This is a genomic window from Frigoribacterium sp. AP1 (assembly GCF_056680555.1).
This window is the reverse complement of the sequence record NZ_CM155288.1, coordinates 1,072,329-1,129,999: the sequence shown is the minus strand read 5'-3', so window position 1 is coordinate 1,129,999 and position 57,671 is coordinate 1,072,329. Positions and strand designations below refer to the sequence as shown.

46 protein-coding genes and 4 rRNA genes (2 of these 50 cut by a window edge) are annotated in these 57,671 nt (G+C 69.3%); 35 read left to right on the top strand and 15 right to left on the bottom strand.

Going from position 1 to position 57,671, the window contains the following annotated elements; all coding sequences use genetic code 11:
* The 3 genes in view from AC1MBW_RS05355 to AC1MBW_RS05345 are tightly spaced (each overlapping or abutting the next) and all read right to left on the bottom strand, a layout consistent with a single transcriptional unit that may run on beyond the window.
* Nucleotides 1–313 carry the 5' end (the start) of a glycosyltransferase family 4 protein gene (locus tag AC1MBW_RS05355; RefSeq protein WP_480025712.1) on the bottom strand. 992 nt of this gene lie to the left of the window's left edge, so only the first 313 of its 1,305 coding nucleotides appear in the window; the start codon lies at nt 311–313; its stop codon lies off the left edge, out of view.
* Complete coding sequence (locus AC1MBW_RS05350; protein WP_480025711.1) at nt 310–948, bottom strand: NeuD/PglB/VioB family sugar acetyltransferase; 639 nt, start codon at nt 946–948, stop codon at nt 310–312. The genes AC1MBW_RS05355 and AC1MBW_RS05350 overlap by 4 nt, the downstream gene beginning before the upstream one ends.
* A complete protein-coding gene (locus AC1MBW_RS05345) occupies nt 945–1,652 on the bottom strand; it encodes a sugar transferase (RefSeq protein WP_480025710.1) in 708 nt (235 codons plus the stop codon). The genes AC1MBW_RS05350 and AC1MBW_RS05345 overlap by 4 nt, the downstream gene beginning before the upstream one ends.
* A 132-nt stretch (nt 1,653–1,784) precedes the next feature.
* On the opposite strand from AC1MBW_RS05345, the gene AC1MBW_RS05340 reads away from it, so the two are divergent.
* The 9 genes from AC1MBW_RS05340 to AC1MBW_RS05300 all read left to right on the top strand — a co-directional run bounded on the left by AC1MBW_RS05340 (nt 1,785) and on the right by AC1MBW_RS05300 (nt 11,714).
* Entirely contained in the window at nt 1,785–2,426 is a 642-nt protein-coding gene (locus AC1MBW_RS05340) for an acyltransferase (protein ID WP_480025709.1), read from the top strand.
* A gap of 2 nt (nt 2,427–2,428) precedes the next feature.
* Complete coding sequence (locus tag AC1MBW_RS05335) at nt 2,429–3,523, top strand: DegT/DnrJ/EryC1/StrS family aminotransferase (protein WP_480025708.1); 1,095 nt, start codon at nt 2,429–2,431, stop codon at nt 3,521–3,523.
* Complete coding sequence (locus AC1MBW_RS05330) at nt 3,520–4,554, top strand: Gfo/Idh/MocA family protein (protein ID WP_480025707.1); 1,035 nt, start codon at nt 3,520–3,522, stop codon at nt 4,552–4,554. The genes AC1MBW_RS05335 and AC1MBW_RS05330 overlap by 4 nt, the downstream gene beginning before the upstream one ends.
* Before the next feature lie 44 nt (nt 4,555–4,598).
* A complete protein-coding gene (locus AC1MBW_RS05325) occupies nt 4,599–5,936 on the top strand; it encodes a nucleotide sugar dehydrogenase (RefSeq protein ID WP_480025706.1) in 1,338 nt (445 codons plus the stop codon).
* 41 nt (nt 5,937–5,977) lie between these two features.
* Entirely contained in the window at nt 5,978–7,315 is a 1,338-nt protein-coding gene (locus AC1MBW_RS05320; protein ID WP_480025705.1) for a lipopolysaccharide biosynthesis protein, read from the top strand.
* 90 nt (nt 7,316–7,405) lie between these two features.
* Complete coding sequence (locus AC1MBW_RS05315; RefSeq protein ID WP_480025704.1) at nt 7,406–8,533, top strand: DegT/DnrJ/EryC1/StrS family aminotransferase; 1,128 nt, start codon at nt 7,406–7,408, stop codon at nt 8,531–8,533.
* Nucleotides 8,534–8,633: 100 nt separating this feature from the next.
* Entirely contained in the window at nt 8,634–9,905 is a 1,272-nt protein-coding gene (locus tag AC1MBW_RS05310) for a nucleotide sugar dehydrogenase (RefSeq protein WP_054145471.1), read from the top strand.
* A 65-nt stretch (nt 9,906–9,970) separates the two neighbouring features.
* A complete protein-coding gene (locus AC1MBW_RS05305) occupies nt 9,971–10,969 on the top strand; it encodes an NAD-dependent epimerase/dehydratase family protein (protein ID WP_054145472.1) in 999 nt (332 codons plus the stop codon).
* 121 nt (nt 10,970–11,090) lie between these two features.
* On the top strand, nt 11,091–11,714 hold the full coding sequence (locus tag AC1MBW_RS05300; protein WP_480025703.1) for a phosphoribosylanthranilate isomerase: 624 nt from the start codon (nt 11,091–11,093) through the stop codon (nt 11,712–11,714).
* Between the two features lie 79 nt (nt 11,715–11,793).
* On the opposite strand, the gene AC1MBW_RS05295 is transcribed toward AC1MBW_RS05300, so the two are convergent.
* Both AC1MBW_RS05295 and AC1MBW_RS05290 read right to left on the bottom strand, forming a co-directional pair.
* Nucleotides 11,794–12,849, bottom strand: coding sequence for a threonine aldolase family protein (locus AC1MBW_RS05295; protein ID WP_054145474.1), 1,056 nt, complete (start codon nt 12,847–12,849; stop codon nt 11,794–11,796).
* Between the two features lie 49 nt (nt 12,850–12,898).
* Complete coding sequence (locus AC1MBW_RS05290) at nt 12,899–13,801, bottom strand: carbonic anhydrase (protein ID WP_480025702.1); 903 nt, start codon at nt 13,799–13,801, stop codon at nt 12,899–12,901.
* A gap of 86 nt (nt 13,802–13,887) precedes the next feature.
* Here AC1MBW_RS05290 and AC1MBW_RS05285 point away from each other — a divergent pair, with 86 nt between their 5' ends.
* Both AC1MBW_RS05285 and AC1MBW_RS05280 read left to right on the top strand, forming a co-directional pair.
* Nucleotides 13,888–14,352 (top strand): hypothetical protein, encoded by a 465-nt coding sequence (locus AC1MBW_RS05285; protein ID WP_152970128.1) that lies wholly within the window; start codon nt 13,888–13,890, stop codon nt 14,350–14,352.
* 62 nt (nt 14,353–14,414) lie between these two features.
* On the top strand, nt 14,415–15,335 hold the full coding sequence (locus AC1MBW_RS05280; protein WP_054145476.1) for an AEC family transporter: 921 nt from the start codon (nt 14,415–14,417) through the stop codon (nt 15,333–15,335).
* A 46-nt stretch (nt 15,336–15,381) separates the two neighbouring features.
* Here the strand turns inward: AC1MBW_RS05280 and AC1MBW_RS05275 are convergent, their stop codons facing one another.
* A complete protein-coding gene (locus tag AC1MBW_RS05275; RefSeq protein WP_480025701.1) occupies nt 15,382–16,218 on the bottom strand; it encodes an exodeoxyribonuclease III in 837 nt (278 codons plus the stop codon).
* Between the two features lie 186 nt (nt 16,219–16,404).
* Here AC1MBW_RS05275 and AC1MBW_RS05270 point away from each other — a divergent pair, with 186 nt between their 5' ends.
* The 3 genes from AC1MBW_RS05270 to AC1MBW_RS05260 are packed head-to-tail and all read left to right on the top strand — an operon-like array spanning nt 16,405 to nt 19,398.
* A complete protein-coding gene (locus AC1MBW_RS05270) occupies nt 16,405–16,581 on the top strand; it encodes a hypothetical protein (protein ID WP_480025700.1) in 177 nt (58 codons plus the stop codon).
* Between the two features lie 49 nt (nt 16,582–16,630).
* Nucleotides 16,631–17,182 carry an orotate phosphoribosyltransferase gene (gene pyrE, locus AC1MBW_RS05265; protein ID WP_480025699.1) on the top strand — a complete coding sequence of 184 codons (552 nt, stop codon included), beginning with the start codon at nt 16,631–16,633 and terminating at the stop codon, nt 17,180–17,182.
* On the top strand, nt 17,179–19,398 hold the full coding sequence (locus AC1MBW_RS05260; RefSeq protein ID WP_480025698.1) for a septum formation family protein: 2,220 nt from the start codon (nt 17,179–17,181) through the stop codon (nt 19,396–19,398). The genes pyrE and AC1MBW_RS05260 overlap by 4 nt, the downstream gene beginning before the upstream one ends.
* 31 nt (nt 19,399–19,429) lie before the next feature.
* Here AC1MBW_RS05260 and AC1MBW_RS05255 read toward each other — a convergent pair whose 3' ends face one another.
* On the bottom strand, nt 19,430–20,242 hold the full coding sequence (locus AC1MBW_RS05255) for an HAD-IIA family hydrolase (protein ID WP_480025697.1): 813 nt from the start codon (nt 20,240–20,242) through the stop codon (nt 19,430–19,432).
* Between the two features lie 147 nt (nt 20,243–20,389).
* On the opposite strand from AC1MBW_RS05255, the gene AC1MBW_RS05250 reads away from it, so the two are divergent.
* Entirely contained in the window at nt 20,390–21,034 is a 645-nt protein-coding gene (locus tag AC1MBW_RS05250; RefSeq protein ID WP_480026077.1) for a TrmH family RNA methyltransferase, read from the top strand.
* A gap of 70 nt (nt 21,035–21,104) precedes the next feature.
* Nucleotides 21,105–21,521, top strand: coding sequence for a DUF3151 domain-containing protein (locus AC1MBW_RS05245; protein WP_480025696.1), 417 nt, complete (start codon nt 21,105–21,107; stop codon nt 21,519–21,521).
* An 82-nt stretch (nt 21,522–21,603) separates the two neighbouring features.
* On the opposite strand, the gene AC1MBW_RS05240 is transcribed toward AC1MBW_RS05245, so the two are convergent.
* The 5 genes from AC1MBW_RS05240 to xylA form a co-directional block, all read right to left on the bottom strand.
* Nucleotides 21,604–23,607, bottom strand: coding sequence for a YhgE/Pip family protein (locus AC1MBW_RS05240; RefSeq protein WP_480025695.1), 2,004 nt, complete (start codon nt 23,605–23,607; stop codon nt 21,604–21,606).
* Nucleotides 23,604–24,323 (bottom strand): hypothetical protein, encoded by a 720-nt coding sequence (locus AC1MBW_RS05235; RefSeq protein ID WP_480025694.1) that lies wholly within the window; start codon nt 24,321–24,323, stop codon nt 23,604–23,606. Before AC1MBW_RS05235 ends, AC1MBW_RS05240 begins: the two co-directional genes overlap by 4 nt.
* A complete protein-coding gene (locus AC1MBW_RS05230) occupies nt 24,320–25,012 on the bottom strand; it encodes a TetR/AcrR family transcriptional regulator (RefSeq protein ID WP_480025693.1) in 693 nt (230 codons plus the stop codon). The genes AC1MBW_RS05235 and AC1MBW_RS05230 overlap by 4 nt, the downstream gene beginning before the upstream one ends.
* A gap of 59 nt (nt 25,013–25,071) precedes the next feature.
* Nucleotides 25,072–26,208 carry a glycosyltransferase gene (locus AC1MBW_RS05225; protein WP_480025692.1) on the bottom strand — a complete coding sequence of 379 codons (1,137 nt, stop codon included), beginning with the start codon at nt 26,206–26,208 and terminating at the stop codon, nt 25,072–25,074.
* A 125-nt stretch (nt 26,209–26,333) separates the two neighbouring features.
* Nucleotides 26,334–27,524 carry a xylose isomerase gene (gene xylA / locus AC1MBW_RS05220; protein ID WP_043593145.1) on the bottom strand — a complete coding sequence of 397 codons (1,191 nt, stop codon included), beginning with the start codon at nt 27,522–27,524 and terminating at the stop codon, nt 26,334–26,336.
* Between the two features lie 229 nt (nt 27,525–27,753).
* On the opposite strand from xylA, the gene AC1MBW_RS05215 reads away from it, so the two are divergent.
* The 6 genes from AC1MBW_RS05215 (at nt 27,754) to AC1MBW_RS05190 (ending at nt 35,718) form a co-directional block, all read left to right on the top strand.
* Nucleotides 27,754–28,770 (top strand): LacI family DNA-binding transcriptional regulator, encoded by a 1,017-nt coding sequence (locus AC1MBW_RS05215; protein WP_480025691.1) that lies wholly within the window; start codon nt 27,754–27,756, stop codon nt 28,768–28,770.
* A gap of 126 nt (nt 28,771–28,896) precedes the next feature.
* Nucleotides 28,897–30,192, top strand: coding sequence for an ABC transporter substrate-binding protein (locus AC1MBW_RS05210; RefSeq protein WP_480025690.1), 1,296 nt, complete (start codon nt 28,897–28,899; stop codon nt 30,190–30,192).
* 2 nt (nt 30,193–30,194) lie between these two features.
* Nucleotides 30,195–31,193 carry a carbohydrate ABC transporter permease gene (locus AC1MBW_RS05205; protein WP_480025689.1) on the top strand — a complete coding sequence of 333 codons (999 nt, stop codon included), beginning with the start codon at nt 30,195–30,197 and terminating at the stop codon, nt 31,191–31,193.
* A complete protein-coding gene (locus tag AC1MBW_RS05200) occupies nt 31,193–32,107 on the top strand; it encodes a carbohydrate ABC transporter permease (RefSeq protein WP_480025688.1) in 915 nt (304 codons plus the stop codon). Before AC1MBW_RS05205 ends, AC1MBW_RS05200 begins: the two co-directional genes overlap by 1 nt.
* 25 nt (nt 32,108–32,132) lie before the next feature.
* Nucleotides 32,133–34,415: an alpha-xylosidase gene (yicI, locus tag AC1MBW_RS05195; protein WP_480025687.1), complete on the top strand. Its 2,283-nt coding sequence runs from the start codon at nt 32,133–32,135 to the stop codon at nt 34,413–34,415.
* Between the two features lie 82 nt (nt 34,416–34,497).
* A complete protein-coding gene (locus AC1MBW_RS05190; RefSeq protein ID WP_054145547.1) occupies nt 34,498–35,718 on the top strand; it encodes an ROK family protein in 1,221 nt (406 codons plus the stop codon).
* A gap of 179 nt (nt 35,719–35,897) precedes the next feature.
* Here AC1MBW_RS05190 and AC1MBW_RS05185 read toward each other — a convergent pair whose 3' ends face one another.
* Nucleotides 35,898–36,620 carry a metal-dependent transcriptional regulator gene (locus AC1MBW_RS05185; RefSeq protein ID WP_480025686.1) on the bottom strand — a complete coding sequence of 241 codons (723 nt, stop codon included), beginning with the start codon at nt 36,618–36,620 and terminating at the stop codon, nt 35,898–35,900.
* Between the two features lie 72 nt (nt 36,621–36,692).
* Entirely contained in the window at nt 36,693–38,195 is a 1,503-nt protein-coding gene (locus tag AC1MBW_RS05180) for a xylulokinase (protein WP_480025685.1), read from the bottom strand.
* 166 nt (nt 38,196–38,361) lie between these two features.
* On the opposite strand from AC1MBW_RS05180, the gene AC1MBW_RS05175 reads away from it, so the two are divergent.
* The 4 genes from AC1MBW_RS05175 to AC1MBW_RS05160 all read left to right on the top strand — a co-directional run bounded on the left by AC1MBW_RS05175 (nt 38,362) and on the right by AC1MBW_RS05160 (nt 41,673).
* Nucleotides 38,362–39,648: an adenylosuccinate synthase gene (locus AC1MBW_RS05175; RefSeq protein WP_054146206.1), complete on the top strand. Its 1,287-nt coding sequence runs from the start codon at nt 38,362–38,364 to the stop codon at nt 39,646–39,648.
* Between the two features lie 64 nt (nt 39,649–39,712).
* Nucleotides 39,713–40,138: an organic hydroperoxide resistance protein gene (locus AC1MBW_RS05170; protein ID WP_054146207.1), complete on the top strand. Its 426-nt coding sequence runs from the start codon at nt 39,713–39,715 to the stop codon at nt 40,136–40,138.
* A 117-nt stretch (nt 40,139–40,255) separates the two neighbouring features.
* Nucleotides 40,256–40,615: a chorismate mutase gene (locus tag AC1MBW_RS05165; protein WP_082452693.1), complete on the top strand. Its 360-nt coding sequence runs from the start codon at nt 40,256–40,258 to the stop codon at nt 40,613–40,615.
* Nucleotides 40,612–41,673, top strand: a complete 1,062-nt coding sequence (locus tag AC1MBW_RS05160) for a lactonase family protein (RefSeq protein WP_480025684.1) — start codon at nt 40,612–40,614, stop codon at nt 41,671–41,673. The genes AC1MBW_RS05165 and AC1MBW_RS05160 overlap by 4 nt, the downstream gene beginning before the upstream one ends.
* A 98-nt stretch (nt 41,674–41,771) precedes the next feature.
* Here AC1MBW_RS05160 and AC1MBW_RS05155 read toward each other — a convergent pair whose 3' ends face one another.
* Nucleotides 41,772–42,338, bottom strand: a complete 567-nt coding sequence (locus AC1MBW_RS05155; RefSeq protein WP_480025683.1) for a TetR/AcrR family transcriptional regulator — start codon at nt 42,336–42,338, stop codon at nt 41,772–41,774.
* Between the two features lie 155 nt (nt 42,339–42,493).
* Between AC1MBW_RS05155 and AC1MBW_RS05150 the strand changes: the two genes are divergently transcribed.
* From AC1MBW_RS05150 to AC1MBW_RS05110, 9 genes are all read left to right on the top strand, one after another.
* Nucleotides 42,494–44,032, top strand: a complete 1,539-nt coding sequence (locus tag AC1MBW_RS05150; RefSeq protein ID WP_480025682.1) for an MFS transporter — start codon at nt 42,494–42,496, stop codon at nt 44,030–44,032.
* 116 nt (nt 44,033–44,148) lie between these two features.
* Complete coding sequence (locus tag AC1MBW_RS05145) at nt 44,149–45,234, top strand: 3-isopropylmalate dehydrogenase (RefSeq protein ID WP_480025681.1); 1,086 nt, start codon at nt 44,149–44,151, stop codon at nt 45,232–45,234.
* 8 nt (nt 45,235–45,242) lie between these two features.
* Nucleotides 45,243–46,376, top strand: coding sequence for a branched-chain amino acid aminotransferase (locus AC1MBW_RS05140; RefSeq protein WP_480025680.1), 1,134 nt, complete (start codon nt 45,243–45,245; stop codon nt 46,374–46,376).
* Complete coding sequence (locus AC1MBW_RS05135; protein WP_054146214.1) at nt 46,373–47,143, top strand: fumarylacetoacetate hydrolase family protein; 771 nt, start codon at nt 46,373–46,375, stop codon at nt 47,141–47,143. Before AC1MBW_RS05140 ends, AC1MBW_RS05135 begins: the two co-directional genes overlap by 4 nt.
* Nucleotides 47,144–47,152: 9 nt before the next feature.
* A complete protein-coding gene (locus AC1MBW_RS05130; RefSeq protein WP_480025679.1) occupies nt 47,153–48,169 on the top strand; it encodes a YeiH family protein in 1,017 nt (338 codons plus the stop codon).
* 537 nt (nt 48,170–48,706) lie between these two features.
* Nucleotides 48,707–50,226: ribosomal RNA gene (locus AC1MBW_RS05125) — 16S ribosomal RNA — on the top strand.
* 470 nt (nt 50,227–50,696) lie between these two features.
* Nucleotides 50,697–53,819, top strand: a 23S ribosomal RNA gene (locus AC1MBW_RS05120).
* Nucleotides 53,820–53,981: 162 nt separating this feature from the next.
* A 5S ribosomal RNA gene (gene rrf, locus AC1MBW_RS05115) occupies nt 53,982–54,098 on the top strand.
* Together the 16S, 23S and 5S rRNA genes form the textbook arrangement of a ribosomal RNA operon.
* Nucleotides 54,099–56,267: 2,169 nt before the next feature.
* Nucleotides 56,268–57,671 (top strand): 16S ribosomal RNA (locus AC1MBW_RS05110); it runs 116 nt beyond the window's last position.

Genomic DNA, 57,671 nt, shown 5'->3' with positions numbered 1-57,671 from the left:
GAAGCATGCCGGGGACGAGGAGCAGTGCGGTGAAGAGCAGGACGTCCGCGATGCGGAACAGCCGGACTCGGGCGTAGGCCACCCCTCGGAGCCAGACGAACTCGTGTCCGTCGTCGACGAAGCGTTCTCGCAGGCGACCCCGACGCATCGTCTGGCGGCCGCTGGGGTGGTCCGTGCTCGCGGAGATGACGACGGCGCGCCAACCGGTGTCGGGCAGTCGTCGGGCGAACTGTTCGTGCCGACCGCTACGGCCGTCGCGGTGCTGGTTGGTGGCGTAGTGGTTGACGAACCAGACGATCCGTGGCTCGCTCATCGAGCCGGGACCCCACGGACCACGGTGTCGGACGCGACGTCCCGCACGACGCAGGCGGAGGCGCCCACGACACAGCGTTCTCCGACGCGCAGCCCCTGGAGCACGGTGGCCCCCGCCCCGACGAGGCTGCCCTCGCCGATGGTGACGGCCCCGGAGACGACCGCACCGGGGTTCACGCTGACGACGTCGCCGAGCTGGCTGTCGTGGCCCACGGCGGCGTTCGCGAGGAGCAGCCCGTGACGGCCGACGCGCACGTTCGTCGAGACCCGCACGCCCGCACAGATCGCGGTGCCGTCGCCCAGGAGCACCTGAGAGCCGAGGGTCGCGGTCGGGTGCACGAGCGTCGCGGGGCGGCCCGCGGCCGTCGCGACGCGTGCCACGACCCGACTCCGCACGCCGGGGTCGCCGAGCCCGACGACCCAGGGCTCGTGCGCGCCGCCGGCCAGCCAGCCGTCGATGCTGCCGAGGTACGCCGCGCTCGTCCGGGACAGCCGGTGAAGGTCGTCGGCGGACGGGCCGTCGTCGACGACTCCGGCCACGGGGCGACCGAGTGCGCGGGCGACGTCGAGGACCTCGCGGCCCATGCCGCCCGCGCCGATCACGACCAGGCCGCCGGCGGCGCCTGCCCCGCTCACGCCGCGACCTCGATCTCGGCGGCGGCGGTCGACGTGACGTCGGTGGACCCTTCGCGCTCGAGGCGCGCCGACCCCGTGAAGGGAGAGCAGGTCACCTCGCCGGCGGCGCTGACACCGGTCCGCCGCAGCACGCACCCGACCGTCCGCGCCATGATCCGCAGGTCGAGCAGGAGTCCCCGTTCGTCCACGTACCGGACGTCGAGATCGAATCGCTCGTCCCAGTCGAGGAGGTTGCGCCCGCTCACCTGGGCGAGTCCCGTCAGGCCGGGACGGACCTCGTGTCGGCGGTGCTGGTAGTCGCTGTACAAGGGGAGGTACTGCATCAAGAGGGGGCGTGGGCCGACGAGGCTGAGGTCGCCTCGGACCACCGCGACGAGACTCGGCAGTTCGTCGAGGCTGGTGGATCGCAGCAGGCGACCGAAACGTGTCAGGCGGTCGGCGTCGCTGAGCGGTCCGTCGGCGGTGTCGAGGTCGCGCATGGACCGGAACTTGACGAGAGCGAACGGCTCGCCGTGGCGCCCGGGCCGCATCTGACGGAAGAGCACCGGGCGCCCGAGGAAGACCGCCACGCTCGACGCCACCACGAGCATCACCGGCGCCAGCAGGACGAGAGCCGAGGAGGCGCAGAGCACGTCGAGCGCGCGCTTGGTCGTCTCGTAGACCGCCCGTCGGGCTCCGGCTGGGTCGTGTTCGGGTCGTGACACGGTTTCTCCTCGTTCTAAGATGTGTGAAATGTCAGTTTAGGTGAGGAATCGCCGTCTGGCTAGTGTCATGTCTGCCTGGTATTTTGTGACGACATGTCGTATTCTACGTTCCGACCACAGATGGAGGAAGCCATGAACCCGACACCGCCCCCCACGCCTCAGAGCCTCGCCGAGGTGGGATCGAGCCCTGCACGCGTCGCCGCGTCCGCCGATGTCGCGCCCGAGGCCCGCGTCGGGCCGTCGACGCGCGTCTGGGGACTGGCCCAGATCCGCGAAGGGGCCCGTGTCGGTGGCGAGTGCGTCATCGGACGGGGCGTCTACGTCGGAGCCGGCGTCGTCGTGGGCGACCGGTGCAAGATCCAGAACGACGCGCTGCTCTACGAGCCCGCCGTCCTCGGAAACGGCGTCTTCGTGGGGCCGGCCGTCGTGCTCACGAACGACCGCGCTCCGCGGGCCGTCAGCCCCGAGGGGCGGCTCAAAGAACCGTCCGACTGGACTCCGGTGGGCGTGCGCGTGGGCGACGGTGCCTCACTCGGCGCGCGATCCGTCTGCGTCGCTCCCGTGTCGATCGGCCGGTGGGCGATGGTCGCCGCCGGTGCGGTCGTGACCCGTGACGTCCCCGACCACGCGCTCGTCGCCGGCGTCCCCGCCCGCCGGATCGGCTGGGTGGGTCGTGCCGGGGTCTCGCTCGTCCCCGACGGGGATTTCCTCGTCTGCCCCGTGACGGGCACCCGCTACCGCGTCGAGAACGACGCCCTCCGAGAGGAACGATGACCATGGCGACACCCCTCCCCATCCCGGCGGCCCGACCGCTGATCGGCGACGACGAACGGGCGGCGGTCGACGCCGTCATGGCCAGCGGCATGCTGGCCCAGGGCCCCGAGGTCGCCGGTTTCGAGCGTGAGTTCTCGGCCGAGCTCCTCGACGGCCGTCCCGCCGTCGCGGTCAACTCCGGCACGACCGCCCTCCACCTCGGTCTGCTCGCGGCGGGCATCGGGCCCGGCGACGAGGTCGTCGTGCCGTCCTTCACCTTCGCCGCGACGGCCAACGCCGTCGCCCTGGTGGGGGCGACGCCCGTCTTCGCCGACATCGAGCCCCGACACTTCTGCCTCGACGTCGAGTCGGTCCGAGCCGTCCTCTCTCCGAGGACCCGGGCCGTCATGCCGGTGCACCTGTACGGTCATCCGGCCGACATGACGGGCATCGGGCAGCTCGCCACCGAACACGACCTCCTGGTGTTCGAGGACGCCGCGCAGGCGCACGGAGCCACGTGGGCCGGACGCCGTGTGGGCACGTTCGGTGCCGCCGGGGCCTTCAGCCTGTATCCGACCAAGAACATGACCTCGGGTGAGGGCGGCATGGTCTCGGTCGGCGAGCGGGACGTCGAACGTCTGCTGCGCCTGCTGCGCAACCAGGGCATGGAACGTCGCTACGAGAACGAGGTCGTCGGCTTCAACGTCCGCATGACCGACCTGCACGCCGCCATCGGTCGCGTGCAGCTGCGCAAGCTCGCCGCCTGGACCGAGCGCCGCCGCGTCGCCGCCGCGCGACTCTCGTCGGGCATCGAGTCGGTGGTCACGCCGACCGTGGCAGGCGAGGCGACCCACGTCTGGCACCAGTACACGGTCCGGGTGCCCGACGACCGGGACGGTTTCGCCCGGGCGCTCGAACGCGAACACGGCATCGGCACGGGTGTCTACTACCCCACCCCGGTCCACAGGCTCCCGTCCTTCCGCTCCGACGTCCACCTGCCCGAGACGGAACGGGCTGCGCGCGAGGCCCTGTCCCTGCCCGTCCACCCGTCCGTGACGGACGCCGAGCTCGATCGCATCGTGCAGGGCGTCGAACTCGTCGCCGGGGCCGGCCGATGAGCGGCCGGCATCCCGTGCGCGCCGGGCTGATCGGTCTCGGCATGATGGGGCGGCACCACGCACGGGTGCTCCGGGCCGTCGACGGCGTCGAACTGGTCGGCGTGGCCGACCCGTGCGGCGACCCTCACGGAGTCGCCGGCGGTCTGCCCCTGGTCGACGACGTCGACGGACTGCTGCGGTTGGGTGTCGACGCCGTGGTGGTCGCGGTGCCGACCGCGTACCACGAGGCGGTCGGCCTCCGGCTGGCCGAGGCGGGCGTCCACGCTCTCGTCGAGAAGCCCGTGGCTCACGACGGAGCCGCCGGGTGTCGGCTCGTCGAGGCGTTCGAGAGCAGGGGACTCGTCGGGGCCGTCGGGCACATCGAGCGCTACAACCCGGCGCTGCAGTCCTTGCGTGCCCGGCTCGAAGCGGGTGACGTGGGCGAGGTCCACCAGATCGCGACCCGACGTCAGGGGCCCTTCCCGGCCCGCATCGCCGACGTCGGCGTCGTCAAAGACCTGGCCACCCACGACATCGACCTCACCGCATGGCTCGTCCAGAGCGGCTTCCGCAGTGTCTTCGGTCAGGTGGCGCACAAGAGCGGCCGGCCGCACGAAGACCTGGTGGCGTTCTCCGGTCGCCTCGAGGACGGCACCGTCACCAGCCACCTCGTCAACTGGCTCTCTCCCTTCAAGGAGCGGCTCACGGTCGTGACCGGTTCGCGAGGCACGTTCGTCGCCGACACCCTCACGGCCGACCTCACCTTCTACGAGAACGGCACGGTCGACACGTCGTGGGACGCCGTCGCGGCCTTCCGCGGGGTGTCCGAAGGGTCCATGGTCCGCTACGCCCTCGACAAGAGGGAGCCCCTGCTCGTCGAGCACGAGGCGTTCCGCGACGCCGTCCGTGGCGATGGTCCGTCGCGGGTCGTCACCCTCCGTGAGGGCCTCTCCACCTTGCGGGTGGCCGAGGCCGCCATCGAGTCCGCCACGACCGGACGACCCGTCGACCTGTCATGCGACCCGGCCCCCGCCTCCGTCGTCCCCGCCTGATGCGCCTCCCGAAAGACCGACCCTCCACCCGAAAGAGCAGCTCCATGAAGATCACCGTCATCGGCCTCGGCAAGATCGGCCTCCCTCTCGCGGTGCAGTACGCGTCGTCGGGGCACACCGTCGTCGGCGTCGACGTCTCACCACGTGTCGTCGAGCTGGTCGGCGCCGGCGTCGAGCCCTTCCCGGGCGAGCACGACCTGGCTCGCCGGCTCGCCGAACTCGTGCCCACCGGGCGCCTCCGGGCGACGGTGGACTACGCCGACGCCGTTCCCGGCAGCGACGTGGTCGTGGTCGTCGTGCCCCTCTTCGTCGACGATGACGCCCGGCCCGATTTCGGCTGGATGGACGCCGCCACCGACTCCCTCGCAGGTGTGCTGACCGAGGGCACCCTGGTCGTGTACGAGACGACCCTCCCCGTGGGTACCACCCGCTCACGGTGGGCCCCTCGTCTCGAGGCGGGCAGCGGGCTGCGTGAGGGCGTCGACTTCCACGTCGCGTTCTCGCCCGAGCGCGTACTCACCGGCAGGGTCTTCGCCGACCTGCGTCGATACCCCAAGCTGGTCGGGGGACTCTCGTCCGAGGGCGCGCGTCGGGCGATCGAGTTCTACGAGTCCGTGCTGCAGTTCGACCCGCGTGACGACCTCGCCCGGCCGAACGGTGTCTGGGACCTCGGGTCCGCCGAGGCGGCCGAGATGGCGAAACTCGCCGAGACCACCTACCGCGACGTCAACATCGGGCTGGCGAACGAGTTCGCCCGCTACGCCGAGACCGTCGGCATCGACGTCGCGCAGGTCATCGAGGCCTGCAACTCGCAGCCGTTCAGTCACATCCACCAGCCGGGCATCGCCGTCGGCGGGCACTGCATCCCCGTCTACCCCCGTCTCTATCTCTGGAACGACCCCGACGCCGCCACCGTGCGAGCGGCGCGGGCCCGCAACGCGACGATGCCCGACCATGCCGTCGACCTGCTGGCACGGGTGCACGGTGACCTCTCCGGCGAGACGGTGGCGGTGCTCGGAGCCGCCTATCGCGGCGGTGTGCGAGAGACGGCCTTCTCCGGTGTGTTCGCGACCGTCGGCGCTCTCGAACGAGCGGGGGCGACGGTGGTCGTGCACGATCCGCTCTACTCGGACGACGACCTGTCCCAGCTCGGGTTCACCGCGCACCACCGGGGCGAACCCGCCGATGCGGTCGTGGTGCAGGCCGATCACGAGGACTACCGCCTGTGGGGCGCGGGCGACGTGCCGGGCGTGCGATCCGTCGTCGACGGCCGACGCATCCTCGACCCGGCCGCCTGGCCCTCGGCCGTGGTGACCGCCATCGGAGACGGAGCGGCCGTGGCGCGTTCCGCCGACGGGCTCGCCGTCCCCGCAGGCCCGTGATCGGCGCCGGCCGGTCGACGATCCGTCGTCTCCTCGCCGGGATGCGCGGCATCTCGTCCCGCCCGGCGCTGACTGTCCTCGGGGGCAGCCTCGCGGGGCAGGGGGTCGTCCTCGCCGCCTCGCCGCTCATCACGCGCCTCTACGGTCCGGCCGATCTCGGAGCGCTCGCCGTGGTCACCGCCGTCTCCGCGATGGTGGGCGCCGTCGCGCCGCTCGGCTACGACCGGGCCGTCGTCGTGCCACGGGGTGAGACGTCGGCCCGTGCGCTCGTCACCCTGGCGCTCGGCGGTGTCGTGGTCGTCGGCCTGGCGGCCACGGTCGCCGCGTGGTGCTGGGGGCCCGCCCTCGCCCGCCTGACCGGCGCTCCGGTGCTGGCCGACTTCTGGTGGGTCTGCCCCGTCACCATCGTGGTCGTCGCCCTGCAACGGGTCGTCACGAGTTGGCTGGCCCGCCGCCGTGACTACCGGGCCCTCGCCCGCCGCACCGCCTGGCAGGGCCTCGGGCAGGTCGCCTGCAACCTCGCCCTCGCGCCCCTCGGGGGGCCACTGGGTCTCGTGCTCGGTGTGGCGGCCGGTCGCTCCGCGTCTCTCGTCGGCTCGTTCCCCGGACGACGCGACCGGTCCCGGTCCTGGCTACCGCACTCCGGGGCGCGCCGCCAACCGGTGGCTCGGGGCGTGGCCCGGACGCGTCGCCTGCTGGTCGTCTGCTCCGTCAGCGTGCGCTACCGCCGCTTCCCGCTCGTGACGACCTGGTCGAGCCTGGTCAACGTCGCCGGTCAGCAGGCCCCGCTCGTCCTGTTGGCCTCCCTGCACGGTGCTCCGGCGATCGGGGCCCTCGCATTGACGATGCGCGTGCTCGGTGCTCCCGTCGGCATGGTGGCCGACGCCGTCGGGTTGCAGGTCGAAGGGCAGATCGGCGCGCTCGCACGCGCCCGACGCGGGGGGCTCTCGCGCTCGGTCACGCGCCTCCTCGTCCCGCTCGCCGGAGTGGCCTCGACCGGGGGCGTCCTCTGCGTCGTCCTCGCGCCTCCGTCGTTCCCGGTGCTCTTCGGTGACGCCTGGGGAGAGTCCGCCTCGACCGCGGTCGCCGTGGTCCCGGCCCTCGTCGCCCAGATGATCGCGTCACCGTTGTCCCGCGTGCTTCCCATGCTCGAACGTCAGGCCACGCAGCTCGGGTGGGACGTCGCCCGGCTCGTGGCCACGACGGTGGCCGTCGTCGGCACCGGCACCACCGGCGCCGGTGTCCTCGAGTCGGTCGTCGCATGGTCGGCCGCCTCCGTCGTGAGCTACGGGGCTCTCCTGGTGCTCGTGCTGCACGCGGCTCGGCGGGCCGATCGTCTCGCGGCGGGTGGGCGGTCGACGGCGTCGGTGCACGGATGACGATCGGCGGCCTGTCGACCTTCGCATCGATATTTACCTGAGTGTGCATCATGTGTAATATGTCAGTAAGAAGACGAGCCAGGGAGTGTCATGACCACGCAGATCCACCTCTCCGCCCCCGATGTGGGAGAACGCGAGCGCGACGCCGTCGACGCCGCCCTGCGGTCCGGCTGGGTCGCACCTCTCGGCCCCGAGGTCGACGCCTTCGAGCGAGAGCTCGCCGCCCGGGTCGGTGTCGCCGCCGGTGTCGCCGTCTCGTCCGGTACCGCTGCGCTCCACCTGGGTCTGAGAGGTCTGGGTGTCGGCCCGGGCTCCGTCGTCGTGACCTCGACCTTCACCTTCGCGGCGACGGCCAACGCTGTCGTCCACGCCGGGGCTCAGCCCTTCTTCGTCGACTCGGTCGAGGGCACCGGCAACATGTGCCCCGAGCTGCTCGACGAGACCCTGACCGCCCTGGCCCGTCAGGGCAGACGCGTCTCCGCCGTCATGCCGGTCGACATCTACGGCCAGGTCGCCGACCTGCCCCGCATCGAAGGGGTGGCCGAGCGACACGGGGTCCCCGTGCTCTGCGACAGCGCCGAGTCGCTCGGTGCGACCCGTGGCGGCCGATCCGCCGGCTCCTTCGGCCACGCCTCGGCCGTGTCGTTCAACGGCAACAAGATCATGACGACGTCCGGCGGTGGCATGTTGCTCACCGACGACATCGAGCTCGCCACCGAGGCCAGGCGTGTCGCCAGCCAGGCCCGCCTCCCCGTCGCCCATTACGAGCACGCCGAGATCGGCTACAACTACCGACTCAGCAACGTGCTCGCCGCCCTGGGCCGTGCCCAGCTCGAGCGCCTCGACGACATGATCGCCCGACGGCGCGTGATCCGTGAGCGATACCGCGAACTCGTCCGGTCGTACGAGGGCGTCCGACTGCTGCACGACGGCATCGACGGTGACGACAACGTCTGGCTCACGTCGCTGATCTTCGACGATCCGGCATCGGTCGCCCGGGTCGGTGACGCCCTCGCCGCCCGGTCCGTCGAGACCCGTCGTCTGTGGAAACCCATGCACCGACAGCCCGTGTTCGCGTCGGCCGGGTCGACGGTGACCGGTGTCGCCGACCGCCTCTTCGAGCACGGGCTCACCGTGCCGAGCGGTTCGGTGCTGAGCGACCTCGACGTCGACCGGGTGCTCGAGCTGCTCTCGGCAGCACTCGACCGTCGGCCCTGACCGGGGCCCACCGCGCCCACCCGCCCTGCCGCGCCCACTCCGCCCTCACGCCGCGCCCACCCCGCCGCGACCCCCGATACCTGCACCACGAAAGGCCGTCATGTCCCCTGTCTCACATCCCCGCCCCCTGCTGATCGTCGTCGGCCAGGGCTACGTCGGCCTACCGCTCGCCATGCGAGCCGTCGACGCCGGTTTCCACGTCGTCGGGCTCGACGTCGACCGGTCGCGTGTCGAGGCCCTCGCCACCGGCATCTCGTTCGTCGAGGACGTCCCCGATGCCCAGGTCGCCGCGGCCCTCGACTCGGGCCGCTACACACCGCGGTCGTCGCTCGAGGGCATCGACCACTTCGACCACGCGATCATCAGCGTGCCGACCCCGCTCCGCGAGACCCTGCCCGACCTCAGCTACATCGAGGCGGCCGCTCGGACGCTCGGGGCCGTCCTGCGGCCCGGCGCGACGGTCGTGCTCGAGTCCACCACGTCCCCGGGCACCACCGCCGAGGTGCTCGTTCCGATCCTCGAGGCCGTCAGCGGGCTGTCGGCAGGCCGTGACTTCCACGTCGGATTCAGCCCCGAGCGCATCGATCCCGGCAATTCCGAGTGGTCGTTCCGGACGACCCCGAAGATCGTCTCGGGCATCGACGACGCCTCGCTCGCCGAGGTGACCAAGCTCTACGACGCGCTCGTCGACGTGACGGTCCCGGTCGCGGGCACTCGAGAGGCCGAGCTGGCGAAGCTGATCGAGAACACGTTCCGTCACGTCAACATCGCCTTGGTCAACGAGCTGGCCGTCGCCGCGCACGATCTCGGGATCAACATCTGGCAGGCCCTCGACGCGGCCGGCACGAAGCCGTTCGGTTTCATGCAGTTCATGCCGGGCCCCGGCGTCGGGGGGCACTGTCTGCCGGTCGACCCGAGCTACCTCTCGTGGGAGGTCCGACGCAAGCTCGGCCGATCGCTGCGTTTCGTCGAGCTGGCGAACGAGGTCAACGAGGGCATGCCCGAATACGTCGTCCGGCGCCTCGAGGCCTTGCTGAACGACGAGTCCAAGGCGGTTCGCGGTGCGAACGTGCTGCTGGTCGGTCTGTCCTACAAGGCCGACAGCGGCGACGTCCGAGAGGCGCCGGCGGTCCGCATCGCACGCCTCCTCGCTGCTCGTGGGGCATCGGTCACGGCGGTCGATCCCCATGTCTCCGATCGCGACTGGCCGGCGGGTGTCGTCCGCTCCGAGCTCGACGACGAGACCGCGTCGTCCGCCGACGTCTCCGTGGTGCTCACGCGACACACCGACGTCGACCTCGGCGCGCTCCGCGGTCGCCTGGTCCTCGACACCCGCAACGTCGTGGACGAGCCGACCCGCGTGGTCCTCTGACCCGCCGTGACCGGTTCCTCCTCATCGTCACCTCCCCCCTCCTCCCGACAGCAGAAAGCACGCTCGTGACCGACTCCTCCTCCACCACCACCACCTCCACCTCCCCCTATCGAGGTCTGCGCGTGCTCGTCACCGGCGCGGCCGGGTTCATCGGCTCGGCCCTCGTGCCGCGCCTCCTCGACGCCGGAGCCACGGTCGTCGGCATCGACGTCCGCCAGGGCCACACCGGGCCGGGCTACGAACACGTCCAAGGCGACGCCGCGGCACTGACCGCCGACCAGCTGCGTTCCTTGCGTCCCGACATGGTCGTCCACCTCGCGTCGGTCGTCGGGGTCGTCGCCGCGTCCGCGGACCCCGAGGCCACCCGGTCGACCATCCTCGGCATGACCGCCCGGTTCGTCGACCTCGTCGAGGGGCTCGGCGGAGTCCGCTTCGTCTACGTGTCGTCATCCGAGGTCTACGGGCAATCCACGTCGTTCCCCCTCGTCGAGACCTCGCCCCTGTCCCCCCTGTCGGCCTATGGGTGCGCCAAGCGCGAGGCCGAGGAGCTCGTCCTGGCCGAGACCGAGGCCGGACGCCTCGACGGTGTCGTGGTCCGGCCCTTCAACGTGTACGGGCCCGGCCAGCGCACCGACTTCGTCGTCACGCGGTTCGTCGAGCAAGCCCTTCGCGGTGAAGACGTCACCGTGGTCGGCTCGGGTGACCAGCTCCGCACCTTTACCTACGTGGACGACTTCGTCGACGGTCTGCTCCGGGCGGCCGTGCACCAGGGCGACGAGCGTCTCTTCAACCTGTCGGGCCACGAGACGTGGACCGTCGGCGCACTCGCCAGCACGGTCGTCGACCTCGCCGACTCGTCCAGTTCCGTCGTCTCGACCGCCCCGACCGATCTCGGTCGACCCCGCGAGATCGAGGTCGAGAACCGGGTGGCGAGCTGTGACCGGGCCCGGCGCGTGCTCGGGTACCACCCCCGGGTCGGCGTGCTCGAGGGCGTGGCACGCTGCGTCGCTGCCGCACGGGCCGTCGAGCACGGCGACGTGGCAGCGACGCTCGTCGCCGGGTGAGAGCTGCTCCGCGCGGCTTTCGTTCCGTCGACGTCGGTCGACACGACCCGGTGCACCCCGAAGGGCACCCGGCCTCTCCGGCCGGGTGCCCTCCGGGGTCCCGGCGCGGCAGACTGGACCCATGCGCACCTGGGTGAAGATCTGCGGCCTGTCCACGCCCGAGACCGTCGACGCCGCCGTCGAGGCCGGGGCCGATGCCGTGGGATTCGTGTTCGCGGCGGGCAGTCCCCGCACGATCGACCCCGTGACGGCGCGCGAGCTGGCGGCCCGGGTGCCGGCGGGCGTCGAGACGGTCGGCGTGTTCCGTGGCCAAGGCATCGAGACGGTGCTCGAGCTGGCCCGCGCCTCCTCGGTCTCGACCGTGCAGTTGCACGGCGACGAGACGCCCGCCGATGTCGCCATGGCCCACGAGGCGGGGTTCCGTGTCATCCGCGCCGTGAGCGCCGCGTCCTACGCGGCCGAGCCCGAGGAGGCGCGGGTCGCCTTCCGCGAGGACGCCCTGCTGCTCGACGCGGTCGCCCCCGGTGCCGGTGCCACCTTCGACGCCGGCCCGCTGCTCGCCGCGCCCCCCGCGGGGGACTGGCTGCTAGCTGGGGGGCTCACACCCGACAACGTGGCCGGTCTGCTCGCCGGGCTGCGGCCCCTTGGCGCCGTCGGCGTCGACGTCAGCTCGGGCGTCGAGTCGTCGCGCGGGGTGAAGAGCGTCGAGCTGATCCGGGCGTTCGTGGCGGCCGCCCGGGCCTGACGCCCGGACGCCTGCCAAGGATCGCTCACCCGGCGCGGAAGTCACCACCGAGCCCGGTGCACGCCGAGCTGCGTCTCGACTACCGCGCGGTGCCGATCAGGGCCCGGGCATCGGCGACCAAGCGGTCGACGTGCTGCTCGGTCGTGTCGAACGAGCACATGAGGCGCACCTCGCCCGTGGCCCGGTTCCAGTCGTAGAAGTGGTGGGTCGCGCGCAGGGGCTCGACGACGTCCCGGGGCAGGACGACGAAGACGGCGTTGGCGTCGACGCGCTGTGTCACGGTCACTCCCGGCAGCGTGGTCAGTCCGGCGGCGAGGCGCGCGGCCATCGTGTTGGCCCGGGTGGCCGAGCGCAGCCAGAGATCGCCGTCGAGCATCGCCAGGAACTGCGCCGAGACGAAGCGCATCTTCGAGGCCAGTTGCGCATCCATCTTGCGCAGGTAGACCAGGCCGGCCCGCGCCTCCTCGGAGAAGGTCACGACCGACTCGCCGAGCACCAGGCCGTTCTTCGTGCCGCCGAACGACACCGAGTCGACGCCGACGTCGCGCGTGATCGCGCGGAGCGGCACCCCGAGCGATGCCGCCGCGTTCGCGAGACGCGCGCCGTCGAGGTGGACGCGCATGCCGAGCGAGTGCGCGTGGTCGGTGACGGCCCGGATCTCGTCGGGTGTGTAGACCGTGCCGAGCTCGGTGCTCTGCGTGATCGTGACCGCCAGGGGCTGGGGGCGCTGCTGGTCACCCCAGCCGTAGGCCTGTCGGTCGATCAGCTCGGGCGTCAGCTTGCCGTCGGGAGTCGGCACCGTCAGCAGTTTGAGGCCGCCGAGGCGCTCGGGCGCCCCGCCCTCGTCGGTGTAGACGTGCGCGGTCGTCGCACAGACGACGGCGGCCCATCGTGGCGTGAGTGCCTGCAACGCGGCGACGTTGGCACCCGTCCCGGTCAGGACGGGGTCGATCGCGGCCCCCTCGCCGAACGTCTCGACGATCACCTCGGACAGCTGCGCCGTGTACGGGTCGGCCCCGTACGAGCCGACGTGCCCGCCGTTCGCGTCGACGATCGCCTGTAGCACCTCGGGGTGGGCTCCCGCGTAGTTGTCGCTGGCGAACGAGTGGACCGAGGGATCGTGGAGGCGCGTCACCCGTCGATTCTGCCCGACCGACGCCCCTCGACACGTCAGGAGGCGCGGGTCACCCCGCCGAGGCGGCTCCCGTCAGGACGCGGTCGCCCAGCGGCTGGACGGGGCGAGCCGTGTCGTGCCCGTCGCGCAGCACGTCGATCTGCGCGGCGCTCAGCTGGACCGGTTCGGTGAGGACGACCCAGGTCACGCCTTCGGTGCACGGAGGCGTCGTGAGGCTGCCGACGTAGGAGACCCGCTCGAGGCCGGCGGGCAGCAGGGTGCCGAGGTCGAGGGGGCCCTCGCCGGTCTCGTCCGCCTCGCCGTCGTGCTCGCGTGCCTCGATGTGGTCGACGACCTCGGACCACGCGGAGTTCTCGGCACCTCGTTCGACGAGCACTCCCACGACGGCGAGGCGCCCGTCGTCGGCCTGGTGGACGAAGTGCACCTCGGCGTCCGCCGCCCGCCCGGCGATCGTGTGCTCGGACGGCGTGTGCGCATGGAACTGGAGAAGGTCGAACGCGGCGCCGTCGAGCGTCAGGGTGGCGGGGCCCTCGACCTCGACGTGCACCCCGTGGCCCTCGTCGTCGGTGTCGTAGTCGACGACGCCCCACTCGAGCCCGAGGGCGGGGCCCGGCTCGGTCGAGGGGGTGGCGAGGTCGATCGGCGACTGCCGCGCGCCGTGCGAGCACGAACTCCACTCGGGCGAGAGGTCGCCCCAGTGCTCGGGGCCCGTCGAGCCGACGTAGCTCCAGGTCGCGTGCCCCGCCGCGGCCGTCGTCGAGGGAGGGGCGGGCGGGGCGCTCGCCGGAGGGGCGGCCGTGCAGGCGGCGAGCGTGAACAGCAGGGGCAGGGAGGCGGCCGCGGCGAGCGGCCGGGCCGGCGGCGAGGCGGTGGAGGCGCGGAGGAGGGAGGCCATCGGGAATCCGTTCGAGTCGTGGTGCGGCAGCGACACCTTGTGCAATGTGAATATCATACGTAGAGTACATGTGACACATCGTCGACTCGATGTCGCGCCCGGTCGGACCCACCGGTCGTTCCTTCCACCCCGAGAGGCCCGTCATGCTGTTCGCTCACGCCCCGAAACTCGTCCTGGCCGGTTCGTACCCGGCGATCCGGCCGGTGGCCGATCGTGCCGCGGCGCTCGACGCCGAGGTCGTCGTGCTCTCGTCCCCGATCACGGCTCCGATCGACGACATCGTCGGCTTCGACTGGGCCGTGGTGGCGGTCGACGGCGCCACCCCCGTGGCGGAACAACTCGACCGGGCGGTCGAGAGCCTCGCGGGCGGTCTTCGCCGGGGTGCCCTGGTCGTGGTCGCGTCGGAGCAGCCCGTGGGGCCGGCCGCGCGACGGTTCGCCACCGACCTCGCTCGCGTCACCGGACTCCCGACGGGCGAAGCGTTCGCGGTCGCGGCATGCGAGGCGGGCGCGATCACCTGGGGGGTCGACGACCAGGCCGTCGACGAGGCCGCGCACCTCGTCTCCCGCATCGGACTCCCGGCCCTGGACGGTCCGCCCGCCGTCTAGTCACGCCGTCGCGACGGCGGCGGCCCGTCGGCCCCGCCCCGTGCGTGCGACAGGATGGACCCATGGGTGGAGTTCTCGTCGGGTTCGCGATCATCGGTGCCGTCATCGCGACCGGCTACGTGGTGGGGCGCGTCGACCTCCTCGGGGCGTCCGGCCATCGCGTGCTCTCACGCCTGGTGTTCTTCGTCCTGACGCCCTGTCTGCTCTTCTCGACGATCTCGCAGGCCGACGTGCACGTGCTGTTCTCCCGACTGCTCGTGGTGTCCGCCCTCGCCTCGCTGCTGGCCGCCGTGCTCTCGATCGTCCTGCTGAAGTTCGTGCTGCGCCGCAGCACCGCCGAGACGACGATCGGAACAATGGGCGGCGCCTACGTCAACGCGAACAACATCGGCCTGCCGGTGGCCACCTACGTGCTGGGCAGCGCCACCTTCGTCGCGCCCGTGTTGCTGTACCAGCTGCTCGTGCTCACCCCGATCGTGCTCGCCGTGATGGACACGGTCACGAACCGCGGCAGCAGCATCGGCCGCACGATCGCCCGCCCCCTCACGAACCCCCTGCTCATCGGGTCCGCTCTCGGTGTGCTCGTCGCGGTCACGGGCCTCGAGATCCCACAGGCCGTGCTCGAGCCGTTCCAGCTCGTGGGCGGGGCCGCCGTCCCCGTCGTGCTGCTCTCGTTCGGGATGTCCCTGTACGGCTCGAAGCCCTTCCAGGCGGGCCAGGGGCGCGCCGACATCGTCGTCGCGGTCGTCCTCAAGCTCGTCGTGATGCCGGTCGCGGCATGGCTGCTCGGGGCGTTCGTCTTCGACTTCGACCGCGACGAGCTGTTCGTCGCGGTCGTGCTGGCGGGCCTGCCGTCGGCCCAGAACGTCTTCAACTACGCCCAGCGGTACCAGACCGGGGTGGTCGTCGCGCGCGACACCGTGTTGGCGACGACCATCTTGTCGGTTCCCGTGCTGGTGCTGGTCGCGGCGTTGCTCGCCTGACCCGCGCCTCCTGGTGTCGCGCGTCGCAGGCGAGCGGGACCGGGGGTCAGAAGATCATCGGACGGTCGTCGTCGAGCTCGGTCTCGAGGTCGAGGTCGACGACCACCGGCACGTGGTCGCTCGGGGCGTCGCCCTTGCGCTCGTCGCGGTGGATGGCCGCCGACGTCACGAGGTCGTCGAACGCCTTCGAGCCCAGGATGAAGTCGATGCGCATGCCCTCGTTCTTCGGGAAGCGCAGTTGCTTGTAGTCCCAGTAGGTGTAGCCCTCGGGGCGGCGGGAGCGGACGACGTCGGTCAGGCCGATCTCCTCGAAGCGGAAGAAGGCGTCGCGCTCGGGCTGGCTGACGTGGGTGTGGCCCTCGAAGACCGACATGTCCCACACGTCCGTGTCGAGCGGGGCGACGTTCCAGTCGCCCATCAGAGCCAACGGCTGGTCAGGGCGCTCGGCGAGCCACGTCTCGGTCTCGGCGGCGAGCTTGGAGAGCCAGTCGAGCTTGTAGTCGTAGTGCGGGTCGCCCAGCTCGCGGCCGTTCGGGACGTAGAGGCTCCACAGGCGGACGCCCTCGACCGTGACGCCGATCGCGCGCGCCTCCTTCGGCTGGTCCGGCCCTTCCTGCCCCTTCGCGAATCCCGGTTGCGTGGGGAACGTGATCTCGACGTCCTCCATCGGCAGGCGGCTGACGAAGGCGACCCCGTTCCACTGGTTGAGGCCGTGCAGCTCGACCTCGTAGCCGGCCTCGCGGAAGGCGTCGTACGGGAACTGCTCGGGCTTGCACTTGATCTCTTGCAGCCCCGCGACGTCGACGTCCTCGCGGACGAGCCAGTCGACCACCCGGCCCACTCGAGCCCGGACGGAGTTGACGTTGTAGGTCGCGACGCGCATGCCGACCACGGTACCGGGCGAGCACGAGACGGGTCGGCCTCGTCATCTCGTTGCCCGAAGGGCATCGATGCACTTCCCATCGGGCAACGACCGGAGTAGAAACGAGACATGTCGCATGAGCGAGGAGGAGGGGTGGGTCGGCCCCCGCACGGCAGCCGGTACGAGCGGGCACGCAGCGTCACTCCCGTGAGCATCGAGACGTACCCGAAGCGTCACCAGGTCTCGGTGGACGTGCGGTTGGCCCGTCTCGCCCGCTCGGCGGTCGTCCGCTACGAGGACTTCTTCCTGCCGACCGGCACCTGGTCCGACCTGCACCGGCTGACCACGCGGTCGATCGATCGGTCGTCCCGAGGCGGTCGCTGAGCCGGCCCGCCCCGGCGTTCCCGGGCCGTCTGCTCTACCATGGGTCTCCGTGACCGACGCACGCACGCAGCTCATCGACTACATCGGCTCCGAGGCCGTCTTCCACGGCGACTTCACGTTGACCAGCGGCAAGAAGGCGACGTACTACATCGACCTCCGCAAGGTCAGCCTCGACCACCGCGTCGCGCCCTTGATCGGCCGGGTGATGGTCGACCTGATCGACGAGGTGCCCGACGTGTTCGCCGTCGGCGGGCTGACGATGGGGGCCGATCCGATCGCGGCCGCCGTGCTGCACCAGGGCGTGGCGCTCGGCAAGGACTACGACGCCTTCGTCGTCCGCAAGGAGCCCAAGGACCACGGCCGCGGCAAGCAGGTCGAGGGGCCCGACCTCGAGGGCAAGCGGGTCATCGTGCTCGAGGACACCTCGACCACGGGAGGGTCACCACTCGCGGCAGTGAAAGCCCTCGAGGCCGTGGGAGCCGAGATCGCTGCCGTCGCCGTCGTCGTCGACCGCAGCACCGGCGCCCGCGAGGTGATCGAGGCGGCCGGCTACCCCTACTACGCCGCCATCGGGCTGGAAGACCTCGGGCTGAAGCCGTGACCGACGACCGGCGGGGCGACGACGACGGCGACGACGCCGGGCGTGACGACGCCAGCGACTGGCTCGCCGCGCAGTTCGACGGCGCCGAGGACGACGACTCCGAAGACGACGGGGCCGAGCGTGACGGCACGGCGGTCGACACCCCGTCCGGAGGCGCGGGTCGCCTTCCCGACGCCGCCCCCGAAGACGTTCCCACCCGGGCGTTCGACCTGCCGCCGGTCACACGAGCGGTCGAGGTGCCCCACGACGCCGAACCCGAGCGGCCGGTCGACCCGGCTGACGAGCCGGCGTCCGGGGACTCGTCCGTGCCGCCGCCGCCGACCCCCCTGCCGTTCGTCGTGCCCGACTCCCCGGCCGGGACGCCTCCGCCGAGGACCTCGGGGCACCCGCAGGCCCTCGACCTCGGAGCGTTGACGGGGGCCGTGCCGCCGCCGCAGCCTCCGTCGTCCGTGCCGACTCCGGACCTCCCCGCGCCGTCCGAGTCACCGCAGCCCGACCCGGAGTCGGCGGGTGACGCCGATCCCGCCGGTCCGCCGTCGGTTCCCGCGGACCAGGGGGATCGTGCCGACGGCAGCGACGAGCCGGGGCCGTTCACGGCACTGATCTCGGCACCCCGGCCCGAGTCCGCCGTACCCGCGACCTTCGACTGGGACGCTCTGCCCGAGCCCGAGCCCGAGCCCGAGCCCGAGCCGGAGCCGGAGCCCGAGCCCGAGCCCGAGCCGGAGCCGGAGCCCGAGCCGGAGCTGGAGCCCGAGCCCGAGCCGCAGCCGAACCCTGCGCCCCAATCGACGCCCACGCCCACGCCCACGCCGGAGCCCGAGCCCGAGCCCGAGCCCGAGCCCGAGCCCGAGCCCGAGCAGATGCGGGCCGTCGAGGCCCGCGAGGGCGGTGTCGACGCGCCGTGGTGGGTCGAAGAGCACCACGAGATGACCAGGCGTGAGCGTCGCCTGGCCGAGGCCGCCGCGGCGGCCGCGGCCGCGGCCGCCGGCGGGGTCGCGTCCGGCGTCCCCGGAGCCCCGTCGGTGTCGCCCCCCGCCCCCGCCGCCGAGGTGTCGTCCCCCCGGGCGCCCGAGATCGCGCCCTCCACGAGTGGCGACCGCGAACCCACCTTCACCGAGATCCTCGGCGTCGTCCCGTCCGCCTCCGCCGAGGACGCCGAGCTCGGGGAGGCACGGCACGAGCCGGAGCACGCCGTGCCCTCGGCCGACGTCCCCGCCGCCTGGTCCTTGTCCGGCTCGGGCGAGGTTCCCCTGTCCGACGTCGAGCCGTCGCGCGACGCCGACGCCGACGCCGACGTCGAGCCGTCGCGCGACGCCGACGCCGACGCGGATGCCGACGACGAAGGCCTGGACGACGCGGCCGAGGTGACGACCGCGACCGCCCTGTTCGCGCCTCCTCGTTCCGCCCTCGACGATCGCCCCGGCGTCGCCGACAGCCGCGAGGTCGCCGACGCCCCGGACGACGCCACCCAGGTGCTGCCCGGCGTCTCGATGAGTGCTTCCGCGCCCCTGGCGGGCGAACGACCGCGCCGCGAGGTCGGCGGAGCCGGCGTCTTCGTGCCGCAGACCCGCCCGGTGGACGAGAGGCCCGCCACGTCACCCCGCACGGCGGGCCTGGCCGAGTGGGTCCGGACGCACAAGGTCCTGGTCGCCGTGGGGGCCGGGCTCGTGATCGTGCTGCTGCTGGTCGCGTTGTTCTTCATCTCGAGGTCGCTGTTCGCCTCGACCGACGACGTGACGAGCAGTTCGTCGGCCGCCGCGGCACCGACCGCGGCCCGGACGGTGACGGCCTCCCCGGCCGAGCCCGCCGCCGAGGTCGCCCCGGCCGGGCCGCTCGCGGCCGGCACCCACTCGTACGCCGACCTGCAGGGCGGCGAGTGCTTCTCGACGTTCGAGTCGGCCTGGCAGCAGGACTACGACGTCGCCGACTGCGCCCAACCGCACGTCGCCCAGCTCACGCGCCTGGGAACCCTCGACGGTGACGCGACGGCCGCCTACCCGGGCGCCGACGTGTTGCAGAGCCAGATGAACCTGCTCTGCACGGGCTCGGACGCGCTGGACCGTCAGGCCGCCGCGGCCTACCCCGACGTCCAGCTGCTCGCGAGCTTCCCTGCCGACGCCGACGCGTGGGCCGCCGGCGACCGCACGTATTCGTGCTTCGTCAACCGCAGCGGCGGCGAACCCCTGACGACCAGCCTCGTCGCGGTCGCAGGCTGACGGATCGACGCGGCACGCGCCTCCTGGGGCCCTAGGCCTCGGACGGCACCACGTCGGACTCGATCGGTTCACTGCGCACCAGTTCGTGCACGCCGGCCAGGATCTCGTTCGGCCGGAACGGGTACCGGTCGATCTCGGCCTGGTCGCTGATGCCCGTCATGACGAGGATCGTGTGCAGGCCGGCCTCGATGCCGGCCATGATGTCGGTGTCCATGCGGTCGCCGATCATCGCGGTGTTCTCGCTGTGGGCGCCGATGCGGTTCATCGCCGAGCGGAACATCATCGGGTTGGGCTTGCCGACCACGTAGGGGTCTTTGTTGGTCGCCTTCGAGATCATCGCGGCGATCGCGCCCGTCGCGGGCAGCACGCCGTCGGCGCTGGGGCCCGTCGCGTCGGGGTTGGTCACGATGAACCGCGCCCCGCCGAGGATCAGGCGCACGGCCTTGGTGATCGAGTCGAACGAGTAGTTGCGGGTCTCGCCCACGACGACGTAGTCGGGGTTGGTCTCGGTCATGATGAACCCGGCCTCGTGCAGGGCCGTCGTCATGCCCGCCTCGCCGATCACGAACGCCGACCCGCCGGGCATCTGCGAGCGGCAGAAGTCGGCCGTGGCGAGGGCGCTCGTCCAGATGCGCTCTTCGGGCACGTGCAGGCCCGACGCGCGCAGCCGGGCGGCGAGGTCACGCGGGGTGAAGATCGAGTTGTTGGTGAGCACCAGGTAGGGCGTGCCCTCGTCCTGCCACTGCTGGATCAGCTCGGAGGCCCCGGGCAGGGCGTGGTTCTCGTGGACGAGCACGCCGTCCATGTCGGTCAGCCAGCATTCGACGTCTTCGCGTGCACCCATGCGGTCACCTTAGCGAGGTGCCCTGCGAGGCGAGGCGCCCTGTGGGCCGAGGAGGCGCGGGTCACCCCTGTGGGGAACGCCTACCCTGGTCGGGTGCCCCAGGACGACCGCCGCGACCCCACCGACTCCGCGCCCGAAGCGGCCGACCTGCCCGAACCCGGCGACCTGCCCGAACCGACCGTCGCGCCCGAACACGGTGTCGGCCCCTGGCCCGGTGAGGAGGCCGCCTGGCCCGAGGGGGACCACTGGGACCATCACCTGCTGCGCGAGGGCGACCGACGCAACGTGATCGACCGTTACCGGTACTGGACGATGGAGGCGATCGTCGCCGACATCGACTCGCACCGGCACCCCTTCCACGTCGCGGTCGAGAACTGGCAGCACGACATGAACATCGGCTCGATCGTCCGCAGCGCGAACGCCTTCGCGGCCGACACCGTGCACATCGTGGGGCGTCGTCGCTGGAACAAGCGTGGGGCCATGGTGACCGACCGCTACCAGCACGTCGCCCACCACCCCGACGTGGCCACGTTCGTCGAGTGGGCCCGAGGCGCCGGCCTGCCGATCCTCGCCATCGACAACGTCGATGGGTCGGTGCCGATCGAGACCTACGCCCTGCCCGAGCGGTGCGTGCTGCTCTTCGGGCAGGAGGGGCCGGGGCTCAGCCCGGAGTCGATCGCCGCGGCCGACGCCGTGATCGAGATCTCGCAGTTCGGGTCGACCCGCAGCATCAACGCCTCGGCCGCCGGCGCGATCGTCATGCACGAATGGGTGCGTCAGCACCGGTTCTGACCCCGGCCGACGCCGCCCGCCCCGCGCCCGGGTACGCCCCCCGTCGGCCGCCGCCGCTAGCGTGGTCGCCATGTCCTCCACGAACCTGCTCGGCGTGCCCGAGACCCGGCTGCCCGCCGAACCCGCCGTCGTCGCCGACCTCGAGACCCTCACCACCGCCGAGGTCGTCACGGCCCACCCCACCTCGTCCCTGGCCTGGGCGCTGCTCAGCGACGAGGCCGCCGCCCGCGGGGCCGACCTCGAGGCCTACGCCTACGCCAGGGTCGGCTACCACCGCGGGCTCGACGCCCTGCGCAAGGCGGGCTGGCGCGGACAGGGTCCCGTGCCGTGGTCCCACGAGCCCAACCGCGGCGTGCTGCGTTCCCTCTTCGCCCTCCGCCGGGGTGCGGCCGCCATCGGCGAGACCGACGAGGTCGAGCGCCTGACGACGTTCCTCGCCGACGCCGACCCGAGCGTCCTGCCGACGCTCGAGGGTCAGGCGGGCTGACCGGCGCGACCGACGTCGAGAACGCAGGAGGCGCGGGTCACCCGACCCGCGCCTCCTGCGTTCCCGGCGCCGGCCGTCGGCCTCAGCCGATCAGCGAGGGCCGCAGGTCGCGCAACGTCCGCGCCCGCGTCATGCGGGAGGTCGCCACCCAGGTCAGCACGAGCGCGCCGAGCAGCCAGGCCGCCAGCACGCCGGCGTCGCCCCAGGCCGCGGCCGAGCTGCCGCCGTACATCACCTGGCGCAGGCCGTCGGTGGCGTAGCTCATCGGCAGCACGAAGTGCAGGGCGGCGAGGGGTGCGGGCAGGGTCTGCCAGGGGAACGTGCCGCCGGCCGTGACGAGCTGCACGACCATCAGCACCAGGCCGAGGAACTGCCCGACGCTGCCGAGCCAGACGTTGAGCGTCATGATGATCGCCGCGAACGCCGCCGAGGCGAGGGCCATCAGGCCGATCATGCCGAGCGGCTGGGCGACCTCGAACCCGAGGGCCTGGGTGACGATGACGTAGAGCGCGACCATCTGCACGACCCCGAGCACGACCGGGGCCAGCCAGCCGGCCAGGGAGATGCGCACCGGGGCCTTGACGGCCGTGATGGCCCGCTTCGAGATCGGCTTCACGATCAGGAACAGCGCGTACATGCCGATCCAGGCCGCGAGGCTGATGAAGAACGGGGCCAGTCCCGCGCCGTAGGTGCCCGCGCTGGTCAGTGCGTCGTCCTTCACCGAGACGGGGTCGCTGATGGCGCCGGCCTGGTCGTCACGCGTCTGCTCGGTGCTCGCGGGGATCTCGCCGAGTCCGCTCTGGAGGCCGTCGCGCAGCTGGGTGGTGCCGGTGTCGAGGCTGACGACGCCGTCGCGCAGCGAGGTCGCCCCGCTGCTCAGGGTGTCGAGACCGGTCGCGAGGGTCGAGGCGCCCGTGGCGGCGCTCGCCGCACCCGTGGCGAGCTGCGACGAGCCGGTGGCGGCCGACGAGATGCCCTGGGTCAGGGCCGGCGTGGCGGCGGCCAGAGTCGCGGCGCCGGTCGAGACCTGGTCGGCGCCCGTGGCGAGCTGCCCCACCTGGGTGTTCAGCCCTTGGATCTGTGTGTTCGCGTCCTGGAGGGCGGTGGTCAGCGACTCGGTCGCGGGGGCGAAGGTCGCGGCGATCTGCTGGATCTGCTCGTCGGTGTACCCCTGCTGTCGCAGGGCTTCGGTGATCTGCTGCTGCGCCTGTTGCTGGGCCGCGGGCAGGGCGGCCGCGGCCGTCGCGCTCGTCGTGGCCGCGTCGGCCACGCCGGTGGCCAACGCGTCGTTGCCGGCCGCCACCTGGGCGGCGCCGTCCGCCAGGGTCTGGGTCTGCGCCGGCAGGTTCGTCGTCTGGGTCTTCAGCGTCTGCAGCCCCGTGTCCAGCGCCGACGTCCCCGAGCTGAGCCGGCTCGTCCCGTCGGCGAGGGTGTGGGCCCCGGTCGCCGCGTCGGCCGCCCCGTCGGCCAGCTGGTTCGCCCCGGCGACGGCCGAGCCGGTGCCGGCGACGAGCTGGTTCGCCCCGTCGACCGCGCTGCCCAGGTTGGTGCGCACGTCGGCGAGGCCGACCAGCAGACGGCCCGCCGCCTCCTTGCCGACCTTCTCGGTGACCGAGGCCCGGATGGTCTTCGCCGCCTGCTCGGCGATCGTGGTCGAGAGGTAGCTGTTGACGTCGCTCGTCGCGAGGGTGATCTGGGCCCGCTTCGGGTCGTCGTCGCTCGCCGAGGTCAGGTCGTCGCTGAAGCCCTTCGGGATCGTGAAGGTGAAGTCGTAGGTCTGGTCGCGCAGGCCCGCCGCGGCCTGGGCCGCCGAGACGACGTGCCAGTCGAAGTCGCCGCCGTCGGTGATCTGGTCGGTGACCTCGTCGCCGTAGTTGACCGTCTCGCCGTCGACCGTCGTGCCGGCGTCGGTGTTGACGAGCGCGGCCGGGACCTGGTCGAGCTTCGCGTAGGGGTCCTGGTTGGCCCAGAGGTACAGGCCGCCGTAGAGCAGCGGCACGGTCATCAGGGCGACGAGTGCCAGGCGGGCGAGCGGGGTGGCGGTGAGGCGCTGCAGCTCGGAACGGACGAGGGCGTAGATCTTCACGGCTGGTCGCTTTCGACGGAGGTGTCGGGGGTGGTGGCGACCGCGGTGTCGTCGGGGGAGGGGGGAAGGGCGGTGTCGGTCTCGGACGCGACGGCGGACTCGGCCGGGGCGAACTCGGGCGTGGGCAGCGACTCGATCGTCGCGAGGGCCGCGAACCCGGTGATGGTCAGCACGGTGTAGTCGCGACCGACGAGGTCGTGCACCACCGAGAGCCAGGCGGCGACGTCGCCGCCGTGCCGTTCGGGAGTCGTCACGATCAGCCCGCGGACCTCAGGGCGCAGCACGGCCAGTTCGCAGAGCAGGCGGACGCGCAGCTCGGTGGGCAGGGCGCTCAGGCGCGTCCGCTCGTGCTCGCGCAGGCCGATCTCGTCGAGCAGCAGGCGAGCCGAGGCCTTGTCGGCGCGGAGCCCGGCGAGGGCGAGTTCTTCTCGGGCGACCTGCACGACCGTGAGGGACGCGAACGGTTCGGCGACGGTGGGGGTGTCGACGAGGGCGAAGGAGGCGCGGATCGCCACGTCGTCCGACCGGCCGTCGACCGTCACCCGGCCGGTCTCGGGGCGCATGCGGCCCCCCGCGACGAGCGACGCGAGGGTGGGCGCGTTCTCGGTCTCGACCGCCACGAAGCCGGGGGTCCAACGGTCGGCGACCGCGCTGAGCGGGGGCAGGGCCGCCCCGGGGCCGTCGCCGATCGCGACGTCGTGGAGTTCGAGTCTCATGCGGGTTCTCCGGTCGGGGGAGTCGAGGCGGCGCCGGTCGTCTGCTCGGGAGGGAGCGCGAGTTCCGGGGCCGTCGCGACGAGGTCTCCGGCGGTGCGCCAGTCGAGGCCGACGACGCCGAGCACCGCGAGCATGACGAGTCGGTGGCCCTCGGCGCGGCTGAGCCGCTGCGTCGTCGCCTCGTCGAGCACCGACAGCGCGGCACCCTCGACGAGGTGCGCGAGCGTGCGCGGAGCGATGTCGTCTCGCATGCGTCCGGTCTCGACGCCGCGCCGCACGACGTCGCGCACGGCCTCGCGGAGCGGGGCGAGCGCCTCGCCGACCTCGTGGGCCATCGGGCCGCGCACGGTCAGCTGGGCCATGACCCGCACGTGCTCGACCTCGGCCCAGAGCAGGGCGGCCAGCGAGGCGAGCTGCACGACCGGGTCCGCGATCGGGGCGGGTCGCGCGGCGACGGCGATGCGGGCGGCGCCGCGCAGGCTGACCTCGCGCACCAGGTCGTCCCGTGTGGCGAAGTGGCCGTAGACCGAGCGACGCGACAGGCCCGCCTCGGCGGCGATGGCCTCGAGCGAGACGGACGGATCGCGGTTGAGCAGCAGTGCCGCGGCGGAGATCAGCGCATCGCGGTTCGCGGCGGCGTCACGGCGTGGCGCGCGGGTGGCGCGCACGGGGGCATCGGCGGCTGGCATGCCTCGATCGTACGATCTTGCACACCTTTGTGCAACTTATTTCGCACCGCGGTCGTCGGTCAGCGCGAGCGGGGCAGGGTCGCTCGCAGCGCCTCCTCGTAGGCGTCGCAGACCGACTGCCAGGTGTACGCGTCCGAGGCGCGGGCGAGTGCCGCGACGCTGAGGCGCTCCTGTTCGGCAGGGTCGTCGAGCAACGCCGTGACGGCGGCGGCGATGGCCGCGGACTCGGGGGCGACCAGGGTGCCTGCGCCGTCGAGCACCTCGCGGTTGTAGACGGTGTCACGCGCCACGACGGGAGCGCCGGCGAACATGGCCTGCACCAGGGCGGGGTTCGTGCCGCCGACGCTGTGGCCGTGGAAGTAGGCCCCGGTGTGCTGCCAGAGGGCGTGCAGACGGTCGTCGTCGCTGACGTGACCGAGCCAGGTCACGCGGTCGTTCTCGTCGGCCAGCGCACGGACGAGCTCGTCGAGTTCGCCGCCGTAGCCGGTCGAGCCGACGATGACCACGTCGTGCCGCTCGGCGATCGTGCGGGCCGCCTCGACGAACTCGACCACGGTGTTCTCGGGCACGAAGCGCGCGACGACGAGGGCGTACCCGCGGTGTCGTTGGCCCGGTTCGACCGGCAGGTCGCGGACCGGGTCGCCGCCGTAGGGGATGAAAAGGCCGTCCACCCCGAAGTCGGCCTGCCAGCGCCGGACGATCTCGCGGGCGTCGCAGATCAACCCGTTCGCGAAGCGTGCGCTGGCCTTGGCTCCGAGACGGAACACCGTCTTGGCCGCACGGCCCCACTTGGCGCGCTCCCACTCGATGCCGTCGACGTTGACCAGCACGGGGATGCCCCGCAGCCTCAGCAGCGGAAGCCAGAAGCCGTTGGCCACGTTCATCACGAGGGCCGCGTCGGGCCGCCGCACGAGGGTATCGAGCACGGCGGTGAGGCCGTAGCTCAGGGTGCTGAGGGACTTGCTCTCGACGCCTCTCGTCAGGTGGGAGGTCACGCGACGGTCGCGGGCGGGGTCGTCGTCGCGCGTCGACCCGTCGCGACCGTAGACCGTGACGTCCCAGCCGGCGTCGACCAGGGCGGGGGCGATCCGACGCACGGCGGTCTCGAATCCGCCGTAGTAGCTGGGGTAGCCGCGGGTGCCGATGACGGCGACGGAAGGGCGGGCGTTCGGGCGGCGACGGGGGCGTGCGGGCATTCGGGTGTCCGTTCGGTCGGGGTGCTCAGCACGGTAGCGCACCCCGACGTCGGGCCGGGAAGACGCGACTCGCCGCTCACGTCCGGACGTGAGCGGCGAGTCGTTGCCGTTCGGCAGGCGGGTGGCTAGCGAGCGCCCATCAGGTGTTCGAGGGCGAGCTGCTGCAGGCGCACGAAGCCGTAGCCGTGTCCGCCGAAGTGGGCATCGGCGTCGAAGTCCTCGTAGGAGGCGCGGTCGGCGAGCAACTGCTCGTAGCCTTCACCGTCGGCGAGGGTGTTCACCGAGAGTTCGGCGACCTGGCTGGCGACCAGGGCCTCCTGCACCTCGGGGTCGGCGCGGAAGGCCTGCGCGCGCTCCTTGAGGAGCAGGTACATGCGCATGTTGGCGGCTGCGGACTCCCACACGCCGTCGATCGTCTCGGTGCGCGAGGGCTTGTAGTCGAAGTGGCGGGGGCCGTCGTAGGTCGGGCCGCCCTGGGGCGAGCCGTGCTCGAGCAGGTCGACGAGCGAGAACGCGTTCTGGAGGTCGCCGTGGCCGAACACGAGGTCCTGGTCGTACTTGATCCCGCGCTGACCGTTGAGGTCGATGTGGAAGAGCTTGCCCTGGTACAGCGCCTGGGCGATGCCGGCCGTGAAGTTCAGCCCGGCCATCTGCTCGTGACCGACCTCGGGGTTCACGCCGGCCATCTCGGGGTGCTCGAGCGTCTCGATGAAGGCGATCGCGTGACCGAGGGTCGGCAGCAGGATGTCGCCCCGGGGCTCGTTGGGCTTGGGCTCGATGGCGAAGCGCAGGTCGTAGCCCTTGTCGAGCACGTACTGCGAGAGCATGTCGACGCCCTCCTTGTAGCGCGAGAGGGCTGCCTGCACGTCTTTCGCGCTGTCGTACTCGGCGCCCTCGCGGCCGCCCCACATGACGAAGGTCTTCGCACCGAGCTCGGCGGCGAGGTCGATGTTGCGCAGCACCTTGCGCAGGGCGAAGCGACGGACGCCGCGGTCGTTCGAGGTGAAGCCGCCGTCCTTGAAGACGGGCGCGCTGAACAGGTTCGTGGTGACCATCGGCACGACGATGCCGGTCGCGTCGAGTGCGCCCTTGAGGCGGTCGATCTGCTTCTGGCGCTCGGCGTCGGTCGAGCCGAAGGCGAACAGGTCGTCGTCGTGGAAGGTCAGGCCGTAGGCACCGAGACGGTCGAGGTTCTCGACGGCCTCGACGACGTCGAGCTGCGGGCGGGTCGGGCCGCCGAAGGGGTCGGAGCCGTTGTAGCCGATCGTCCAGAGGCCGAACGAGAACTTGTCTTCGCGGGTGGGGGTGGTGGACATCGGTGTCCCTTCCAGGGTTCGAGCGGTCGGACGCATGGGGCGGTCCCGCCCCGATGCGAATGTTGTGAGCCTCAACATATCCCTTCCGGGGATGGTTCGGAAGGGGCGCGAGGCATTTGTCGCGGGGTCCACAAAAGACTTGCGCGCAGCGCCGCGGCTGTCGTAGTGTCTCGATCCGCGGCAGTCGAAGCGCTTCCGCACCAGTTCGACAACCGACAGCGAGGTCATCATGACGACGATCCACGACGTGGCCCAGGCCGCCGGTGTGTCGATCTCGACGGTCTCGTACGCCCTCTCGGGCAAGCGGTCGATCGCGGCGTCGACCCGGCAGCGGGTGACCGACGCCGTCGACCGGCTCGGCTACCGGCCGCATGCCGGAGCCCGCATGCTCGCCGGCGCCCGCACCAACATCCTGGCGCTCAGTGCGCCGATCCGGCCCGACAACCACCAGCCCACCCAGATGCGCTTCGTCACCGCCGTCGTCGAGGCGGCTCGTCGTCGTGACTACGACGTGCTGCTGCTGGCCACCGACGACGAGGTGTCCGGCATCCGTCGCGTGGCCTCGAGCTCGCTCGTGGACGGCGTGGTCGCGATCGGCGTGGCGACCGTCGACGAACGCGTCGACCTCGTTCGCGAACTCGACCTGCCGGCCGGTTTCATCGGCATCCCCCAGGGCGTCGACGACCTCGCCTGCATCGACCTCGACTTCGCCGCCGCGGCCGCCGAGAGCGTCGACCGTCTGGCCGATGCCGGACACCGGTCGATCGGCGTCATCGGCCACCCGGCCTCGTACAACGAGCGTGACACCGGCTTCATCCGTCGATTCGACGACGCCTTCGCCACCCGGGCCGACGGCCGCGGCGTCGAGACAATGACCGTGGCGGCAGACCTCGGGCGGGCGTCGGCCGTCCGGGCGTTCGACGACCTCCGCGAGAGGCTGCCGGGCATGACCGCGCTCGTGCTGCACTGCAGCGAGCCCACCGCCGAGGCCGTCCTCCAGCGCGTCCGGCGCCTCGGGCTCGAGATCCCCCGCGACCTCTCGGTGCTGGCGGCCTGCGCCAGCTACCCGGCCGACGAGTTCGAACCCGCACTCGACACGATCCCGCTGCCGATCGACGAGATGTGCTCGCGTGCGGTCGAGGCCGCGTTCGAGCGGATCGACGGCCACCTCGACACGGGTGTCGAGTTGATCGCACCCACCTACCTGGCGAAGGGCTCCGTCTCGGAGCCGACCCGCGCCTCCTGAACCCCCACCGACCGCACCACCGCACCACCGCACCACCGTCATCCGACGGACAGATCACACCGCTCCGCGTCGATCGTCGAAACGCTTCGACGATCACCACGGGGCCTCTACGAGGAGGTAGACACCATGAAGAAACGACGCATCGTCGCCGTCGGCACGGCCCTCGCGGCCACCGCGGCCCTGCTGACCGGCTGCTCGGCCGGCAGCGGAGGGTCCTCCGACCCCAACGTGTTGAAGCTCTGGCACTTCGAGAGCGAGACCAGCGCGATGGGCATCGCCTGGGACCAGGCCATCGCGACCTTCGAAGAAGAGACCGGCGCGAAGGTCGAGTTCGAGGAGAAGAGCTTCGAGCAGATCCGCTCGACCGCCAGCCAGGTGCTCAACTCGAACGAGGCGCCCGACATCCTCGAGTACAACAAGGGCAACGCCACGGCGGGCCTGCTCGCGAGCCAGGGGCTGCTCGCCGACCTGGACGACGCCGTCGACGAGTACGGCTGGGACGACGACCTCGCCCCGTCGATCGCCACGACCTCGAAGTACGACGAGCGAGGCGTCATGGGGTCGGGCAGCTGGTACGGCATCCCGAACTACGGCGAGTACGTCGAGGTGTTCTACAACAAGGACGCCTTCGCCGAGCAGGGCATCGCCGTGCCCACGACGTACGACGAGTTCGAAGCGGCCCTGCAGACCTTCACCGACGCCGGCCTCACGCCGCTCGCCGAAGCCGGAGGCGAGTACCCGCTCGGCCAGTTGTTCTACCAGCTGGCCCTCTCGAAGGCCGACCGCTCGTTCGTCGACGACTACCAGCTCTACGAGGGCGACGTCGACTGGCAGGGCCCCGAGCTGAGCTACGCCGCCGACAAGCTGAAGGAGTACGTCGACAACGGGTGGATCTCGAAGGACGTCACCGGCATCAAGGCCGAGGACATGGGCACCACGTTCATGAGCGGCGGGGCACCGATCATGGTGTCGGGCAGCTGGTGGGCGGGCCGCGTCGCCGACGAGGCCACCTTCGACTGGGGCACGTTCCTCTTCCCCGGCAGCGAGATGGCCCCGGGTTCGGGCGGCAACCTCTGGGTCGTCCCCGAGAACGCGGCCAACAAGGACCTCGCGTACGAGTTCATCGACATCACGATGCGGCCCGAGATCCAGAACCTGATCGGCAACAACGGCGGCGTCCCGGTGAAGGCCGACCCCGCCGACATCACCGACCCGAAGAGCCAGGAGCTGATCGCGAACTTCAACACGCTGCTCGACCGCGACGGCCTGGCGTACTACCCGGACTGGCCCACGCCGACCTTCTACGACCAGCTGGTCGCAGGCACACAAGAGCTCGTCAACGGCACGGCCACACCGGACGAGATGCTGACCACCCTGGGCGACCAGTACCAGAGCGGCGTCGACGACATCACCGGGAAGTAGCCGTGACCTCCCTCGACACCCGCCCCGGTGCCCGGGAGGCGCGCCCCCGTCGCGAGGGCCGACGCACGTCGTCGGCCCTCCCGCCGGAGGAGAGCCTCCTGCCCGGAGCCCGCCGCGCGGGCTTCTGGCTGTACCTGATCCCGGGCCTCGTCCTCTTCACGGTCGTGATCCTCGTCCCGTTGATCTGGAACGTCTACCTCAGCTTCACCGACTACCGCGGCATCCGGCCACCGACCTGGGCCGGGCTCGACAACTGGCGCGAGCTGATGAGCGACGACCGCTTCTGGACGTCCTTCCTCAACAGCGTCTTCCTGATCATCGCGATGGTGGTCGTCCCCACCGTGCTGGGGCTGCTGCTCGCCGCGATGCTCTTCGACCTCATCGGCCGGAAGTTCGGCGGTCGCCTCGCCTCGTTCCTGCGCGCGACCTACTACCTGCCCCAGATCCTGCCCGTGGCGATCGCCGCGATCGTCATCGGTTGGATACTCCGACCCGAGAACGGCGCGCTCAACACCGTGCTCGACGCGGTGGGGCTCGGTGCCCTGCAGCACAACTGGCTCGGCAGCCCCGACACGGCGTTGCTCAGCATCATGGTGGTGATGGTCTGGGTGCAGCTCGGCTATCCCGTCGTCATCTTCATGGCCGCGCTGCAACGGGTCGACCCCGAGCTGTACGAGGCGGCGGAGCTCGACGGCGCCGGCTGGTTCCAGCGGTTCCGGGCGATCACGGTGAGCATCATCCGACCCGAGATCTTCGTCGTCGTGTTGACCTGCACGATCGCCGCGCTCAAGGTCTTCGGCCCGATCTACGCCCTGACCCGCGGCGGTCCCGGCGATTCGACGATCGTGCCGAGCTACTACGCCTACAGCGAGTTCTTCCAGAGCCAGCAGGTCGGCTACGGAGCGACCATCGCGACGGCGCTGACACTCGTCATCGTCGTCATCACGATCTTCTTCATCCGGGCACAGAACCGGGTCGAACGAGCAGAGAGGGAACGCTGATGGCCACGACCGTCGTCCCGCCGGTGAAAGACGACCGCATCCGTCCCGCGGTCCCCAGCCCGCGCCTCCCGAAGGCGTCGCGACGGGGCCGCAAGAAGACGGCCGCCGACTGGGTGATCCTCGCCGCGGCCATCGCCTTCGGCGTGCTGATCGCCCTGCCCTTCCTGTTGATCCTGGTGAACTCGTTCAAGTCGCCCGCCGACTACACGACCGGGGGGCCGCTCAGCCTGCCGACGTCGCTGTACTTCGACGGCCTCGTGAACTTCTGGAACCGGGTCGAGTTCCCCGCCAAGCTCTGGAACAGCTTCGTGATCGCCGGGCTGGTGGCCCTGTTCGCCGTGGTCATCTCGGTGTTCAACGCCTACGCGCTCGGCATCGGCCGGGTTCGCGGTCGGACCTGGATCATCGTGCTGTTCCTGCTGGCGAACATGCTGCCGCAAGAGGCGCTGCTCTACCCGCTGTACTTCATGTTCAAGCAGGTGGGCCTCTACGACAACATCTGGGCGGTCATCATCATCTTCACGGTGATCCAGAGCGCCTTCGGCACCTACCTGCTCTCGAGCGTCTACGGCACGTTCCCGAAAGAGGTGCTCGAAGCGGCGTCGCTCGACGGCGCGAGCCGGTGGCAGATCCTCTGGCGGGTGATCGTGCCGATCAGTCGGCCGACCCTGTCGGTGCTCGCGATCTTCTTCTTCATCTGGACCTGGAACGAGTTCCTCATCCCGCTCACCTTCCTCGTGTCGAACGGCAACCAGACGGTTCCCGTCGCCATCACCGCCCTGCAGGGCGACCGGCTGATGGACGTCACCACGACGAGCGCGTCGGCCCTGCTCGGGTTGATCCCCACGCTCGTCTTCTTCCTGATCTTCCAGCGCACCCTGACCCGCGGCATCACGGCCGGCGCGGTCAAGTGACGCGTTCCACCCCGAAAGGCTCCACATGAAGTTCACCGACGGTTTCTGGCAGATCCGCCCGGGGGTCGAGTCCCTCTTCGCCCAGGAGGTCCACGACGTCGAGACCCGGGCGGACGGACGCTCGATCGAGGTCACCGCGCCCACCAAGGTGATCGCCTCGCGGGGCGACACCCTCAACCGCCCGACGCTCACCGTCGCGCTGAGCTCGCCGATGGAGGGCGTCATCGCCGTCGACGTGACGCACTTCGCCGGCGGTCGCGACGAGATCGGGTTCGACCTCGTGGGTGCCGAAGGCGGCCCCGCCGGAGTGGGGGTCGTCCAGACGAGCGAAGGAGGCGCGACCCTGACCTCGGGACGCCTCACCGCCACGGTCGGTCGCGGTGCGCCGTTCGACCTCACGTTCCGCGACGGCGACACCGTGCTCACCCGTTCGGGCCCGAAGTCGGTCGGCTACCACCGGCTCGCGGCCGACGCGCAGGTCGACGGCTCCATGATCGGCAACGCGCGAGCGGGGACGTCCCGCACCCTCGCCCCGTCGTACGTCTCGCAACAGCTCTCGCTGGGCGTGGGCGAGCTCGTCTACGGACTCGGCGAACGGTTCGGCCCGCTGGTCAAGAACGGCCAGACGGTCGACGTGTGGAACGCCGACGGAGGCACCTCGAGCGAGCAGGCCTACAAGAACGTGCCCTTCTACGTGACCAACCGCGGGTACGGCGTCCTCGTCGACCACCCCGGCCACGTCTCGTACGAGATCGGCTCCGAGTCGGTCGAGCGGGTGCAGTTCTCGGTGGCGGGCGAGACCCTCCGCTACCTGGTGATCGCCGGGCCCACGCCCGCCGACGTGCTCGACCGCTACACGCGGCTGACCGGTCGCCCGGCGCACGTGCCGGCCTGGTCGTACGGCCTGTGGCTGTCGACGTCGTTCACGACCGACTACGACGAGGCGACGGTGACGGGCTTCGTCGACGAGATGGCCCGTCGCGACATGCCGATCAGCGTCTTCCACTTCGACTGCTTCTGGATGCGCGAGTTCCAGTGGTGCGACTTCGAGTGGGACCCCCGGGTGTTCCCCGACCCCGAGGGAATGCTCGCCCGGCTGCACGAGCGCGACCTGCGTGTCTGCGTCTGGATCAACCCCTACATCGGGCAGCGCTCGACGCTGTTCCGCGAGGCCGCCGACGCCGGGTACCTCGTGAAGAACCCCGACGGCAGCGTCTGGCAGTGGGATCTCTGGCAGGCGGGCATGGCGCTGGTCGACTTCACGAACCCGGAGGCGACGGCCTGGTTCCAGGGCCACCTGCGTCGGCTGCAGGCCCAGGGGGTCGACGCGTTCAAGACCGACTTCGGCGAGCGCATCCCCACCGGCGTCGTCTGGCACGACGGCTCCGACCCCGAGCGCATGCACAACTGGTACACGCAGCTCTACAACCAGGCGGTCTTCGAGGTGCTCGAGGAGGTGCGCGGCGAGGGCGACGCGGTCGTCTTCGCCCGGTCGGCGACGACCGGTGGTCAGGCGCTGCCGGTGCACTGGGGTGGTGACTCGACGTCGACCTTCGAGTCGATGGCCGAGACCCTCCGTGGCGGCCTGTCCCTGGCCATGAGCGGCTTCTCGTTCTGGAGCCACGACATCGGCGGTTTCGAGGGGACCCCCGACGCTGAGGTCTACAAGCGGTGGACGGCCTTCGGCCTGCTGTCGAGCCACAGCCGGTTCCACGGCAGCTCGTCGTACCGGGTGCCGTGGGCGTTCGACGACGAGGCGGTCGAGGTCACCCGGCGCTTCACGAAGCTCAAGCTGTCGCTCATGCCCTACCTGTACGCCGCCGGGCTCGAGTCGTCGAGGTCGGGACTGCCGGTCATGCGTCCGATGGCCCTGGCCTTCCCGGACGACCGAGGCGCCGCCCACGTCGACACGCAGTACCTGCTCGGCGACGACCTGCTCGTCGCGCCGGTCTTCTCGGCCGACGGCACCGTCGAGGTGTACCTGCCGGCCGGACGCTGGACGAACTGGTGGACCGGCGAGGTCGTCGACGCGGGGTCGGGCACCTGGCGCACCGAGCAGCACGACGTGCTGAGCCTGCCGCTCTACGTGCGCGAGGGGGCGGTGATCCCGGTCGGCGCGCGGGACGACCGCCCCGACCACGACTACCTCGACGGTCTCGTGCTCAAGGTGTTCCCCGGGGGCGACGGCACCCGCTCGCTCACGGTGACGACGCCCACCGGCGGGTCGGCCGACTTCGTCGTCACGCGGTCAGGAGGCGCGGTGTCGGTCGACACCGCCGCCACCGGCTGGCGGGTCGACGAGTTCTGAGTCCCGCGGTCGACGGGTGGCCGGCCCCGCGCCGTGCCGCCCGTCGAGGTCGAGGTAGCCTCGACGCACGGAGGGTGGGGACGTGACGACTCAGCAGGGCGGTGGTGACACCGCGACGACGCCCGATCTCGGTGCTCGGTTCGACCGGGTCCGGCGGGACAACCTCGCGACGGTGCTCGGCATCGTCCACACCGACGGGGCCACGTCGCGGTCGGCCCTGACCCAGGCCACCGGGCTCAACCGCTCGACGATCGCGGCGCTCGTGGGCGAACTCGTCGACCTGGGGCTCGTCGTCGAGACCGACCCGGTCGGCACCAACCGGGTCGGGCGTCCCAGCCCGGTCGTGGCCCCGAGTCCCCGTGTCGTCGCGATCGCGGTCAACCCCGAGATCGACGCCGTCACGGTCGGAGCCGTGGGGCTCGACGGCGTCGTGCAGCACCGCGTCCGGCGCGAGACCGTCGGGGTGCCCAGCGCGCCCCAGGCCGCGGCGCTCGCCGCCGAGGTGATCGACGAGCTGCGGACCACCGCGCTGTCTCCCGACGTGCGGGTGCTCGGGGTCGGTCTCGCGGTGCCCGGCCTGGTCGGCTCCGACGGGGGAGTGGTGCGCCTCGCCCCGCACCTCGGCTGGATCGACGAGCCGTTCGCCGCCGTCGTCGCCTCGGCGACGGGTCTGCCCACCCGCGCCGCCAACGACGCCTCGCTGGGGGCGATCGCCGAGGGGCGCTTCGGGGCCGGGCGGGGTGTCGACGACCTCGTGTTCCTGAACGGCGGTGCGAGCGGCGTCGGCGGGGGAGTCCTGATCGGCGGCAGCCCGGTGACCGGTGTGGGCGGTTTCGCCGGCGAGATCGGGCACACCCTCGTCAACTCGGTCGGCCAGCTCTGCCACTGCGGCGCCGTGGGCTGCCTCGAGACCGAGGTCGGGCAGGCCCGCCTCCTCGCCGTCACGGGGCTCGACCGCGGTCAGGCCGACCAGCTCGACGCGGCACTCGCCGGTGCCGGTCCCGGTTCGCCCGTGGCCGTCGAGGTCCGACGTCAGATCGACTTCCTGGCCGTCGCCCTGCGGGGCGTCGTCAACTCGTTCAACCCGGAGCTGATCGTGCTCGGCGGGTTCCTCGGATCGCTGCACGCTGCCGACCCCGGCCGTCTGGCCGATCGGGTCCGTGGGCAGTCCCTGCCCGGCGCTCGTGACGACGTGCGGATCACCCGGGCCGCGCTCGGCGTGGACCGGCTGACGATCGGTGCCGCCGAACTGGCCTTCGCCGCCGTGCTGGCCGACCCGGCGTCCGTGACCCGCGCCTCCTGACCCGGCCCGCGCCTCCTGCGGTCGTCCTCGTGGCGTTCGACCCGCCACGAAGTAAACAACCCGCCACGCAAACGGGTGGCGGGTTGTCTACCTCGTGGCGGGCAGGCGGGCAGGCGGGCAGGCAGGCAGGCAGCCAGGCAGGCAGGAGGGCAGGCGGGACTGCCCGCCGACCCGTCGCCTCAGGCGTGCGTGTGCGGCTCGGAGTTCGCCCACACCGACGCCGCGGCGACGCCGGCCAGTTCGACGCTGCCGACCGCGTGGTCGTGTGCGTCGGTCAGCACGACCTGCAGCGAGCCGGCGTAGTCGCGTCGTTCGCCGACGCGGACGTGCGCACCGACCCTCAGGTCGAGTGAGCTGAGGTACCGCAGCAGCTCGGGTTCGTCGTCCGAGACGCGGACGACGAACCCGCACTCGCCCTCGACGAAGTCGCCCAACGGGTGGGCGGGAGGCCGCACGACCGTGCCGTCGGCCGCGGGGATCGGGTCGCCGTGCGGGTCGGCCGTGGGGTGCCCGAGCTCGAGGTCGAACCGGTCGAGCAGCCGATCGCTGACCGCGTGCTCGAGCACCTCGGCCTCGTCGTGCACCTCGTCCCAGCCGTAGCCCAGACGCTCGACCAGGTACGTCTCGATCAGGCGGTGGCGACGCACCATCGACACGGCGATCGCCCGGCCCTGGTCGCTCAGCGCGATGCGCCGGTAGGGCTCGTAGTCGAGGTAGCCGTCGCGGTCGAGCTTGCGCAGGTTGCCCGAGACGGTCGACGCGCTGACGCCGAGCGTGGCGGCGATCTCGTTGGTCGAGATGCCGGAGTCGCTGCCGGCCTCGGCCCACTCCTCGGCCTTCCAGATGACCTTGAGGTAGTCCTCGGCCATGGTCGTGCGCGTGCTGGCCGGGTCGCTGGGCATGGTCCGATCCTAGGCGGCGTCCCTCTCGTCATCCATGCCCCGCTCCCCGGGCCCCGAGCCCTGCGCTCCGAGTCACGGCCGCGGCAGCGACCCCAGCCCCTGCGCGGCCCGGTAGCGCTCGCCGACGGCGGGTCGCAGGTCGGCCTCGAAGGAGGCGCTGGTCGCCGGAGCCCAGGTCGGTCGCGTCCCCGACAGGGCCCAGCCCGCCTGCCGTGCCGCCCCGTCGGCGACGTACTCACCCGGCTCGGGCACGACCACGGGCAGGTCGAACACCTGTCGCGCGACGTCCTGCACGGCCGGGTTCAGGGCCGCTCCGCCGATGAGCAGGACCCGCGTCGCCTCGACGCCCTGACGACGGACCGCGGCGGCACCGTCGGACAGCGCCGACAGCATGCCCTCGACCGCGGCGCGGGCCAGGTTCTCGCGGGTCGAGCTCGCCAGGGTCAGGCCCGAGAGCGTGGCCGTGGCGTCGGGCAGGTCGGGGGTGCGCTCGCCCTCGAAGTAGGGCACGAGCGTGACGCCGCCGGCTCCCGGCTCGGCCGCGAGGGCCAGGCGGGCCAGTTCGTCGTGGTCGACGCCGAGCAGTCCGCCGATCGACGACAGCACCCGGGCCGCGTTCAACGTGGCGATGAGGGGCAGGTAGCCGCCCGCGGCATCGGCGAAACCGGCCACCGTGCCGCTGGGGTCGGTCACGGGCCGGTCGGTGACGGCGAAGGCCGTGCCGCTGGTGCCGATGCTGATGACGAGATCGCCGACCGTGGCGTCGAGGCCGAGGGCCGCGCCGGCGTTGTCGCCCGCGCCGGCCCCGACCACGATGCCGGCGGGCACGGGGCCGTCCGCGACCGTCGTGCCGGCCGCCTGGTCGGCCTGCAGCACCCGCGGCAGCACGACGCGCGCATCGGCGTCGTCGGCGAGGTCGGTGCTGCCGGACGCCCCCGCGCCGGGCGCCTCGCGGGCGGGGCGGCCGAAGGCGTGCTCGAACAGCTCGAGGTCGTAGGCCTCGCCGGCGGGGCTCCAGTACGAGGTGCCGCTGGCGTCCGAACGGTCAGTGGCCAGGGCGTCGAGATCGGGCCCGAGCGGGCTCTCGTCGGCAGGGCCGAAACCGAGGAGGCGCCAGGTCAGCCAGTCGTGCGGCAAGGCCACCGCGGCGACCCGCGCCGCGTTCTCGGGCTCGGCGTCGCGCAGCCAGCGCAGCTTGGTCGCGGTGAACGACGCGACGGGGACGGAGCCCGTGCGTCGGGCCCACTCGTCGGCCCCGAGCTCGTCGATCAGGTCGCGGGCCGCCGGGGCGCTGCGGGTGTCGTTCCAGAGCAGGGCGTCCCGGACGACGCGCCCGTCGGCGTCGAGGGCGACGAGGCCGTGCTGCTGGCCCGCGACCGAGAGGGCGGCGACGTCGTCGAGGCCGCCGGCGTCCGCGATCGCCGCGAGCAGCGCCTCCCACCAGGCGGCCGGAGGCACCTCGGTGCCCTCGGGGTGCCTTGCCGACCCCTGCCGGACGAGTTCGCCCGTCGAGAGATCACGGACGACGACTTTGCAACTCTGGGTCGATGAGTCGACCCCGGCGACGAGACTCATGGGCACAGTTTGTCGTACGTGACCACAAATGGCCACCGGAGGTCGACCGCGGGTCGCGCGCCGCGCCTCCTCGGCGGCTCCGGCGGCCTCCGGGCGGCCCGGAGGAGCCTGTCGGTAGACTCAAGTGCACCTCACCCGGTGCGTTCCCCGACATGAGGAGAAACCCATGCCAGCAGTCGTGATCATCGGAGCCCAGTGGGGCGACGAGGGCAAGGGCAAGGCCACCGACCTGTTGTCGAGCCGCATCGACTACGTCGTCAAGTTCAACGGCGGCAACAACGCCGGCCACACCGTGGTGATCGGCGACCAGAAGTACGCGCTGCACCTGCTGCCCTCGGGCATCCTCTCGCCGGGTGTCACGCCCGTCATCGGCAACGGCGTCGTCGTCGACATCGAGGTGCTCTTCGACGAGCTCGACGCGCTCATCGCGCGGGGCATCGACGTCTCCCGGCTGCGGGTCAGCGCGAACGCGCACGTCATCACGCACTACCACCGCACCCTCGACAAGGTGACCGAGCGCTTCCTCGGCAAGCGCCAGATCGGCACGACCGGTCGCGGCATCGGCCCGACCTACGCCGACAAGATCAACCGCGTCGGCATCCGCGTGCAGGACATCTTCGACGAGGGCATCCTGCGGCAGAAGGTCGAGGCGGCCCTCGACCAGAAGAACCACCTGCTCGTCAAGATCTACAACCGGCGTGCGATCGAGGTCGACGAGGTCGTCGAGTCGCTCCTGTCGTACGCCGAGCGGCTCAAGCCGATGGTCGCCGACACGGCGCTCGAGATCCACCAGGCGCTCGAGGCCGGCAAGACCGTCCTCTTCGAGGCGGGCCAGGCGACGATGCTCGACGTCGACCACGGCACCTACCCGTTCGTGACCTCGTCGTCCGCGACCGCGGGCGGCGCCTCGACCGGCTCGGGCATCGGACCCGGCCGCATCGAGCGGGTCATCGGCATCGTCAAGGCTTACACGACGCGCGTCGGCGCCGGCCCGTTCCCGACCGAGCTCTTCGACGCCTCGGGCGAGTTCCTGCGGGCCAACGGCTTCGAGTTCGGCACGACCACCGGCCGCCCGCGCCGCTGCGGCTGGTACGACGCCCCCATCGCTCGCTACACGGCCCGCATCAACGGCGTCACCGACTTCGTGCTGACGAAGCTCGACGTGCTGACCGGTCTCGAGACCATCCCCGTGTGCGTGGCCTACGACGTCGACGGCGTCCGCCACGACGAGGTCCCCGTCTCGCAGAGCGACTTCCACCACGCGACGCCGATCTACGAAGAGTTCCCCGGCTGGACCGAAGACATCACCGGTGCCCGCAGCTTCGACGACCTGCCGAAGGCCGCGCAGGACTACGTGCTCGCCGTCGAGGCGATGAGCGGTGCCCGCATCTCGGCGATCGGCGTCGGCCCGGGCCGCGACGCCATCGTGCAGCGTCACGACCTGCTCGGCTGAGCCGAGCTACCACACTCACCCGCCACCGAGCCAACTCCCAGATTCTAGGTATGGTCTTCTCCTCATGACACTCGACATCGCCTACACCGCCATCGCCCACGCCACCGGTGGGGGTCGTGACGGCCACGTCCGCAGCGAAGACGACCGGCTCGACTTCGACACGCGGCCCCCCAAAGAACTCGGCGGCTCCGGCGAGGGCACCAACCCCGAGCAGCTGTTCGCCGCGGGCTTCGCCGCCTGCTTCCTCAGCGCCATGCACGGCGCCGGCAAGAAGCTCGGCGTCGACACGAAGGGCGCCGAGGTCTCGGCGAGCGTCGGCATCGGCGGCAACGGCGAGGGCGGGTTCGGCCTCGCCGTCGAGCTCGACATCTACACGCCGAACGTCGAGCCCGAGCGTCGTCAAGAGCTCGCCGACGCGGCCCACCACGTGTGCCCGTACTCGAACGCCACGCGCGGCAACGTCGAGGTCACGCTCACGCTGGTCGACTGACCGCCCGGGCCGACCCGGCCGTGAAGGAGGCGCGTCTCGCGAGAGCGGGACGCGCCTCCTTCGTGCGTGGCGGTCCGTCGCTGGTCCCGTCGCCGGGCTCGCCGATAGGGTCGGTGCATGGCACTCGACAGTCCTCTCGGGGCGGACAGCCCCCTCAGCTCAGCCGACCAGGGCGCGATCGACGAGCTCGCGGGCATCCGCCAGAGCATCGACAACATCGACGCCGCCCTCGTCCACATGCTCGCCGAGCGGTTCAAGTACACGCAGTCCGTCGGCCTGCTCAAGGCGGCGGCGGGCATGCCGGCGAGCGACCCCGAGCGTGAGCGCGTGCAGATCCAGCGCCTGCGTCGCCTGGCCGAAGAGGCCCGTCTCGACCCGGCCTTCGCCGAGTCCTTCCTGAACTTCATCGTCGCCGAGGTGATCCACCACCACGAGCGCATCGCCGCGGGCGACGACCCGACGGCGGGCCGCGCGTGAGCGACCCCGCCCCGTCCACCCCGACGCGCCTCTACGTCGGCTCGTACACCGCGGTCAGCGGTGGCCACGGCGTCGGCATCACCGTCCTCGAGCGGTCGCGGGCCGACGGGCGCTGGCAGGCCGGCCAGGTCGTCGAGGCCGACGACCCGTCGTTCCTGGTCGTCACCGAAGGCGCACTGCACGCCGTCGCCGAGACGAACGAGGGTCGCGTCCTCTCGTACACGATCGCGGCCGGCCGCCTGGTCGAGGCCGGCGTCGCCGCGTCCGGCGGCGCCTCGCCCTGCCACATCGAGCACGACCCGGCCTCCAACGCCCTGCTCGTCGCGAACTACGTCGGCGGCACCTTCGGGGTGCTGAGCTCCGAGGCCACCGATCCCGCGCGCGTGACCGCGACCGTCGCGCTCCCGTCGGGCTCCGGCCCGGTCGCCGATCGCCAGGGCGGGCCGCACGCCCACCAGATCGTCGCCACGCCGTGGGGCACGCACCTGGTCAGCGACCTCGGCACCGACCGGCTGATCGAGGTCGCCGTCGACGTCGTCACGCTCGAGCCGTCGATCGTCGCCGTCCACCCGATGCCCGCCGGCTCGGGCCCGCGACACCTCGCCTGGCTCGGGGGCGACCTGCTCGTCGTGGGCGAGCTCGACGCCCGTCTGTACGTCGTCCGCCGCCAGGGTGACGAACTCGTCATCCCGTACTCGGTGGCGGTCGTCGAGGGCGAGCCGAACGAGCAGGGCGACCTCCCGTCGCACCTGGCCGTGCACGGCTCGCGGGTCTACGTCGCCACGCGCGGCCGCGACACGATCAGCGTGCTCGAGACCTCGGTCGATGCCGAGGGCGCATCCGACGGTGCCGAGTCCTCGCGGCTCCGCCTGGTCGGGCAGGTGCCCTGCGGCGGCGCCTGGCCACGGCACTTCGCCATCGCCGCCGGCCTGCTCTACTGCGCCAACCAGGGCTCCGACACCGTCTCGGTGCTGCCGCTCGACGACACGACCGGTCTGCCCGGCGCCCCCGTCGACCTCTTCACCCTGGGCAGCCCCGCCTGCATCGTCGCCGTCTGATCGCCGAGACCCCGACACGTCGCCGAGACCCCTCCGCGCGCGCTGTGGTCTCGGCGGCTTCCCGGGGTCCGGTCGGCCGGGAACGCAGGAGGCGCGGGTCAGCTGCGCGGCACGAGCCGCTGCAGCACGGCGATGACGTCGTCGATCGACGTGTCGTGGCGCGGGTCGCCGCCCGAGTCCACCGGCGAGAACGGCCGTGGCGTGAAGTAGAGCCCGTCGGACACGAGTGACACGACCCGGGCGACCGCGGGGTCGCCGACGGCGTCGAGGACGACCTGGTGCCAGCGCGACTGCATGGCGGTCAGGGCCTCGAGCGCGCGGGGGTGGCGCCCGCTGGACGCCAGGTTCGAGACGGCGGTGATGCAGCGGTCGAGCGGGTCGTCCGCGGGGATGGTCGCGGGTGACGACGTGCGGACGAAGTAGTCCACGACGCCCTCGGGTGCACTGGTCATGGCGGCGACGTCGTCGTCGAGCAGTGCGGTGAGTCGGTCGACGAGGCCGTCGACCAGCGCCTCGCGGGTGGGGAAGTGGTAGAGCAGTCCGCCCTTCGAGACGCCGGCGGCAGCGGCGACGGCGTCGAAGGTCGCGGCGCGTTCGCCGTCGTCGACGACGAGCGTCTCGAACGTGTCGAGCATCGATTCCCGGGCTGACGGTCGAGGACTCATTCTGTTACTGTACCGTCTGGACGGTGTAACTGTACCGTCCGGACGGTCAGGGCTCGCGCCTCCTGCCCTCGTCGGGTCGCCGCCGGGCGGTGCCTGCACCACAGGCCGTCCTCCGACCCACCGACCCACCGACCCACCGACCGCGAGAGAGCACCATGACCCGCTCCGCCACCACCACGACCTCGACCGGCGTCCCGCCCCGTGCCGGGCGGCGACAGTGGGCCGCGCTGGTCGTGCTCATGCTGCCGGTGCTGCTCGTCTCGGTCGACAACACGGTGCTGAGCTTCGCGCTGCCCGAGATCTCGACCGCCCTGCAGCCGAGCGCAGCGGGGCAGCTCTGGATCGTCGACGTCTACTCACTCGTCCTCGCCGGCCTGCTCGTGGCCATGGGGTCGATGGGTGACCGGTTCGGCCGCCGCAAGCTGCTGTTCATCGGGGCGAGCGGCTTCGCGGTCGTCTCGGTCCTCGCGGCGTTCTCGACGAGCGCCGAGCAGCTCATCACGGCCCGGGCCGTGCTGGGCTTCTTCGGCGCCATGATCATGCCGGCGACCCTCTCCCTGCTGCGCAGCACGTTCCTCGACCGCGAGCAACGCCGGCTCGCCATCGCCGTCTGGGCCTCGGGCTTCGCCGCCGGGTCGGCCCTGGGGCCGATCGTCGGCGGCGTGCTGCTCGAGCACTTCGCCTGGGGCTCGGTGTTCCTCATCGCGGTGCCGGTCCTCGTGCCGTTGTTGATCGCCGGACCGCTGCTGCTGGCCGAGAGCCGCGACCCCGCTCCCGGGCCCGCCGACCCGTTCTCGGTGCTGCTGTCGCTCGCGGCGATGGCTCCGGTCGTCGCGGCGATCAAGCTGCTCGCGACCGACGGCTTCGTCTGGCCCGTCGCCGCCCTGGCCGGGGTCGGCGTGGGCTCGGGCTGGCTGTTCGTCCGGCGTCAGCTCGCCCGCCCGCGTCCACTGCTCGACGTGCGGCTGTTCACGAACCCGGTGTTCGCCGGCTCCGTGATGGTCAACCTGCTCGCCGTCGTGGCGCTCGTGGCCTTCCTGTTCTTCACGACCCAGCACCTGCAACTCGTCGTGGGGTTGCGGCCGTTGCAGGCCGCGCTGACGCTGGTGCCCGGTCTCGTGGTGATGATCCTGGCGGGCCTCGCCGTCGTCCGGGTCGTCCGGTGGCTGCGCCCGCGCACCATCGTCGCGATCGGTCTCGCCTCGGCCGCCCTCGCCTACGCGGCGGTCTTCGCCACCGGTGCCGGGGCTCCGGTCGGCGTGTTCGTCGTGGCCTTCGCCTTCGTCGGTCTGGGCGTCGGTGCCGCCGAGACGATCTCGAACGACCTGATCATCGCGGCCGTGCCCGCGAACCGGGCCGGGGCCGCCTCGGCGGTCTCCGAGACCGCCTACGAGGTCGGTGCCGTGCTCGGCACCGCCGTGCTCGGCAGCATGCTCACCGCCATCTACCGGGGTGCGCTCGTCGTCCCCGCCGGCGTGCCCGCCGAGGCCGGCGAGGCCGCCCGGGAGACCCTGGGAGGCGCGGTGGCGGTCTCCGACGGGCTGCCCGACTCGCTCGCCGGGCCCCTGCTGCACGCCGCCACCGACGCTTTCGACCAGGGTCTCGTCGTCACGGCCGGGGTCGGGGCACTGGTGATGGTCGCGGCGGTGGTGGTCGCCCTCACGACCATGCGCCGCGCCTCCTCGGCCGACTGAGGCCCGGGCCGTGCCGGGCCACCCCGGCACGGGTGGACCGACCCGGTCGCCCGGCCCGCGCGGCCCTCCTGCCCCCGGGTAAAGTGTGGCGAGCCCCCCGAGACGCCAGGAGAACCATGCCCCGCACCGTCAGACTCGCCGCCATCCCCGGAGACGGCATCGGCCCCGAGGTCGTCGCCGAGGCGCTCAAGGTGCTCGAGGTCGCGGCGGGCGACGACGCGACGTTCGAGGTCACGACGTTCTCGCTGGGCGCGGGGCGCTACCTCGAGACGGGCGACATCCTCACCGACGACGACCTGTCGGCCGTCGCGTCACACGACGCGATCCTGTTGGGCGCGGTGGGGGGCGACCCCCGCGACCCCCGGTTGGCCGGGGGCATCATCGAGCGCGGCCTGCTGCTGAAGCTGCGCTTCGCCCTCGACCACTACGTCAACCTGCGGCCGACCAAGGTGTACCCCGGTGTCGCCTCGCCGCTCTCGGCGCCCGGCGAGGTCGACTTCGTCGTCGTCCGCGAGGGCACCGAGGGCCCCTACGTCGGCAACGGAGGCGCACTGCGGCAGGGCACGCCGCACGAGATCGCGAACGAGGTCAGCGTCAACACGGCCCACGGCGTTGAGCGAGTGGTGCGCTTCGCCTTCGAGAAGGCCCGTGGTCGCCGTGGTCGCCTGACCCTCGTGCACAAGACCAACGTGCTCGTGTTCTCGGGCAGCCTCTGGCAGCGCACCGTCGACGCGGTCGCCGCCGAGTACCCCGACGTGGCGGTCGACTACCAGCACGTCGACGCGGCCACCATCCACCTCGTGGTCGACCCGTCCCGCTTCGACGTCATCGTCACCGACAACCTGTTCGGCGACATCCTCACCGACCTGGCCGGCGCCATCAGCGGTGGCATCGGGCTCGCGGCCTCGGGCAACCTCAACCCCGACGGCACTTTCCCGAGCATGTTCGAGCCCGTGCACGGTTCGGCTCCCGACATCGCCGGTCAGCAGAAGGCCGACCCGACGGCGGCGATCCTCTCGGTCGCGCTCCTGCTCGACCACCTCGGCTTGTCCGACGCGGCCGCCCGAGTCACCCGTGCCGTCGACGCCGACATCGCCGACCGCGCCTCGCACGATCCGTCAGTCCCTGCCCGCCGCACGGCCGAGATCGGCACGGCGATCGCCGACCGCGTGCGCACCCTGTCCCCGTCTGCCTCCGCCTGAAGGGCATCATGACCACCACCGACAACGTCTCCGCCCCGACCGACGACTCGGCCGACTTCCCGCTGCAGTTCGAGCTGACGCCGTCCGAGACGGCTCGCGACGACGCCGAACGCGAGACGATCCTCAGCGACCCCGGCTTCGGCAAGCACTTCACCGACCACATGGTGACCATCGAGTGGACCCTCGCCGACGGCTGGCACGCGGCGTCCGTGCACCCGTACGGCCCTCTCCAGCTCGACCCGTCGGCGTCGGTGCTGCACTACGCGCAAGAGATCTTCGAGGGCATGAAGGCCTACCGGCACGCCGACGGCTCGGTCTGGTCGTTCCGCCCGGACGCCAACGGTCGTCGCCTGCAGCGTTCGGCCCGCCGACTGGCCCTGCCCGAGCTCAGCACGGACGACTTCGTCGAGTCCGTCCGCCAGCTCGTGCGGGCCGATCTGGGGTGGGTGCCGTCGGCCCCCGAGACGAGCCTCTACCTGCGACCGTTCATGATCGCCACCGAGGCGTTCCTGGGGGTCCGGGCCGCGCACGAGGTGTCGTACCACGTCATCGCGAGCCCGGCCGGCGCCTACTTCAGCGGCGGCGTCTCTCCCGTCTCGATCTGGCTGACCACGAACTACGCCCGCGCCGGCAAGGGGGGAACGGGTGCGGCCAAGACGGGCGGCAACTACGCGTCGTCGCTGCTGCCGCAGCAAGAGGCCTACGAGAACGGCTGCCAGCAGGTGTTGTTCCTCGACTCGTCCGAGAGCAACTACATCGAAGAACTCGGCGGCATGAACGTGGTGCTCGTCAAGAAGGACGGCACCCTCGTGACGCCCGACAGCGACTCGATCCTCGAGGGCATCACGCGCGACTCGATCCTCGAGTTGGCCGAGGCCCGGGGGCACCGCGTCGAACGCCGTCGCGTGACGATCGACGAGTGGCGTGACGGCGTCGCGTCCGGTGACATCGTCGAGGTCTTCGCCTGCGGCACGGCCGCGGTCGTCGTCCCCATCGCCGAGCTCAAGGGCGAGGGCATCCACATCGGGTCGCCCGCCGCGTCCGGCGGCGAACTGACCATGTCGCTGCGCGAAGAGCTGACCGACATCCAGTACGGCCGCCGTCCCGACGTCCACGGCTGGATGACTAGGCTCGACGCGTGAAGATCGCCCGTTTCGCCACGCCCGGAGAAGACCCCCGCTACGGCATCGTCGACGAGCGCGAGCTCATCGTCCTCGCCGGCGACCCGATGTACAGCGGGTACGAGACGACCGGAGAGCGGGTGTCCCTGCGTCAGGCCAAGTTGCTCGCGCCGGTGATCCCCCGCTCCAAGATCGTGGGGGTCGGCTTGAACTACCAGGACCACGCCGACGAGCTCGGCCAGTCCGCGCCCGAGGCGCCCGTCTTGTTCCTCAAGCCCAACACGACGGTCATCGGCTTCGGCGACTCGATCCAGCTGCCGCCCGACGTCGGCCGGGTCGACTTCGAGGGTGAGCTCGCCATCGTCATCGGATCGATCGCCAAGCGCGTCAAGGCCGAGGACTACCAAGACGTCGTCTTCGGCTACACCGTGGCCAACGACGTCACGGCCCGCGACGTCCAGAACGCCGACGGTCAGTGGACCCGTGCCAAGGGCTACGACACCTTCCTGCCGCTCGGGCCGTACATCGAGAACGAGTTCGACTGGGCTGACGCCACCATCGAGACCCGGGTCGACGGAGAAGTCATGCAGCGCGAGTCGACGATGCAGATGATCCACAAGATCCCCGAGCTGATCGAGTACGTCACCGACGTGTTCACCCTGCTGCCCGGCGACGTCATCCTGACCGGCACGCCCGCCGGCATCGGTCCGTTCACGTCGGGCCAGACCGTCGAGGTCGCGATCTCCGGCCTCGGCTCGCTGATCAACCCGGCCAAGAACCGGGTCTAGGCCCGTCCGGTGAGCCCCGCCGCCGTCGACGCGCCCTCCCGTGCGCGTCCGGTGCCGGGGCTCGTCGTCGCCGGGGCCGCCTACGGGGTGGCGTGGGGCCTGCACTCCGTGCTGCCGGCGGTCCCCGTCCTCACCTGGTGCGTCTTGGTCGGCATCGCCGTCGCGCAGGTCCGGCCCCTCCGTCCGGTGCTCGACGGCGACTGGAAGCCCGGACTCACCCTCGCCTCCAAGCGACTGTTGCGCATCGGCGTCGTGCTGCTCGGCCTCCAGCTCAGCTTGATCGACGTCGCCGGCCTCGGCTGGGTGACGGTCGTCGTGGTGATCGCGATCCTCGCGCTGACCTTCGGCGTCACCTACCTGCTCGGTCGGTGGGCCCGTCTCCCCGGTGACCAGCCCCTCCTGCTCGCGGCCGGCTTCTCGATCTGCGGGGCGTCGGCCATCGGCGCGATGAGCGCCGTGACCCGGGATCGCGGCAAGGACGCGGCGACCCCCGTGGCCCTGGTCACGCTCTTCGGCACGCTCGCGATCGCCGTCCTGCCCCTGGTCGGAGGGTGGGTCGGTCTGTCCGACCTCGAGTTCGGGGCCTGGGTGGGGGCGAGCGTGCACGACGTGGGACAGGTCGTCGCCACGGCGCAGACCGCCGGAGCCGCCGCCCTCGCGATCGCGGTGATCGTCAAGCTCACGCGGGTGTTGATGCTCGCACCCATCGTGGCGATCACCTCGACGATCGTCCGTCGGCAGGGCGCCGGCGCCGGTGCCCGACCGCCGATCGTGCCCTTGTTCGTCGTCGGTTTCGCCGTCGCGGTCGTCGTCCGCACGGTGGTCCCCGTCCCGGAGGCGCTGCTCGCGATCGCGGGGACGGTCCAGTCGGTCCTGCTCGGGCTCGCGCTCGTCGGCCTGGGGTCGGGCATCCGACTCGAGCGCCTCGTCCGCACCGGTGGTCGCGCCGTGCTCGTGGGTCTGGCGTCGTGGATCGTCATCGCCTCGGTGTCCCTGGGCGCCGTGCTCGTGCTGCCCTTCGGCTGAAGGGCTCGCACCTCCCGGATGTGTAGCGCGACACGCCCGGGATGCACGGACGGTTGGCCAGAGCGGGCAGGACGTGTCTAAAGTAATCACTTGTCACCCCAAAGGTGCGGCGGAGCGAAGCTCTTCCGGCCCTCAAGCGGGACCAACTTCCAAGTCCTCGAGTTGCTTCACAGCCTCGGACCAAGCGAGTTGCGAACACTGAACAAGGTGATGTAGAGTTACGGCTCGTTCCGCAAGGGACTTCGGCACGATCTCGACATCGTCGGTCAGTGCACAAAGATCAAAGAACTGCCCAGGGCAAAGGTCTTCCAAGGCTGGGTCCCCGGTGCGTTTGGTCCTTGAGAACTCAACAGCGTGCACATTGTCAAATGCCAAATTATACCCTGGCATTGCTTGTGGCCTCATCTTTGGTGGGGTTGTGAGTGGTGTTTAGGTTTCTTTGAGATTGATGGACAACAACAATCGTCAGATTGTTTTGTTCTTTAGTCAGCATCAAATTCAGCAGTCATGGCCTATTCCGGTTGTGCTGTTTTTTCTTTTACGGAGAGTTTGATCCTGGCTCAGGACGAACGCTGGCGGCGTGCTTAACACATGCAAGTCGAACGATGAACTGGAGCTTGCTCCAGGGATTAGTGGCGAACGGGTGAGTAACACGTGAGTAACCTGCCCTTGACTCTGGGATAAGCGCTAGAAATGGCGTCTAATACCGGATACGAGCTTCAGCCGCATGGCTAGGAGTTGGAAAGAATTTTGGTCAAGGATGGACTCGCGGCCTATCAGCTAGTTGGTGAGGTAATGGCTCACCAAGGCGACGACGGGTAGCCGGCCTGAGAGGGTGACCGGCCACACTGGGACTGAGACACGGCCCAGACTCCTACGGGAGGCAGCAGTGGGGAATATTGCACAATGGGCGAAAGCCTGATGCAGCAACGCCGCGTGAGGGATGACGGCCTTCGGGTTGTAAACCTCTTTTAGTAGGGAAGAAGCGAAAGTGACGGTACCTGCAGAAAAAGCACCGGCTAACTACGTGCCAGCAGCCGCGGTAATACGTAGGGTGCAAGCGTTGTCCGGAATTATTGGGCGTAAAGAGCTCGTAGGCGGTTTGTCGCGTCTGCTGTGAAATCTGGGGGCTCAACCCCCAGCCTGCAGTGGGTACGGGCAGACTAGAGTGCGGTAGGGGAGATTGGAATTCCTGGTGTAGCGGTGGAATGCGCAGATATCAGGAGGAACACCAATGGCGAAGGCAGATCTCTGGGCCGTAACTGACGCTGAGGAGCGAAAGCATGGGGAGCGAACAGGATTAGATACCCTGGTAGTCCATGCCGTAAACGTTGGGAACTAGATGTGGGGGCCATTCCACGGTCTCCGTGTCGCAGCTAACGCATTAAGTTCCCCGCCTGGGGAGTACGGCCGCAAGGCTAAAACTCAAAGGAATTGACGGGGGCCCGCACAAGCGGCGGAGCATGCGGATTAATTCGATGCAACGCGAAGAACCTTACCAAGGCTTGACATATACCGGAAACGTCCAGAGATGGTCGCCCCGCAAGGTCGGTATACAGGTGGTGCATGGTTGTCGTCAGCTCGTGTCGTGAGATGTTGGGTTAAGTCCCGCAACGAGCGCAACCCTCGTTCTATGTTGCCAGCACGTTATGGTGGGAACTCATAGGAGACTGCCGGGGTCAACTCGGAGGAAGGTGGGGATGACGTCAAATCATCATGCCCCTTATGTCTTGGGCTTCACGCATGCTACAATGGCCGGTACAAAGGGCTGCGATACCGTAAGGTGGAGCGAATCCCAAAAAGCCGGTCTCAGTTCGGATTGAGGTCTGCAACTCGACCTCATGAAGTCGGAGTCGCTAGTAATCGCAGATCAGCAACGCTGCGGTGAATACGTTCCCGGGCCTTGTACACACCGCCCGTCAAGTCATGAAAGTCGGTAACACCCGAAGCCAGTGGCCTAACCCTTGTGGATGGAGCTGTCGAAGGTGGGATCGGTGATTAGGACTAAGTCGTAACAAGGTAGCCGTACCGGAAGGTGCGGCTGGATCACCTCCTTTCTAAGGAGCATGTACTCGCCCCGCGGTATACACGGGGGTCAACGGGTCAAGTCGGTTTCGAAGCGAATGTCTTCGGCCGGCGCTCATGGGTGGAACATTGACAATGGCTCTTCACGAAGAGCATCAGCGCTAGTACGGCACCTTTTGGGTGTCTGGAAGGTGAGGGTGTTCTGGGGTGGGGGGCTTGCACGCTGTTGGGTCCTGAGGGACCAAACATCCACGCTTTGGTGTGGTTGTTTTTCCTCTGGGCCATGAAGGTTCTGCATCACTTGCAGGGTGTTCATGGTGCCGCCCGTATTTTGAGAACTACACAGTGGACGCGAGCATCTTAGTCGCAAGCAGGGCTGGCCTTCGGGTTGGTTGTTGTTTGTGATACTAAGTGCAATTTCTTAGACCAATCCGCCCTTTGGGGTGTGGTTGGCGAATGAGATAACACTGAGCTGTCAGTCTTTGGCTGGCAGCAACTTTGTGGTCAAGTTTCTAAGAGCAAACGGTGGATGCCTTGGCATCTGGAGCCGAAGAAGGACGTAGAAATCTGCGATAAGCCTCGGGGAGCTGATAATCGAGCCCTGATCCGAGGATTTCCGAATGGGGAAACCCCGCCAGGCGTTATGTCTGGTGACTCCCGCCTGAATATATAGGGCGGGTAGAGGGAACGTGGGGAAGTGAAACATCTCAGTACCCACAGGAAGAGAAAACAACAGTGATTCCGTCAGTAGTGGCGAGCGAAATCGGAAGAGGCTAAACCGGTCATGTGTGATAGACGGCGGTCGTTGCATGGTCGGGGTTGTGGGACCCGTTGTCCTGTTCTGCCGGACAGGGACAGTTACAGCGCAGTATAGGCGAACAGCTTTGAATGGCTGGTCATAGAGGGTGCGAACCCCGTAGCCGAAATGCTGGCGCTGGCTGAATGGGGATCCCAAGTAGCTCGGGGCCCGAGAAATCCCGTGTGAATCTGTCAGGACCACCTGATAAGCCTAAATACTCCCAGATGACCGATAGCGGACAAGTACCGTGAGGGAAAGGTGAAAAGTACCCCGGGAGGGGAGTGAAATAGTACCTGAAACCGTTTGCTTACAAACCGTTGGAGCCTCCTTGTAGGGGTGACAGCGTGCCTTTTGAAGAATGAGCCTGCGAGTTAGCGATATGTGGCGAGGTTAACCCGTGTGGGGTAGCCGTAGCGAAAGCGAGTCTTAATAGGGCGATCCAGTCGCATGTCCTAGACCCGAAGCGAAGTGATCTATCCATGGCCAGGTTGAAGCGACGGTAAGACGTCGTGGAGGACCGAACCCACTTAGGTTGAAAACTGAGGGGATGAGCTGTGGATAGGGGTGAAAGGCCAATCAAACTTCGTGATAGCTGGTTCTCTCCGAAATGCATTTAGGTGCAGCGTTGCGTGTTTCTTGCCGGAGGTAGAGCTACTGGATGGCCGATGGGGCCCAAAAGCTTACTGACGTCAGCCAAACTCCGAATGCCGGTAAGTGAGAGCGCAGCAGTGAGACGGTGGGGGATAAGCTTCATCGTCGAGAGGGAAACAACCCAGACTACCAACTAAGGTCCCTAAGCGTGTGCTAAGTGGGAAAGGATGTGGAGTTGCATAGACAACCAGGAGGTTGGCTTAGAAGCAGCCACCCTTGAAAGAGTGCGTAATAGCTCACTGGTCAAGTGATTCCGCGCCGACAATGTAACGGGGCTCAAGCACACCACCGAAGTTGTAGATTTCGTATTATAGACAAGCCTTCGTGGTTCAGTCGTACGGAGTGGTAGGAGAGCGTCGTGTGGCCAGTGAAGCGGCGGTGTAAACCAGCCGTGGAGGCCACACGAGTGAGAATGCAGGCATGAGTAGCGAAAGACGGGTGAGAAACCCGTCCTCCGAAAGACCAAGGGTTCCAGGGCCAGGTTAATCCGCCCTGGGTAAGTCGGGACCTAAGGCGAGGCCGACAGGCGTAGTCGATGGACAACGGGTTGATATTCCCGTACCGGCGAAGAACCGCCCAAGCTAATCCAGTGGTGCTAAGAGTCCTAACCCGGCTGAGTGGATCCCTTCGGGGTGATGCCGGCCGGTCTAACGCTCGACCCCATGCTGGTGCGGTTAACGTATTAACAGGTGTGACGCAGGAAGGTAGCTGAGCCAGGCGATGGTATCCGTAAGGTGAACCTGGTGTAAGGATGTAGGGCTGACGATAGGCAAATCCGTCGTCAATGCGCCTGAGATCCGATGCGTACCCCGATTGGGGGAAATCAGTGATCCTATGCTGCCGAGAAAAGCATCGACGTGAGGTTCAAGCCGCCCGTACCCCAAACCGACTCAGGTGGTCAGGTAGAGAATACCAAGGAGATCGAGAGAATCGTGGTTAAGGAACTCGGCAAAATGCCCCCGTAACTTCGGGAGAAGGGGGGCCGGAACCGTGATGGGATTTACTCCCGGAGCGGGAAAGGCCGCAGAGACCAGTGGGAAGCGACTGTTTACTAAAAACACAGGTCCGTGCCAAGTCGCAAGACGATGTATACGGACTGACGCCTGCCCGGTGCTGGAAGGTTAAGAGGAACGGTTAGCGCAAGCGAAGCTGAGAATTTAAGCCCCAGTAAACGGCGGTGGTAACTATAACCATCCTAAGGTAGCGAAATTCCTTGTCGGGTAAGTTCCGACCTGCACGAATGGCGTAACGACTTCCCAGCTGTCTCAACCGCGAACTCGGCGAAATTGCACTACGAGTAAAGATGCTCGTTACGCGCAGCAGGACGGAAAGACCCCGTGACCTTTACTACAGCTTGGTATTGGTGTTCGGAGTGGCTTGTGTAGGATAGGTGGGAGACTGTGAAGCTTGGACGCTAGTTCAGGTGGAGTCATTGTTGAAATACCACTCTGGTCACTTTGGATATCTAACTACGAACCGTGATCCGGTTCTGGGACAGTGCCTGGTGGGTAGTTTAACTGGGGCGGTTGCCTCCCAAAAAGTAACGGAGGCGCCCAAAGGTTCCCTCAACCTGGTTGGCAATCAGGTGTCGAGTGTAAGTGCACAAGGGAGCTTGACTGTGAGACTGACAAGTCGAGCAGGGACGAAAGTCGGGACTAGTGATCCGGCAGTGGCTTGTGGAAGCGCTGTCGCTCAACGGATAAAAGGTACCTCGGGGATAACAGGCTGATCTTGCCCAAGAGTCCATATCGACGGCATGGTTTGGCACCTCGATGTCGGCTCGTCGCATCCTGGGGCTGGAGTAGGTCCCAAGGGTTGGGCTGTTCGCCCATTAAAGCGGTACGCGAGCTGGGTTTAGAACGTCGTGAGACAGTTCGGTCCCTATCCGCTGCGCGCGTAGGAAATTTGAGAAGATCTATCCCTAGTACGAGAGGACCGGGATGGACGAACCTCTGGTGTGTCAGTTGTCCTGCCAAGGGCACCGCTGATTAGCTACGTTCGGAACGGATAACCGCTGAAAGCATCTAAGCGGGAAGCCGGCTTCGAGATGAGATTTCCATACCCTTAGGGGTGAGAGGCTCCCAGCTAGACTACTGGGTTGATAGGCCGGATGTGGAAGTGGGGACTAACGACCCATGGAGCTGACCGGTACTAATAAGCCGATAACTTGACAACACTCCCTCCCTGTAGAGGTGGGGGAAAGCTGCTTGCGTCCACTATGTGGTTCCCGAAATACGGTCGGGAACATAACTCAACAGACAAGTCGCCGCATCTATCACGGATGGGGTGCATGGTCTGAGACAGACTTCACCACCAGTAATGGTGTGTGGTAAATGTTTCGGCGGCCATAGCGAGAGGGAAACGCCCGGTCACATTCCGAACCCGGAAGCTAAGACTCTCAGCGCCGATGGTACTGCAAGGGGGACCTTGTGGGAGAGTAGGACACCGCCGGACTCCTTTTAGTGCGAAGAGCACATGCAACACCAGAAAGGCCCCTTCTTCGGAAGGGGCCTTTCTGCGTTTAACGCTGACCAGCTGGACGACCCCGCTTTGGGCGTGGCGTCCTGGAGGTGGGGAGAGCTGCAGGCAGGGAGCCCGCGAGAGGACGGCACCACCGCCAGTGCGCTTGCGGGCGTGTTTTCGGCTCGACACCCCGACCTTCTCTCGGACAAGGGTGGAGGGTCGCCGGGTGGAGGCTCATTGCCCGAGAGCAGCGCGCATGTCCTAGGCGGTCTCCCACTGCGCCGACTTGCCGGTGCTTTGGGCGCACGATATGCCGAATGGATCGAGTCTCCAGGTCCGTGACACTCGAGGAACCGGCTTGAGGGCGTGCTTCGAGTGGATTCTTGCCGTGTTGCTGCGTTGCAGTCGAGGCGCCGTGGGCTTGAGCTCGGGCCTCACTCCAGTCGAGTTGCTCCCACTAGGCGCGCTCAGGGCCACTGTGCGATCGAACCGTTCCCTTTTCGTCACCACAAGGACGATCGGGCTTGACTGACCTCCGCGCGGCACTGGGGTCGGTCCGTGCCGCAGCGATCCCGGCTCATGCATCTCTGCACGAGCCAAGCGCGTATGGTCATCGATTGGTGCGCACGTCTTCCATACCGATGCGGTTCGTCTCCTTGTCGGTCGACCTTTGCGGCGTGCGTAGAGCCGGCAGCCTCCGCCGTCCGAATCCGTCGACGTCGACCACTTCACCTCCACCGACCACTACCGACTTCCTTCCCACGGGTTCGCCCTCGCGGGTGTCGGTCGCAGGGGGTCTTCCCTGATCGGGTCGGGACAACGGTGGGACGCGGTTCCTTCTCCCAGCCCGAGAGGCCCTGTACGCGGGGACGTTCCTCTCGGGCCACGGCCATGGCCAGGGCCACGGAGCCGCCGGCCCGACCTGGAGCCGGCCTCGAGCGCCCAGCACGGCAGCTCCGGGACAGGGCCGTGTCTTGCGACCAATTCACCCAGGCCGAATCGGCCGGCCCTCGACACCGGCGTCGCCTTCAGCCCGAAAGCGGGTGACTCGGCGATGAGTTCATTGATGTGAGATGTCTTTGCTCCACTCGCCATGAGGATGACATGCGCCTCCTGCGAGCTAAGGCGTCGTGAGCGGAAGACGCGGTGCACCGGCAGGGCTCCCGGCTGATTCGTCGCACGGGCACGACCGTGGGAGGAGGGTGCTCGAGGTGGGTGAGGGGGGAACGAAGCAGCTCTACTCGCACGGAGAGATGGGGCTCCCCTCCAGTAGCTCCATAGGGCCACGGCTGTCATGGGTGAGTACGACCAGCCAGTGCCTCCTGCGCCGGGCTGCGAGGGCTTGGCGGGGCGACTTGCGCGATGGGCGTGTCTCGACCGTTGCGATCGGTGTCCTCGCGATCCCCCTTGTCGTGAGTCACACCACGGGGGTGAGCTACGTCATCGGACAGATGGGTCGGCGCGCGATCACGCCGGGGCATCGGCCCCGAGGCGGTGTTGATAATGCGCGGTCCGAGCTGCTCTCTCGGTCGAGCGGCGGCTACGCTTCGAGCCACGTCGTGAGTCTCTGGTGTGGAGGGGCGTCTCCGTTTCCTCTCGCCGGTCCCGGGTGCGACACGCCCGGGATGCACGGAAGTTTGGGGGTGGGGGCCGGGGGCTGTGTAAAGTAATCCGAGTCAGCCCAAAGGTGCGGCGGAGCGGCTAGGACAGTGATCAGAGATGGTCCCGATCCGGAGCTTCCCGGCCTCAAGTGGTGGCATCCTCCCCGAGAACGGGTCGCTTGCGACTCGTGGTTCGTGTGGTAGGGTTTCAAATCCATCCTCTGGTTCACGCCAGGTGCTGGTCTTCACGTGGTGGGGATCGGAAATCGAGTCGTTTCGGCTTGGTCCATCGGGATGGTATGGTTCCACAGCTGCTTCGAGCGAAGGTCTTTCCGGCCGGGACTCGGGTGCGTTTGGTCCTTGAGAACTCAACAGCGTGCACATTGTCAAATGCCAAATTATACCCTGGCATTGCTTATGGCCTCATCTTTGATGGGGTTGTGAGTGGTGTTTAGGTTTCTTTGAGATTGATGGACAACAACAATCGTCAGATTGTTTTGTTCTTTAGTCAGCATCAAATTCAGCAGTCATGGCCTATTCCGGTTGTGCTGTTTTTTCTTTTACGGAGAGTTTGATCCTGGCTCAGGACGAACGCTGGCGGCGTGCTTAACACATGCAAGTCGAACGATGAACTGGAGCTTGCTCCAGGGATTAGTGGCGAACGGGTGAGTAACACGTGAGTAACCTGCCCTTGACTCTGGGATAAGCGCTAGAAATGGCGTCTAATACCGGATACGAGCTTCAGCCGCATGGCTAGGAGTTGGAAAGAATTTTGGTCAAGGATGGACTCGCGGCCTATCAGCTAGTTGGTGAGGTAATGGCTCACCAAGGCGACGACGGGTAGCCGGCCTGAGAGGGTGACCGGCCACACTGGGACTGAGACACGGCCCAGACTCCTACGGGAGGCAGCAGTGGGGAATATTGCACAATGGGCGAAAGCCTGATGCAGCAACGCCGCGTGAGGGATGACGGCCTTCGGGTTGTAAACCTCTTTTAGTAGGGAAGAAGCGAAAGTGACGGTACCTGCAGAAAAAGCACCGGCTAACTACGTGCCAGCAGCCGCGGTAATACGTAGGGTGCAAGCGTTGTCCGGAATTATTGGGCGTAAAGAGCTCGTAGGCGGTTTGTCGCGTCTGCTGTGAAATCTGGGGGCTCAACCCCCAGCCTGCAGTGGGTACGGGCAGACTAGAGTGCGGTAGGGGAGATTGGAATTCCTGGTGTAGCGGTGGAATGCGCAGATATCAGGAGGAACACCGATGGCGAAGGCAGATCTCTGGGCCGTAACTGACGCTGAGGAGCGAAAGCATGGGGAGCGAACAGGATTAGATACCCTGGTAGTCCATGCCGTAAACGTTGGGAACTAGATGTGGGGGCCATTCCACGGTCTCCGTGTCGCAGCTAACGCATTAAGTTCCCCGCCTGGGGAGTACGGCCGCAAGGCTAAAACTCAAAGGAATTGACGGGGGCCCGCACAAGCGGCGGAGCATGCGGATTAATTCGATGCAACGCGAAGAACCTTACCAAGGCTTGACATATACCGGAAACGTCCAGAGATGGTCGCCCCGCAAGGTCGGTATACAGGTGGTGCATGGTTGTCGTCAGCTCGTGTCGTGAGATGTTGGGTTAAGTCCCGCAACGAGCGCAACCCTCGTTCTATGTTGCCAGCACGTTATGGTGGGAACTCATAGGAGACTGCCGGGGTCAACTCGGAGGAAGGTGGGGATGACGTCAAATCATCATGCCCCTTATGTCTTGGGCTTCACGCATGCTACAATGGCCGGTACAAAGGGCTGCGATACCGTAAGGTGGAGCGAATCCCAAAAAGCCGGTCTCAGTTCGGATTGAGGTCTGCAACTCGACCTCATGAAGTCGGAGTCGCTAGTAATCGCAGATCAGCAACGCTGCGGTGAATACGTTCCCGGGCCTTGTACACACCGCCCGTCAAGTCATGAAAGTCGGTAAC

What these genes read in the sequence shown, in the direction of transcription:
- AC1MBW_RS05340 (WP_480025709.1), top strand. Translation starts at nt 1,785, where the DNA reads ATGAACCCGACACCGCCCCCCACGCCTCAGAGCCTCGCCGAGGTGGGA.
- AC1MBW_RS05335 (WP_480025708.1), top strand. Translation starts at nt 2,429, where the DNA reads ATGGCGACACCCCTCCCCATCCCGGCGGCCCGACCGCTGATCGGCGAC.
- AC1MBW_RS05330 (WP_480025707.1), top strand. Translation starts at nt 3,520, where the DNA reads ATGAGCGGCCGGCATCCCGTGCGCGCCGGGCTGATCGGTCTCGGCATG.
- AC1MBW_RS05325 (WP_480025706.1), top strand. Translation starts at nt 4,599, where the DNA reads ATGAAGATCACCGTCATCGGCCTCGGCAAGATCGGCCTCCCTCTCGCG.
- AC1MBW_RS05320 (WP_480025705.1), top strand. Translation starts at nt 5,978, where the DNA reads ATGCGCGGCATCTCGTCCCGCCCGGCGCTGACTGTCCTCGGGGGCAGC.
- AC1MBW_RS05315 (WP_480025704.1), top strand. Translation starts at nt 7,406, where the DNA reads ATGACCACGCAGATCCACCTCTCCGCCCCCGATGTGGGAGAACGCGAG.
- AC1MBW_RS05310 (WP_054145471.1), top strand. Translation starts at nt 8,634, where the DNA reads ATGTCCCCTGTCTCACATCCCCGCCCCCTGCTGATCGTCGTCGGCCAG.
- AC1MBW_RS05300 (WP_480025703.1), top strand. Translation starts at nt 11,091, where the DNA reads ATGCGCACCTGGGTGAAGATCTGCGGCCTGTCCACGCCCGAGACCGTC.
- AC1MBW_RS05290 (WP_480025702.1), bottom strand. Translation starts at nt 13,801, where the DNA reads ATGATATTCACATTGCACAAGGTGTCGCTGCCGCACCACGACTCGAAC.
- AC1MBW_RS05285 (WP_152970128.1), top strand. Translation starts at nt 13,888, where the DNA reads ATGCTGTTCGCTCACGCCCCGAAACTCGTCCTGGCCGGTTCGTACCCG.
- AC1MBW_RS05280 (WP_054145476.1), top strand. Translation starts at nt 14,415, where the DNA reads ATGGGTGGAGTTCTCGTCGGGTTCGCGATCATCGGTGCCGTCATCGCG.
- AC1MBW_RS05275 (WP_480025701.1), bottom strand. Translation starts at nt 16,218, where the DNA reads ATGCGCGTCGCGACCTACAACGTCAACTCCGTCCGGGCTCGAGTGGGC.
- AC1MBW_RS05255 (WP_480025697.1), bottom strand. Translation starts at nt 20,242, where the DNA reads ATGGGTGCACGCGAAGACGTCGAATGCTGGCTGACCGACATGGACGGC.
- AC1MBW_RS05245 (WP_480025696.1), top strand. Translation starts at nt 21,105, where the DNA reads ATGTCCTCCACGAACCTGCTCGGCGTGCCCGAGACCCGGCTGCCCGCC.
- AC1MBW_RS05235 (WP_480025694.1), bottom strand. Translation starts at nt 24,323, where the DNA reads ATGAGACTCGAACTCCACGACGTCGCGATCGGCGACGGCCCCGGGGCG.
- AC1MBW_RS05230 (WP_480025693.1), bottom strand. Translation starts at nt 25,012, where the DNA reads ATGCCAGCCGCCGATGCCCCCGTGCGCGCCACCCGCGCGCCACGCCGT.
- AC1MBW_RS05225 (WP_480025692.1), bottom strand. Translation starts at nt 26,208, where the DNA reads ATGCCCGCACGCCCCCGTCGCCGCCCGAACGCCCGCCCTTCCGTCGCC.
- xylA (WP_043593145.1), bottom strand. Translation starts at nt 27,524, where the DNA reads ATGTCCACCACCCCCACCCGCGAAGACAAGTTCTCGTTCGGCCTCTGG.
- AC1MBW_RS05215 (WP_480025691.1), top strand. Translation starts at nt 27,754, where the DNA reads ATGACGACGATCCACGACGTGGCCCAGGCCGCCGGTGTGTCGATCTCG.
- AC1MBW_RS05210 (WP_480025690.1), top strand. Translation starts at nt 28,897, where the DNA reads ATGAAGAAACGACGCATCGTCGCCGTCGGCACGGCCCTCGCGGCCACC.
- AC1MBW_RS05200 (WP_480025688.1), top strand. Translation starts at nt 31,193, where the DNA reads ATGGCCACGACCGTCGTCCCGCCGGTGAAAGACGACCGCATCCGTCCC.
- yicI (WP_480025687.1), top strand. Translation starts at nt 32,133, where the DNA reads ATGAAGTTCACCGACGGTTTCTGGCAGATCCGCCCGGGGGTCGAGTCC.
- AC1MBW_RS05185 (WP_480025686.1), bottom strand. Translation starts at nt 36,620, where the DNA reads ATGCCCAGCGACCCGGCCAGCACGCGCACGACCATGGCCGAGGACTAC.
- AC1MBW_RS05180 (WP_480025685.1), bottom strand. Translation starts at nt 38,195, where the DNA reads ATGAGTCTCGTCGCCGGGGTCGACTCATCGACCCAGAGTTGCAAAGTC.
- AC1MBW_RS05175 (WP_054146206.1), top strand. Translation starts at nt 38,362, where the DNA reads ATGCCAGCAGTCGTGATCATCGGAGCCCAGTGGGGCGACGAGGGCAAG.
- AC1MBW_RS05170 (WP_054146207.1), top strand. Translation starts at nt 39,713, where the DNA reads ATGACACTCGACATCGCCTACACCGCCATCGCCCACGCCACCGGTGGG.
- AC1MBW_RS05165 (WP_082452693.1), top strand. Translation starts at nt 40,256, where the DNA reads ATGGCACTCGACAGTCCTCTCGGGGCGGACAGCCCCCTCAGCTCAGCC.
- AC1MBW_RS05155 (WP_480025683.1), bottom strand. Translation starts at nt 42,338, where the DNA reads ATGAGTCCTCGACCGTCAGCCCGGGAATCGATGCTCGACACGTTCGAG.
- AC1MBW_RS05150 (WP_480025682.1), top strand. Translation starts at nt 42,494, where the DNA reads ATGACCCGCTCCGCCACCACCACGACCTCGACCGGCGTCCCGCCCCGT.
- AC1MBW_RS05145 (WP_480025681.1), top strand. Translation starts at nt 44,149, where the DNA reads ATGCCCCGCACCGTCAGACTCGCCGCCATCCCCGGAGACGGCATCGGC.
- AC1MBW_RS05140 (WP_480025680.1), top strand. Translation starts at nt 45,243, where the DNA reads ATGACCACCACCGACAACGTCTCCGCCCCGACCGACGACTCGGCCGAC.